Raw genomic sequence first — 51055 nt, 5'->3', positions numbered from 1 at the left:
AATTTTCGTGTAATGTATTTAATGCTTTTTTGACATCTCTTTCATTGATTACGGCAGAAATATTTCTTTCTGAAGCGCCTTGAGCAATAGCACGAATGTTTACGTTATTCTTACCTAAAGTGCTGAACATTCTACCGCTTAAACCTTGATGATTTTTCATGTTTTCACCTACCAATGCAATGATGCATAAGTTGTTCTCCACAATACAGGTATCAATTTTATTTTGAGCGATTTCAATTTCGAAGGCCTTATTGATGGCTATTTCGGCTATTTCAGCATCTGAATTTAAAATCCCGATACAAATTGAATGTTCCGAAGAAGCTTGAGTAATAAAAATTACATTGATATTTTCTTGCGATAAAACTTCAAATAGTCGTTTCGACGAACCTGAAACGCCTACCATTCCTGGGCCTTCTAATGTCAATAGCGCAATGTTGTCAATGTGACTAATCCCTTTTACAGGATTCGTTTGAGAAATAACATCATTTGAAATATACGTTCCTACCGCTTCTGGTTCAAACGTATTTTTGATTAGAATTGGAATATTCTTTCTCAATACTGGTTGAATGGTTGGCGGGTACAATACTTTGGCACCAAAATGCGACAATTCCATTGCCTCTTGGTACGAAATAGTTGCAATAGGTTGGGCTTGTTTCACAATTTTTGGATTCGCAGTAAACATTCCGTTTACGTCAGTCCAAATTTCTAATTCAGTGGCATTTAAAGCTGCAGCTACTATGGCTGCTGTATAATCAGAACCACCACGTCCTAAAGTTGTTGGTATTTTGTCAGCAGTAGAAGCAATGAAACCAGGAAGTACAACCACTTGATTTTCGTTAGCGGCAAAAAAATCAGCAACTAATTGATTGGTAGCTTCAAAATCAACTGCTGCTTTTCCAAAATTAGCATTGGTTTTGATTAGTTCACGACTATCGGCATACCCACTATTTTTCTCTTTTTGTTTTAGAGCTTCAGCAATAATATAAGAAGATAGTAATTCGCCAAAACCTAAAATAGTATCTTCGGTTCTAGGAGAAAGTTCACCTAAAAGGAAACATCCGTCTAATAATGTTTCAAGATGGTTTACTATTCGTTTTAAATGGCTTAATAAACTACTTTGTTCACTTACAGGAATTAATTCCTTTAGGGTGTCTAAATGTTTTTTTTCAATTTCAGTTACAATTTCTTTATAGCTCTCATCATTTGAAGCTGCTTTTTGCGAAGCTAATTGTAATAGGTCAGTTACTTTACTTAAGGCAGAAACTACGACAATTAATTTTTCGTTTTTTGCTTTTTCTGTAACTATTGTAAGAACGCGTTTTATATTTTCTGCATTGGCTACTGAAGTGCCGCCAAATTTTAATACTTTCATTGTGTGTGTTTTATTTAAAAATGCAACTATTTTCTATACATCCAAGAACTTTCTCCTTTTTTAGGAAAAGTAAAATATAGCAAGATTATATGTAAAATGTATACCCCTAAGGGGTAGTAGTTGTTGTAGCAGTAAATGTAACAGAAAATGCAACTTCAATTGAAGTTGTTATCGAAGATGAATATGTATTTCTGTTGCTTGTCATTTGATTCTTCAAAAGTACATTTTTTTATAAAAAAGAAAACCTAAAATATGCTTTTTACGAATATTTTAAAAATGAGAGGCTAATTTTATCGATATTCGTTATTTTGCAAAATATAGTTTGTTTTTATTGATTGGTTTTGTGTTTTTGTAGTCTATTTTTGATTCAAAGCGTATTGTTTTATTTTTCTTTTTTTTATAAAAATCAAACTATTTCGCGCTGAAATTCACTTTACGATTGCTTGTATTGTGTGAATTTTGTTGTTTTTATAATTTATTCTTCGTTTTTAAATAAGGGCAATAATCACACGAAGACGATAGAAGGTATTAAATTAATTTAACTTTATATAAATGTTATTTTAATGTGTAAATTTGGGTTTAAATCCAATTGTTAACAATAGCTTAACATTAACGTAAAATAATCAACTAATTTTGCAGTTCTAAAATCTAAATAAAATGTCATTAAACAGTATTTTTCAATTTCTAGTACCAAAAGACAAAAAGTTTTTTCCACTTTTTGAAGAAGCTTCGTCAAATTTAGTTCAATTAGCATCTCATTTACATGAAGCAGTTAATTTACCATTGAAAGAAAGAGAAGTTCTTTTTCAAAAAATAGATGAGTTGGAACAAAAAGGCGAAGATATCGCACGTCAAACTAATTTAGAATTGAGTAGAAATTTTATTACTCCATTTGATAGAGAAGACATTCACTCATTAATTACTTCTATTGATAATGTAGCTGGTAATCTTCAAGGAGCGGCGAGTAGAATGCGTTTGTATCATGTTGATAAAATTACAAAGTCAATCCGAAAATTAACAGAGATTAATTTAGAAGCTTGTCAGAATATTGAATCGGCAGTGAAAGAATTAAAAGACTTAAAAAAGGTTAAAAATATAGCTACTGCTTGTTCTAAAATTAATAAGTTAGAAAATAAATCAGATAGTGTATATAACAAAGCAGTTTTTGAAATTTTTGAAAACGAGACAGATGCAATTAATGTAATTAAATACAAAGAAGTATTGTCTGTTTTGGAATCGGCTACTGATAAATGTAAAAGCGTAGCAAGTGTTTTAGAAGCTATTGCAGTAAAACACTCTTAATTAATCAGTTTACTGAACCTGTATTTATGGACTTTACTATACTTTTAATTATCATATTTTTAGCGTTAGTTTTTGATTATATCAATGGCTTTCACGATGCTGCAAACTCTATAGCTACTATTGTAGCTACTAAGGTTTTGACTCCTTTTCAAGCAGTGCTTTGGGCAGCATTTTTCAACTTTTTAGCCTATTGGGTTTTCGGTTTTGGAGTGGCAGATACTGTAGCCAAAACAGCTCACACAAGTAGTATTAACTTAATTGTAATATTATCTGGAGTTATAGCAGCTATTATTTGGAACCTTTTTACTTGGTGGAAAGGAATTCCGTCTTCATCCTCTCATACTTTAATTGGAGGATTTGCAGGGGCTGCAATTGCTCATGGGTTCTCAGGTATTGTTCAAGATCCGGAACATTACGGTTTGAAAATTGTAAGTTGGTTTAAAGCTGCTAAAGAAGGTGAATTATTACCTTCAGGAGTTTTAATTGTCATTATGTTTATAGTTTTCGCACCTTTATTGGGGATGATTATTTCGTATTTTATCTCATTATGGTTAATGTATTCTTCTAAGAAAAACATTTATCCTAAACTACTTACTGTAACATTAATGCTTTTAGTAGTTTGGTTTTTATCTTCGGTATTGATTCCTTATGATAAAATTGAAAAACCGAGATTCGATAGCCCTTTTTGGAGTGTGATTACAGAGCCTCACAATATTAAGTGGTTTTTGGTAGGTGTCATTTTCTTTAGTTTGGCCATATTTAATCTGTTTTTTAGTTCATTTTCTACAGCTAAATCGGAGGCGGTACTTAAAAAAATGCAATTATTATCTTCTGCGGCTTTTAGTTTAGGACATGGTGGTAACGATTCGCAAAAAGTTATGGGTATCATTGCTGCGGCAGTAGCCGTGTACGTTCGAATGAATCCACATGTTGATTTATCTGCGGGATGGTTGGATTTGAATGTTGTTTTGCCTGATGAGGAGAAAGGAATTTCGTCTCATATGCCAGGTTGGATTCCGTTAACTTGTTACACCGTTATTGCTTTAGGAACTTTAAGCGGTGGATGGAAAATTGTAAAAACAATGGGATCTAAAATCACAAAAGTAAATGCATTTGAAGGAGTAGTGGCTGAATCTGCGGGTGCTATAACTTTATTTTTGACAGAACACTTTAAAATACCAGTATCAACAACGCATACTATCACAGGTTCTATTATCGGAGTAGGAGTAACCAAAAGGGTTTCTGCAGTACGTTGGGGAGTGACAGTGAATTTGTTATGGGCTTGGGTTTTAACTATTCCTGTTTCGGCTCTTCTAGCAGCAATTACTTATTATGTTTTAAATTTATTTTTATAACAGATTATTTTAGATAAAAAAAAGGCTGACCAAATGGTCAGCCTTTTTTATCTAATCGTTTTCTTTGATTTTTTCATTCTTTTGTAATGAGTTTGGCGAAGCGTTTCTTTTCCTGATATAGATATAATACTGATGTTACCATCTATTTCAAGCATGGCTAATTTTACGTCTTTATAATATTCCACTCCATGTTCCCTCATTGCTTCTTTTAATTCTTCAGAAGTAATGTTTAATTTACTTAGTTTTTTAAAGTCTAAATTACCATCATGAATTAATATTTGCGGTTTTTCTAACATGAAATCGCTAAAGGGTTTGTAAGTGTATATCAATTTTTTTAAGATGAAATTGAAGGCAAACAGGACTGCAGCGGCAGTGAGTCCGCCCCATAAACTGGTATCGTTACCGACCATTGCGTTTTGAACTGAATTACTTATCAATAATATTAAAATAATATCAGCGGTATTTAACTGAGATAATTCTTTCTTGCCAAAAATTCGCAAGGCAATAATCATGAAAAAATAAACAGAAATACTTCGTAATACTATATCTAAATAGGGGTTCATACCAAATTGATTTAAAAATGAAAAACAGAATTATTGTCAAATGTAAACAATAAACCCGTTAAGTAAAATACATAACGGGTTAGTCAATTTTATATAAAAAAAATTGTTTTTATTGATTTGTTGGCTCTCCGGCTTTGTGAACCTGTACAGTCAACTCTTGAGCTCCTTCTTCAATGTCCATAAAAATTTCGTCTCCAGATCCAATTTTAGAAGTGATAATCTCTTCGGCTAATGAATCTTCTACATACTTTTGAATCGCTCTTTTTAAAGGTCTGGCTCCAAATTGTTTGTCAAATCCTTTTTCAGCTATAAAAGCTTTTGCTTTGTCAGATAAACTTAACTTGTAACCTAAGTCAGCGATACGAGCGTATAATTTTTTCAACTCGATTTCGATAATCAAATCAATATCGTGTTTCTCTAAAGCATTGAAAACGATAACATCATCAATACGATTCAAGAATTCAGGAGCGAATGTTTTTTTCAACGCATTTTCGATAATACTTTTTGAATTATCATCTACTTGTGCTGTTCTTGCTGCTGTACCAAAACCGACACCTTGTCCGAAATCTTTTAATTGTCTAGCGCCAACATTAGATGTCATAATAATGATGGTGTTTTTAAAGTCAATTTTACGACCTAAACTATCCGTTAAGAATCCGTCATCCAACACTTGAAGTAACATATTGAATACATCAGGGTGTGCTTTTTCGATTTCGTCTAATAGCACAACACAATAGGGTTTTCTACGCACTTTTTCGGTTAATTGTCCGCCTTCTTCGTAGCCTACGTATCCTGGGGGCGCTCCAACTAATCTTGAAATTGCAAATTTTTCCATGTATTCACTCATATCGATACGAACTAAAGCATCTTCCGAATCGAACAATTCTTTTGCAATTACTTTGGCTAATTGGGTTTTACCCACACCTGTTTGTCCTAAGAAAATAAAAGAACCAATAGGTCGGTTAGGATCTTTTAATCCAGCACGGTTTCTTTGAATAGAACGTGCAATTTTTAGAACGGCTTCTTTTTGCCCAATTACCTTTCCTTCAATAAGTTCAGGTAGTTTAGCTAATTTATTACTTTCAGTTTGCGCAATTCGATTAACAGGAATTCCTGTCATCATGGAAACTACATCGGCTACATTATCTTCGGTTACTTCAATACGATTGTTTTTAGCCTCTTCTTCCCATTGTTCTTGGGCTATAGCCAAATCTTTTTCGATACGTTTTTCGTCATCACGAAGTTTAGCTGCCTCTTCGTATTTTTGTTTCTTAACGACTTCATTTTTCAAAACACGAACATCTTCTAATTGGCGTTCTAAATCCAAAATTTGTTTTGGAACTTCAATATTAGTAATGTGAACTCTTGATCCTGCTTCGTCCAAAGCATCAATCGCTTTGTCTGGTAAAAAGCGTTCCGACATATAACGGTCGGTTAATTTTACACAAGCCTCAATTGCTTCGGGAGTATAAGTTACATTGTGATGATCTTCATATTTGTTTTTGATATTATTCAAAATGGTAATTGTTTCTGGAACCGAAGTAGGTTCCACAATTATTTTTTGAAAACGTCTTTCTAGCGCCCCGTCTTTTTCAATATATTGGCGGTATTCGTCTAAAGTAGTAGCTCCAATACATTGTATTTCACCACGTGCCAAAGCCGGTTTGAACATATTGGAAGCGTCTAAAGAACCCGTTGCTCCTCCAGCTCCTACAATAGTGTGAATTTCGTCAATAAAAAGAATGATGTCGTCATTTTTTTCTAGTTCATTCATTACCGCTTTCATGCGTTCTTCAAACTGACCTCGGTATTTAGTTCCGGCAACTAAACTGGCTAAATCTAAGGTTACCACACGTTTGTTGAATAAAATACGAGACACCTTTTTTTGGATAATTCGCAAAGCTAAACCTTCGGCAATGGCTGATTTACCCACACCAGGTTCTCCAATCAATAACGGATTGTTCTTTTTTCTACGGCTTAGAATTTGGGAAACACGTTCAATTTCTTTTTCGCGTCCCACTACAGGGTCTAATTTACCTTCTTCGGCCATTTCTGTTAAATCCCTTCCGAAGTTATCTAAAACAGGAGTTTTCGACTTCTTATTGGATTTATTGGTTGGATTATTAAAATTCCCTTCTTTAAGGCTGTCATCTTGTCCTGAATCGTCATTATACGACTCGTTTTTTGGCAAGTTTTCCATGAAATCATCTTCTACTGGAGTCATATTTACATATTGTTCTTTAACTACGTCATAATCGATTTTCATCTTATTGAGTAGTTTGGTTGTTGGATCGTTTTCATTTCGCAAAATGCATAAAAGCAAATGTGCTGTACTAATTGAAGGACTTTGGAATACTTTTGCTTCTAGAAAAGTAGTCTTTAAAGCTCTTTCTGCTTGACGTGTAAGATGCAGGTTTTTCTTTTCTACACTCACGTCAATACTTGGATTGGCGGGGCTTAAAATTTCTACCTTTCGGCGTAAATGATCTAAATCTACAGATAAATTATTCAAAATTTGAATCGCTTTTCCGTTTCCATCTCTAAGAATACCTAGCATTAGATGTTCAGTCCCAATGAAGTCATGACCTAATCGCAAAGCTTCTTCCTTGCTATAAGTGATAACATCTTTTACTCTTGGTGAAAAATTATCATCCATAAATTTATTTTTGATAGTGTAAATTTAGTTAATTGAGGATTGAAAAACAAATATCATACCCATAACAACTGCTGTCAGCTAATTGACAAAAAAAATAATAAAACGAAAGAAAAAATCTGCTTATTTTATTAACTAAAACACATTGAAAAGTTGTTAATAAATCATTGAAATAAGTAGCTAAAAATGCCTTTAAAAATTTCAAATATCCGTATATTGGCACGTTTTGAAACTAATATAATTTTTTAATATAATAACTTATGTCTGAAGGAGAAAAGTTAATTCCTATTAACATAGAAGATGAAATGAAATCAGCTTACATCGATTATTCGATGTCGGTAATTGTATCAAGAGCGCTTCCAGATGTTAGAGATGGTTTGAAACCAGTGCATCGAAGAGTACTTTATGGAATGTATGATTTAGGAGTTTTTTCAAATAAAGCCCACAAGAAATCCGCTAGAATTGTAGGGGAGGTTTTAGGTAAGTACCACCCGCACGGTGATACTTCTGTTTATGATGCAATGGTGCGTATGGCTCAAGAATGGAGTATGCGTTATTTGTTAGTAGATGGACAAGGTAACTTTGGTTCTGTCGATGGAGATAGTCCTGCAGCGATGCGTTATACAGAGGCTAGAATGCGTAAGATTTCGGAAGAAATTATGGCAGATATCGAAAAAGAAACAGTTGATTTTCAATTGAACTTTGACGATACGTTGTATGAGCCTAAAGTAATGCCAACACGTGTGCCTACCTTATTAATTAATGGAGCTACAGGTATTGCAGTAGGTATGGCAACCAATATGCCGCCTCACAACTTAACAGAAGTTATTAATGGAACAATCGCTTACATTGATAATAACGATATTGAAATTGACGAGTTAATTACACATGTTAAAGCGCCTGATTTTCCAACAGGAGGAATTATTTACGGATACGAAGGTGTTCGTGAGGCTTTCAAAACAGGTCGTGGTAGAGTGGTTATTCGTGCTAAAGTAGGATTTGAAGAAGTAGATGGTAGAGAATCTATCATTGTGACTGAAATTCCGTACCAAGTGAACAAAGCAGATATGATCAAACGTACTGCTGACTTGGTCAACGAAAAGAAAATCGAAGGTATTGCCAATATTCGTGATGAGTCGGATAGAAACGGTATGCGTATCGTTTACATCTTGAAACGTGATGCTACGCCTAATGTAGTTTTGAATACCTTATATAAGTATACACAATTACAATCTTCATTCAGTGTGAATAATATTGCCTTAGTGAATGGTCGTCCAGAGACGTTGAATCTAAAAGATATGATTCATCATTTCGTAGAACACCGTCACGATGTAGTGATTCGTAGAACACAATTTGAATTACGAAAAGCAGAGGAAAGAGCGCACATTTTAGAAGGATTAATTATTGCTTCTGATAATATTGACGAAGTAATCGCTTTAATCAAAGCCTCTAAAAATACGGATGAAGCCAAAGAAAAATTAATCGAAAGATTCAAATTATCAGACATTCAAGCTCGTGCTATTGTTGAAATGCGTTTACGTCAATTAACAGGATTAGAGCAAGATAAATTACGTGCTGAGTACGAAGAAATCATGAAGTTAATTGAGCATTTAAGAGCTTTATTAGCAGATGTGAATTTAAGAATCGCATTAATTAAAGAAGAATTAACTGAAATCAGAGACAAATACGGTGATGAGCGTCGTTCTCAAATCGAATATTCTGGTGGAGATGTAAGTATTGAAGATTTGATTGCCGATGAAAATGTAGTTATTACAATTTCGCATGCAGGTTATATCAAACGTACGAACTTGTCTGAGTACAAAACTCAAAATAGAGGTGGAGTAGGACAAAAAAGTGCTGGAACACGTGATCAAGATTTCTTAGAGCACATGTTTGTAGCTACGAATCACCAGTACATGATGTTCTTTACGCAAAAAGGAAAATGTTTCTGGATGCGTGTGTACGAAATTCCAGAAGGAAGTAAAACGGCTAAAGGAAGAGCATTGCAAAACTTAATCAACATTGAGTCTGACGATAAAGTGAAAGCATTCATTTGCACGCAAGACTTGAAAGATAAGGAGTATGTAAGTAGCCATAATTTAGTAATGGTAACGAAACAAGGACAGGTGAAGAAAACTTCTTTAGAGAAATATTCTAAACCGCGTGTGAATGGGGTTGCTGCAATTACTATTAAAGAAGGCGACGAATTATTGGCAGCTCAATTAACCAATGGTGAAAGTCAAATTATTTTGGCTGTAAAATCAGGTAAATTAGTTCGTTTTGAAGAAACTAAAACCCGTCCAATGGGAAGAACAGCTTCAGGAGTTCGTGGAATTACTTTGAAAGACGATAAAGACGAAGTAATCGGAATGGTAACAGTAAACGATATGAGCAGCGAAATTTTAGTTGTTGCTGAAAATGGTTACGGTAAACGTTCTAGCTTAGACGAGTACAGAATCACGAATCGTGGTGGAAAAGGAGTGAAAACATTGAACATTACTGAAAAAACAGGTCAATTGATCTCTATTAATGCAGTGACTGACAATGACGACTTGATGATTATCAACAAATCAGGATTGACTATCAGAATGGCAGTGGAAGATCTTCGTGTCATGGGACGTGCTACTCAAGGCGTTAAATTAATCAACATTAAAGGTAATGACTCTATTGCTGCGGTAACCAAAGTGATGAAAGACGATCCTGCTGAAGTAGAATTAGACGAAGACGGTAATCCAATTGAAGTCGAAGCTATTGAAAGAGTGAAACCAGTTCTAGAAGTGCTAGAAGATGATGGTGCTACTGACGATGAGGACGAGGAAGAAGATGAAATCGAAGACGAAGAAGATGTTGATGATGCTGACGAAGACGATTCAGACGAATAATTAAAACCAATACATTAAATAAAAATAAAATTTAGAATACTATGAAAAGTAAATATGTACTACTTGCATCAGCATTATTGCTATCAGTTGCCACTTTTGCTCAAAAAGACCAAATCAAAGCGGCTGAGAAAGCCTTAAAAGCAGGTAATGCTCAAGAAGCAATTACTATTTTACAAGGAGCGGAGGCTGCTTCTGCAACTGCGCCAGATGCTGAAAAAGCACAATTCTGTTTTGTAAAAGGAAATGCACATTTGGCTTTAGCCAATAAAAATGAAGATACCGATAAAAATCTTTCGGCTGCAGCCAAAGCATACCAAGATTTATTAGCTATTGAAAAAGCTTCAGGAAAAGCAAAATATTCAGCTCAAGCAAGTACTTCAATTATTGATATTAAATACAAACTAATCAATAGTGCAATTGCAGATTCAAAAGCTGAAAAGCATGCTACTGGAGCAAAAAAATTATACGATGCGTATTTGTTAGACAAAAAAGACACGATCAATTTGTACTATGCAGCATCTACTTATGTAAATGCTAAAGAGTATGAAACAGCATATAATGCGTATGATGAGTTGAAAAAATTAAATTATTCTGGGAAAGGGACTAATTTCTATGCAGTAAACAAAATCAATGGTGAAGAGCAATTTTTCTCTACGGCCAAAGAAAGAGACCAAATGGTGAAATTAGGAACTCACGAAAAGCCAAGAACCGAAGAAATTCCTTCTAAAAGAGGTGAGATTTACAAAAACATGGCTTTGATTTTAGTTCAAAATGGTAAAGTTGCTGAAGCTAAAAAAGCAGTTGCTGAAGCAAGAGCGGCTAACCCTGGTGATAAATCGTTGATTCTTACAGAGGCTAATTTGTATTTGGATACTAAAGATTACGAAACGTACAAAAAATTAATCACTGAAGTATTGGCACAAAGTCCAAACGATGCTGATTTGGTTTTTAACTTAGGTGTAATCAGTTATAATGCTAAAAATTTAGCGGAAGCTGAGAAGTATTACAAAAGAGCTATCGAAATCAAACCAGATTACGTAAATGCGTATTTGAACTTGGCGATCTTAAAATTGGATGCCGATAAAAAATTATTTGAAGAAATTCAAAAATTAGGAAATTCAGAAAAAGACAACAAACGTTACGAAGTACTTAAAAAACAAAGAGAGGCAGTGTTTACATCTGCTTTGCCTTACTTGGAAAAAGCGTCTGAATTAGACGGTACTAACGAGGAAGTAAAAGGAACTTTGTTAAGCGTGTACAGAGCTTTAGAAATGACTGAAAAAGCAAAAGCGTTAAAAGCTAAAATGAAAAAATAATTTCATTTTATCAGAAATAAAAAAGCCGAATTGAAAAATTCGGCTTTTTTATTTATATGACTTTTTTGATGACTCTTAATTTGTGAGTATGTTTTTGAGTTTCGGGGTTAAAAATCCCCAAGTGATCCAGACGATCGATACGTACTTTTCCGCTAGCGTGAATGATGTAATTGTTTTCCATAATGATGCCTACGTGAATAATGTTACCTTCTTCGTTGTCAAAAAAAGCTAAATCTCCAGGTTCGCTTTCTTCAATAAAACTCAATGCCTCTCCTTGCGTGGCTTGTTGCGAAGCATCTCTAAATAAGTGGTAGCCGTTCAATTTGTACACCATTTGAGTAAACCCAGAACAGTCAATTCCAAAAGGCGTTTTTCCTCCCCATAAATAGGGCGCGTTTAAATACATAAAAGCGGTATTGATCAATTTACTTTTGTCTTGTATTCCACTTGTTTTACTACCTTCAAATTCAAAATGAGCCGAATTGATGTCGCTGTGATTTAAAAAAGAAAGGGACGCTCCTAAAGGAATGGGAAGCAAGGTATTATTGGGTGCCGAAATGTAATCAATCAAATCAGCATTCAATACAATCGGTTCTTTTGAAAGAGTATTGTAAGCCGCTTCAGTAATAATTTGAAATTGTTTTGAGTCTACCCAACCTTCATAATCGTCATAGTGTAGTCGGATTCGGCGCCATTGCTTTAACTCTTCTAACACTTCGAAATGTTCGCCAAATAAGACTTGAGAAACAATTTCGCTTCTGTCGCTAGGCTCCAATCGAAGTGGGATAATGGCTAGGTTACAAATTCCAAACATCTAAGACTTTTTATAGTTATGATTGTAAATCAAGGGAATGATTTAGGCTCGTTCAATTAGTATTGCAGAAGCTCCACCGCCACCATTACAGATAGCTGCTGCTCCAATTTTTCCGTTATTTTGTTCTAAAACATTCAATAAGGTAACAATGATTCTAGCTCCTGAACAGCCTAGCGGATGTCCTAGCGCCACAGCACCACCATTGACGTTGATTTTATTGAGGTCAATATTTAATATTTTGGCATTCGCCAAACCTACTACAGAGAATGCTTCGTTAAACTCAAAATAGTCTACGTCTTCAATAGTTAGATTCGCTTTTTTCAAGGCTTTCGGAAGTGCTAACGCCGGACTAGTGGTAAACCATTTTGGTTCTTGAGCAGCATCGGCATACGAAAGGATATAAGCCAAAGGTTGTAAACCCAATGCGAGTGCTTTTTCTTCGCTCATAATTACCAAAGCAGCAGCTCCATCGTTAATGGTAGAAGCATTGGCGGCAGTTACCGTTCCTTCTTTGGTAAAAGCCGGATTTAAGCCACTAATTCTGTCTAGCTTTACATTGGTGTACTCTTCGTCTTTTGAAACGATTACAGGTTCTCCTTTTCGTTGAGGCACTGCAACCGGAACAATTTCGTTGTCAAATTTTCCTGTTTCCCAAGCTTTGGCACTTCGCTCATACGATTGAATAGCAAACTGGTCTTGTTCTTCTCTAGAGATTTTATATTCGTTGGCGCAAAGGTCGGCGCTAACACCCATAGCGGTATTGTCATACGCATCGGTAAGTCCGTCTTTCTGCATTCCGTCTTGTAGGGTAGTTGGGCCAAATTTAGTCCCAGCTCTAAGGTGGGTGTAATGTGGAATCAAACTCATGTTTTCCATTCCGCCTGCCACCACAATTTCGGCATCGCCAGATTGAATGGCTTGAGCGGCAAACATCACTGATTTCATTCCAGAAGCACATACTTTATTTACGGTTGTACAAGCTACAGAATTGGGTAACCCTGCAAAAAGAGCTGCTTGTCGTGCAGGGGCTTGGCCTACGCCGGCTTGTACCACATTGCCCATGAACACTTCGTCAACTAGAGTAGGGTCGAGATTGATTTTTTCTAGTGCGCCTTTAATAGCAACGGCTCCTAATTGTGGGGCAGGAGTAGTAGATAATCCTCCCATAAAACTTCCAATAGGAGTTCGGGCAGCGGCAACAATAACGACTCTTTTGTTCATAGCACTTCTAATTAGTTGATGTAGCAAATTTAATCTTTTTTATGCAAATTCAAATTTTGATTTCAGTATTCTGTTTTGGGAATTATTTATGGGATTTTATTTGTGGCTACTCCCTTGATAGTGAACAGATTTAACTGAAATCTGAAAATAAAAGTAAAAAAAGCCATAAAATAGTTGTGATTAATACAATGAAGTGCTACATTTGCCACCGCAAAATAGGACACGTTCTTTGAGCTTGGAGAGGTGCCAGAGTGGTAATGGAGCAGATTGCTAATCTGTCGACGAGCAATCGTCGCCAGGGTTCGAGTCCCTGTCTCTCCGCTTTTTAATTTTGCTTTTTCGGGGTGTAGCGTAGCCCGGTTATCGCGCCTGCTTTGGGAGCAGGAGGCCGCAGGTTCGAATCCTGCCACCCCGACATAACAATTATTGGTCGCATAGCTCAGCTGGATAGAGCACCTGCCTTCTAAGCAGGCGGTCGAAGGTTCGAATCCTTCTGCGATCACATCACAAACCCACTGGAAACAGTGGGTTTTTTTGTTTGAATTTTTTTGAAAGTTTTTTTACTATATTTGATTAAGCTCAAAGTCAGGAGACTTTGTGCAGCGTGGATTTGTTTGCCACAGCTGTGCTACCGTCTACGGTAGGCACGGATTGTAAATCCGCGCCATCGGGTTTGTAAATCCGCGCCATCGGAGACTTTGAGCAGCGGTTTTTTTTGTGGGTATCAATTAGAAAGAATTTTCAGTATATTTGTTTAGTAATGTCAATCAACTGGATTGATTTGTTTATTTACATGGCACGAGCAAGATGCTCGCGCCAGCAGGGGCAATCAACATTAGTATACCAATCCCTTTCGTTAAATAATAAAAATGAATAATGATGATTATAAAAGTTCTTTATACTGTATTTGTTTTATTACTAAATTATTTAATCTACAAAAAAATAGATGGAGGAAAAATTAGTAAAAATTATTTAATCTTATTAGTGATATATGGTGTTATTATAATTGGCCTGAATTATATGCTTAATTCACTATCTAATAAATTAATAATATTCTTATTGTTTTTTTCTCTTTCAATAATTGTCTTGAATTTTTTTAAATCATTTATTAATGTTTATCAAAAAAGTAATTTGTTAGACAATGAAAAGGTTGAAAAAGTAAAATTCATTATGCTTAATGTAATGATGCCTATAATGATAACAGTTTATCAGATTCTTATAATATGGGTTGACAAATTATTTGATAAAATGATGGTCGTGTATCAAAGTTAGTGATGACACAAATTTCACAATTTAACATATTGATAATCAATATTTAAATTAATTTATTTCAAACAAGGGGAGACTATATGTCTCTCTTTTTTTTTGAGTACTGAAAAATATACGGGTATTCTAGCCCCGATAGAAGCAAGCTACCGTGTAGCGCGGATAGCGGGACAGCACTGGTTGAGAAGATGCGATGGGTGCTACTAATACAATTAATTCTTCTTCTCTAATTGCTCTATAATTTTAGTATAATTTTCAGCTCCTACTTTTTTAGCAATGATTTTCTTGTCTTGGTCTAAAAGATAGATAACCGGAGTTTGTCTCACGTTGTAGAGGGTTTGAAAATCGACATCTTCCTTGGTGTAATTGCCCGTAACCACAGGAGCAGGGTATACATTTGTCCAATCGGATAGTTTTTCTTTATCAATAAACTCTTTCCATTTTACCATCTCATAGTTGTTGTTGTTTACCGCAAAAACGACTACACCTTTTTGTTTCCATTCCTTTTCGTATAACTCATGCATTTTTGGAATTTCGGTGGCGCAATGCCCGCAAGTAGGGTCCCAAAAAGCAATTATGGTGTATTTAGCTTTGATGTCATACAAGTCAATTCGTTTTTGGTCTTGGGTCAACATGAATAAATTTCGCCCTTTGTCGCCCACTAAATTGTCTTTGATACTCGATACTTTGAACTTAAAGAATTCTTTTTGTTTGAGCTGCAGCCAAGCATATTCTTTGTTTTTGAAATAGGTATTGTAAATATTGATAAATACGCGGTCCATCCCCATGATTTTAGGCTCGGAATACAAATCGACAAAATGCAAGCTGAGGTATTTGAACACGTCTCCGCTAGGCAGGTCGGTTTGATTCAAAATCTGGACTATTTCAGAGGTAACCGCTTCGGGAGTTACAGGAACAAAAGAGTTGAAATAGGTAGCGATGCGGTTCTCTAAAAACGGATTGCGCAACAAACGATTGTCTTTAAAATCAATTCCGTCAAAAAAGTGTTTTTTCAAATAGGCAATCGAATCGGTTTTGGTAGCTAATTTTTCTTCGGCAGGTTTGTTCAAGAAATTATCGATAGGTTGGCTCATTCGGAACAATAATGCCAACGTATTGCTAGGATTCGACTGGATGTAATTGTTTTTATAGGTATTGATTTCGCTTTGAATTTTCTTTAAATCTTTAATAACTAAAGCACTGTCTTGTTTGGTCTTTTTATCGGCTAAAGTTTTTTCTAAGGCTTTGATTCCTTCCATTTTGGTTTTGAAAAAGGAATTGAAGTTGTTGAAATCTTGGTTTAAAACCGAATTGCTTATCGCCAAAGTTTTTTCCGTTGGATTGGTTACTTGGATATTGAATTTTTGGTTGGCATCCATCAAGAATTCCAATTCTATTTTCTTGTCGGGAGTCACCAACATATAGATTCCCTCAACGTATTTTTGGTCTTTTTTGAAGACCAACTTTCCGTCATTAGTTCCTTTTACGGAGTCCAAAAGAGTTTGGTACTTCCCATAGTGACTAGCTAGATAAAACATTTTGTTTTTGTATTCCGATGATTGAAATTCAATTTGGCTAGCAGGAATGTTTTTTTTGGCTTGAGCCAATACCGAAAAAGTAGTGATGAAAATAAAGAAGGTACAAACTATAGATTGGGTTTTCATAAAAGTATAATTTTAGTCAAAAATATGATTTTCTATTGGGTTACCATGTAACGAATTCAAATTTAATAGAACTGGCACTAAAGAGTCAAAAAAAAGAAATACTTTTAACAGATAATTATAGAAAATAAAGCGATGCGATTGCGATTATCTTTTTTACTACTGGTTTTCTTTACAACGACTACTTTGCTAAAAGCGCAGCGGGTAGCAGTGGTTTCGGACACTACTTTTGTCAATTTAAAAGACTATAACGCTGATTTTGTGTATGACATGAAATATGCTACTACGGACAATTTTTTGAAAGCCAAAGTTTATGATTGTGCCGAATGTTTTTTGCGTTTAAAAACCGTAAAAGCTTTGGTAAAAGCCAATAAGGAATTTATTCGAAAAGGCTACCGAATCCAACTATTTGATTGTTACCGTCCTTTGGATATTCAAAAAAGAATGTGGCAAATTGTTTCTAATCCGGAATATGTAGCCGACCCAGCTAAAGGTTCCATACATAATAGAGGAGGAGCGGTTGATATTACTTTAGTAGATAGCAAAGGTGTGGCATTGGATATGGGAACTTCATTTGATTTCTTTGGCCCCGAAGCGGGTCATAATTACCAAAATCTCTCTAATGAGGTGAAGCAAAATAGGGTATTCCTGAAACAAATCATGCAAGAAAACGGCTTTGTCTCTTTTGATTCGGAATGGTGGCATTATAATTTGCTCAATGCTTCAAAAGATAAAGTTTCTAATACCAAATGGGAATGCGAGTGATTTTCGGTATTGAATCATTGAACTTTGTTTTAACCACATAGAAACATAGACTTGATGGTTTTACAAAGATGGGGATAGACGTTTTACTATTCACATAGCTATGTAAAAAAATAGTACTGCTTAATACGATTAACCCGTTGAGTGTAATTATCAAAAACGTCAGTTCGAGTGTTTTTTGAGTAATGAAATGAAGCAAAAAATGTATCGAGAACCGTTTTTGATGATAAATTTTCTTGTTCTCGATACGATTTTCTGGCGAAAATCACTCGAACTGACGAAAATTTACAATCTAAAAAACAATTTCACCCAATGGGTTACTATTAGTTCTATGTCCCGTCCAGACGTTTCGGGATGTGGTAAAAAATCAGCGAATCTGTGGTAGATTTAATTAGAAATAATTATATTAATTTTATTTCGCACAGTCAATGTTTTGTATGAAGTAAGTTTCAGGCTCGTACACTTCATTATTCAACTCGGATGTGAATTGTTTTTTGAGTACATAATCTTCCGTATCAGTTAGGTATTTAATACGCATCATCGATACCGGTGATTTTTTTAATTCCTCAAAACTATCTTTCATAAACATAAAAGTTCCAGGCGTGAGACGATTATCAAATCCTTTGTCATCACGTAGCATGGTTCCGCAGTTTTCTTGATCAGTGTGAATTAGAGTTACTACTTTTCCATTGTTTAATTGTAAAAATAATTTCGAATTTTTATCGAAACAATTGGCTTTTATAAATCCTTTGCTTTTTTGAATCAATTGAACGTTCAACAAAGGCATTCCATCGGCTACAGCCAAAGAAAAGAAGATATAACTTGACGTACCTGCAAAGTTTTTCTCGGCAATCATATATTCTTTGGTAGATTTATAGGTGCCAATAGAATCAGTTACATCAGTAGTGTATTCGCACGGTTTTTGTGCGAATGATTGCAAACTGAATAAGAATATAGCGATAGCAAGTACGTGTTTCATGATTATTTTATTTTGGCGCAAATTAAAACTATTTTATCATTATTCATATCGGTTGTGAAAAAACAATACGAATTACCTCCCTCTTTAATCTTCCATTTTTTCCGAATACTATCTACTGTTTCAGGAAAGTTCCGAGTAGTAATGTTGCATTTGGAATTTTCTAAATGAGTTTTGAGTTCTTTTTTGGCATAAGGAATGCTTTCTTGAATTTCAAAAACGCGTCCAGGAAAATCATTTAATTCATTGGAGGTGTACAAATGAGAATGTCTGTGCAGTTTGTTCAATTGGTAAGCAGTGCTAACTTCATTAAAACCGCCTGATTTCATAATGGCGCTATTGGGTTCGTATAAATAGCGTTGCGGTAGTGAATAATTGGCTTCGGTGTCTTCTTCGTTGAGTTGGAATTCAAAAGTAGCAATAGTTTCTTTAGTAAGATTAGCCGTTTTGATGGTAATTGCACCCGAATAGTTTTTGTGCAATTCCCAAAGCAATTCTTTTACTTCGTTTTCCAAAGCTACAATATGGATTGTTTTCACATTTTGTAGTTCGGATAGTCCAGCGGCAATATCCAACAACGGCGCTGTTTTAATTAAAATAGCATCTGATTTTTCAAAATAGAAATCTAAATTCTCAGGTACATTAGGCAAGCAATCTTTTAGCATAAAAACTTTGCCTTTGGCATCATTACGTCGAGAAGGATCAATGTACATCCAATCCCATTTTATGAAAGTTGATTCTAAAGTAGCTAAGCTATCTCCAACAATGCAGTCAATATTGGCAACCCCTAATTGGTTGAAATTATGTTTGACAATTTCTGATAAATCCGAATTGATTTCGCAATGCGTGACATTTTTAAATTTTTTAGCAAAGTAAAAATCATCCACGCCAAAACCACCTGTCAAATCAATAAGGCTATCTCCCTCGATAAGATTCGATTTGTATTCGGCCGTTTTTTCTGACGAAGTTTGCTCCACAGAAATCTTAGAAGGGTAAATAATAGTAGCGGTCTTGAACCAAGTAGGTAATTTATCTTTTGCTTTTGCCTTGGCTTCAATTTGGTTTAAAATAGTTATCCATGCCACTTCTGGAAAAGGATTTTTTTGAAGCGCTAATTTTGAAATGGAAACGCCAATTTGTTCTTGAATAAATTCCTGTATTCTAGGATTTAAAATAGGTAAATCCAAGATTAGATGTTTTTAGTTAATAATTGAATCACCACATTTTTTGGAAAAAATTCTTTCCCAATTACTTTTAAAATAGTGTACAAAGGCACGGCTATTACCATTCCTAATATTCCAGAGAGGAAACCTGCGATTAAAATTACTAAGAATATTTCTAATGGATGAGAACTTACACTTTTAGAAAAAATAAAAGGTTGTGATAAATTATTGTCAATGAGTTGTACAATCCAAAATCCAATTAGAATATAAATTGTAGTAGGCAAAGTGTCTGTTTGAAAATCATTACCTAAATGACTTATCATAGTTAGGACAGCAGCTAAAATGGATGCGATTAAAGGACCTATGTACGGGATGATATTTAAAACCGCACATAAAAAAGCGATGATAACAGCATCAGAAATTCCGAAAATGGATAAGACAATCAGGTACAAAACAAAAACAATACTGAGTTGCAATAATAACCCAATAAAGTAACGAGATAATAAATGATTGATTTTATCAAGGGAATTAATTATAGGTTCTTCGTGGCTGTCTGGAATTAATTTTTTTAGTGTTTCGATAAAGTGAACTTTGTCTTTTAAAAAGAAAAAAGTAATAAAAAATACCGAAGCCAGTCCCACACCAAAGCTACTAATAGTATCAATCACAGTATTCAATAATTCTGGAATAAAATGGAAATTAATTTTAGAAATGATATTGGCTTCTTTTAAAATTTTGGTAGAATCTAAATTGTGATTATCGAGGAAAACCGCAATTTGATTGATTAACTCGTTGATATTTTGTTCTATTTGAGCGGTATTGAGTAGAGACAAGTTTTCACTTTGAGATAATATCAAAGGGATAAAAAGTGAAATGAATCCGATGATAAGGAGAAAGAATAAAACTAATGTGCTTATGGTAGCTACAATATTGGGGAATCGCAAACGAGTTTTTAAAAAACTCATGATGGGTTTCCCAATTAAGGTAAGAATTAAAGATACTATAAGATAAATGAGTACGGATTGTATTTGATATAAGAAATAAAGAGAAATGGCTATAACAACCAAAGTTCCAATGGATCTTAAAATTCCGTTAGCAATAGTTTTAGATGAAATCATTTCAAAAGGGATTTATGTTATAAAGATAGAAAAAGATTCAAAAGAAGCAATTGATACGGTTCTAAAACGCTACTAAATTATTCCTTATTCAATTTATTTGTAATTTCATACAAGGCAATACTTGTAGCTTGAACTACATTCATACTGCTGTTATTTCCATACATAGTGATATGAGTAATTTGGTTTGCAATGGATAATAGTGATTCGTTAATACCGGCTATTTCACTTCCAATTAGCAAGGCAATTTTTTGGTTTTTGTTCACAATTACTTCGTTAATAGGCGAACTCGTTTCGGCTATTTCTAAAGCAATAATTTCGTACTTGTTTTTCAATAAATAATCAATCGCGCTTTCCGTTTCTTCAATAATGGTATGAGGTACTTGTAAATGAGTACTTCGAGAAGTTTTGTTTATTTTTCTGGGAGTCAAAGGAATGTCTTTCCCAATGAAAATAATTTTCTCGATACCAAAAGCTTCTCCAATTCGAAATAGCGATCCTATATTTTGTTGAAAATAAATATGGTCACAAACTAAGGTAATAGGGAAGTTTTTCTTTTCGAAAGAAGTATTTTCGTGAGTAAGTTGCATTAATTATTGAAAATATAATTGATAATATTAGCACCCATTTTTAGTGCTTTTTGGCGTACTTCAATAGGATCGTTGTGTACTTCGGCATCTTCCCAACCATCTCCTAAATCACATTCAAAAGTATACAATAACACCAATCGGTTTTTTATAAAAATTCCAAAGGCTTGTGGTCGCTTATTATCGTGTTCGTGAATTTTAGGCAAACCATTTGGGAAAGAAAACGGTTTTTGAAAAATGGGGTGATTGGCTGGAATTTCAACTAATTCATTTGATGGAAATAGTTTTTTTATGGCTTTCCGAATGTATTCGTTCATTCCGTAATTGTCATCAATGTGTAGAAATCCTCCTGAGTTCAAGTAATTTCTCAGGTTGGTTTCTTCTTCGGGATTGAAAACTACATTTCCGTGACCCGTCATGTGGATATAAGGGTAACTAAAAATATCTGGGCTACTTGGTTCAACTGTAGCCGGTTTTGATTTAATTTTCGTCTGAATAGTGCTATTACAAAAACGAATTAAATTGGGTAACGAAGTAGGGTTCGCATACCAATCGCCTCCTCCGTGGTATTTTACCAAGGCAATTTCCTGAGCGAAGCATTGAAAAGACAGGAATAACAATAAGAAATTGATTTTGCTCATAGTCTATTTTATTTCTCATTAAAAAACACCACACTATGACAGGCTACTACAGCGGCCGTTTCAGTGCGGAGTCTTGTGTTACCTAAAGACACAGGAATGTAATTCTGCTCCAATGCCAATGCAATTTCTTTTTCGGAAAAATCACCTTCAGGACCAATTAATACAGTAACATCTGTGTTCGATTGTAAAACAGATTTTAGTGTTTTTTTATCTGTTTCTTCACAATGTGCAATCAGTTGCAGTCCTTTGTTTTTGTGTTTCATGAATTCTTTAAACGAAATAGTAGGATTTAGTTTAGGTAAATACAATTCGTTAGACTGTTTCATTGCTGAAAGAATAATTTTCTCAAAACGCTCGATGTTGATTACTTTTCTTTCGGAACGATCACAAATGATAGGAGTGATTTCTTGAATACCAATTTCGGTTGCTTTTTCCAAAAACCATTCGTATCGGTCATTCATTTTGGTTGGTGCTACGACTAAATGCAATTGAAATGGAGCAGCAGCTGCTTTTTCAAAGGACACCATTTGAACCGTACATTTCGAATCGGAAGCTAATACAATTTCGGTTTTAAATAAAAATCCTAAACCATTAGTTACAAATAAAATATCGCCGTCTTTCTTACGTAATACTTTAATGATGTGTTTGCTTTCTTCTCTGTCGAAAGAAAAGGTTTCAGTGGCTTCGTTTATAGTAGCATTATAAAATAATTGCATAATTTTAGAATTGAATTCGTGCTTTCGAAACTACCGATGAAGTTTCGAAATGTTCCGATAAAAACTTTTGATAACCTACAATTCCAATCATTGCAGCATTATCGGTGGTGTATTCAAATTTAGGAATAAAGGTCTTCCATCCGTATTTTTTTTCAGTTTCTTTTAGGGTGTTGCGTATTCCGGAATTGGCCGAAACACCGCCACCAATGGCAATTTGTTTAATTCCAGTTTCGTTGACCGCTAATTTCAATTTGTCCATTAAAATTTCAATAATGGTGTGTTGAATGGAAGCGCAAATGTCATTGATGTTTTCATCAATGAAGTTCGGATTTTCTAGTTTTTTCTTTTGAATGAAATACAAAATAGCGGTTTTTAATCCCGAAAAACTAAAATCCAAACCGGGTACTTTAGGTTTGGTAAAAGGGAATGCTTTAGGGTTTCCTAATTGTGCATATTTGTCTACCAAAGGTCCGCCAGGATAGGGTAGCCCGAGTATTTTGGCACTTTTATCAAAAGCTTCGCCAACAGCATCGTCAGTGGTTTCGCCAATAATGGTCATGTCAAAAAAACCATCAACACGAACGATTTGCGTATGCCCCCCGCTAATGGTTAACGCTAAAAAAGGAAATTCAGGTTTGTCAAATCCTTCTTCGTCAATAAAATGCGCTAAAATGTGGGCGTGCATGTGATTGACTGCGATTAACGGAATTTGCAATGCCAATGCCATTGATTTAGCAAAAGAACTGCCTACTAACAAAGATCCCATTAAACCTGGGCCTTGTGTAAAAGCAATTGCAGACAACTGTTCTTTTTGTATATTTGCTTTTCGCAGCGCAGCATCAATCACCGGAACTATATTTTGTTGGTGAGCTCTTGAAGCTAGTTCAGGAACTACACCGCCATATTGATTGTGAATCAATTGATTGGCAACAACATTAGACAGTACTTTATCGTTATGTAAAACGGCTGCTGCAGTATCGTCGCAAGAACTTTCGATGGCAAGAATAAAAACCTCGGAATTTTGCATAAAAAAGCGCGAATTTTAAATTATATTTGGCGTTCTGTATCTGTTGAACAGCGGAGCCAAAATTAAAGAATTTTTATTTAAAGCGTCTTCTTTGGGAAGGCAAATTAGAATTTCAAAAAATTAAATTGTAAGCCGTATCAAAAACGCCAAAAAAATAGTATCGTATTCGCTAATTGGATTCATCCTCTTTTTGCTGATTATGGGCATTGCGCTGAGCTTGCCTGTGGTGCAAACGAGTATTGCTAAGTACGTTATGACTACGGTTAATAAAGACTTTGGAACCGATATTACGATAGATGAGGTTGCTATTTCTCCTTTTGGCGGAGTGAAATTCAAAAATGTATTGATTAGAGATCATCATCAAGATACTTTAATTTACACGGGCCGAATCAAAACTTCTATTTTAGATGGGAAAAAATTGCTTGATGGTGATTTAATTTTTAGTGATTTACATCTGGACGAGGTGTTATTTAATCTAAAAACCTACAAAAAAGAAAAATTAACCAATATCGATGTTTTTATTAATGCCTTTGGACAAGGGAAACCGTCTAAAAAACATTTTTTATTGACTGCCAAAGACGCTCAAATCACCAAAGGGCATTTCATTCTCACGGATGAAAATAGAGTAGTACCTAAGGATGTCGATTTCACCAAACTAAATATTCAACTGTCCGATTTCAAATTGTACGGCCCCGATGTGAATACCAATATTCTAAAAATGTCATTTTTAGATCATCGTGGGGTATATGTAAAAAAATTAAGTGGAATTTTTAGTTATACCAAAAAGCAAATCAAATTAACCAAGTTAGAAGCATTAACTAAAGAAAACTCGGAGATAAAAGCAAATGTCGCTCTGAATTATAAGATTGAAGATTTTGCGGATTTCAATAATAAAGTACAATTTGATGTTCAATTGGCCTCGTCTACTTTGGCCTCGAATGATATTCGTTGTTTTTACAAAGAATTAGGCAAAAACCAATTTTTTTATACCAAAGCCAATTTATTAGGAACACTGAATAATTTAAAAGTTAGTCAATTGAATTTGGTGGATTCTAAAAAGAGTAAAATGATTGGAGCGATCCGATTTAAAAACTTGTTTCATAGAAATGGTCAGGAATTCTACATGAAAGGAAAGTTTAGCACACTTTCGTCAAGTTATGAAGATCTAGTGACTTTGTTGCCCAATGTATTAGGAAAGACATTGCCTACTAATTTGAAAAAACTAGGCAAATTCAATTTAGTTGGTAAAACAGAATTGACCACAAAAGATATTGATGCGAACTTTACAATGACTACTGCTTTAGGAAATGTAAAATCAAATTTTGTGATGCATTCTATTGATTTTATTGATAAAGCATCTTATGTTGGGAATGTCGTCTTGGATAATTTTGACTTAGGAACCTTTGTGTCTGAAAAAGATTTGGGAAAAATTAGTTTGAATTTAGCTATTGATGGGATAGGTTTTACCGAGAAATATTTGAACACACAAATTAAGGGTGCTATTTCTCAAATGGATTATAATAACTATTCCTATCATAATTTAGAGGTAAATGGAAATTTTAAAATGCCTATTTACCAGGGGAAAGTATCAATAAACGACCCTAATTTGAATTTGAGTTTTGATGGTTTGGTTGATTGGACAAAAAAAGACAGTCGATTTGATTTTCATATTGGTATTGCCAATGCTAATCTGTATCAATTAAAGTTTGCTAATGATGCAACCTCTTTATTGAAAGGAGATATTGTAGTGCAAGTGGCAGGAAATACGATAGATAATTTACAAGGAGATGTGTTTGTAAACCAAACTACATATACTAATTCTAAATCAACTTATTTCTTTACTAATTTTAAAGTTAATTCTAGTTTTGACGAAAATAAAATCAGAACGATAACGGTAAATTCTCCAGATATTGTTGAAGGAAAAATTGAGGGTAAATACAAATTCAATCAATTACGAAAATTAGTTGAAAATTCATTAGGTAGTCTTTATACCAATTACAAGCCGAATAAGGTAGAAAAGGGGCAATTTTTAAATTTTGATTTTTCGATCAATAATAAAATTGTAGAAGTGCTTTTTCCTGAAATTTCTATTGAAACCAATACTGTTGTAAAAGGGAAAATTAATTCGGATAAAAATGAATTTAAACTCAACTTTAATTCACCTCAGATTATTGCCGCTAAGAACACTTTTGATAATGTTAGGATTAATGTAGACAATAAAAATCCATTGTATAATGCATACATCGAGTTGGATTCTATTAAATCGAAGTATTATAAAATACGTGATTTTAGCTTGATTAATGTGACAATGAAAGACTCTTTGTTTTTTCGTACGGAGTTTAAAGGGGGAGCTAAAGGAGAAGATTATTTTAATTTGAATCTATACCACACGATTAATAAAGACAAGAAAAATGTTGTGGGGATTAGTAAATCAGAAGTGAAATTCAAGGATTATTTATGGTTTTTGAATGAGAATGACACCCCAGACAATCGCATTGTTTTCGATAAAGGGTTGAGGGAATTCGCAATTGAAGATATTGTTTTGTCTCACGAACATCAAAGAATTGAATTGCTTGGGATGATAAGAGGTAATTCGTATAAGGATTTGAAATTGAACTTTAAGGATGTGAATTTGAATAAAATTACTCCTGAAGATGAATTGTTTGTTTTTGATGGAAATATTAACGGATCGGTCAATTTTAAACAAGATAAAGCAGTCTATCGCCCGACAGCTTCTTTAGTAATAGATCACTTGAATCTCAATAAAACAAATTTAGGTACTCTTGAACTGGATATTGAAGGAGACGAGAGCTTGTCAAAATTTGCTATCAATTCTGCTATTATAGATAATGATTTTGAATCATTTAATGCTAGTGGAAATCTTATCGTTCAAAACAATGAAACGTTATTGGATTTAAGGTTAAAACTAGATCAATTTAAGTTAGCCACTTTAGATCCAATTGGAGGTGAAGTATTGTCAAACATTAGAGGGATGGTTTCCGGCAACGCAACAGTTCAAGGGAATATAAATAAACCAGAGATAAATGGTCGACTTTACCTGGACAAAGCCGGTATGAGTGTTCCTTATTTGGGAGTTGATTATTTTTTGATGGATAAAACAATTGTAGATTTAACTGATGAGAAGTTTTTGTTTAGGAATAATCTTTTAACTGATTCAAAATTTGCTACCAAGGGTGTTTTAAACGGAACAATAGAACATAATAATTTTTCAGATTGGAAATTAGACTTAGGAATATCTTCTAAAAGATTATTGGCATTAGATACTAAAGACACTGAAGATGCTGCTTATTTTGGAACGGCATTTATTAATGGAGTAGCCACTATAAAAGGGCCTACTAATAGTCTTTTTATTAATGTTGATGCGAAATCTGAAAAAGGAACTTCAATTAAGATTCCAATTAATAATGCAGAGAGTGTAAGTGATAACGTATTTTTGCATTTTATTACTCCAAGGGAAAAATTTAATTTACAAAAGGGTATAGTAGAAAAAGTACGTGATTATAATGGCTTAGAGTTAGAGTTTGATTTTAATATTACACCAGATGCGGAGGTAGAAGTAATATTAGATCGAAATTCAGGACATGGTATGAAAGGGAAAGGGAATGGTTCGCTACTATTTAAAATTAATACCCTTGGAAAATTTAATATGTGGGGAGATTTTCAGGCGTATGAAGGAACTTATAATTTTAGAACAACAGGAATTAATAAGCGATTTTCTGTAAAAAAAGGCGGTTCAATCTCCTGGGACGGAAATCCGTTAAAAGCACAATTGAATTTGGAAGCTGTTTATAAAACCACCGCAAACCCTTCATTGTTAATTGATAATTCATCTTTTAATAAAAAGGTTCCTGTTGAGGTGGTCATAGGTATTAAAGGCGATTTAATGAGTCCGGAACCCGATTTTAATATAGATTTTCCAACGGTAACTAGTGTGTTAAAATCTGAGATTCAAACTAAATTGTATGATAAAGAAGTACGCCAGACACAGGCGTTGTATTTATTGTCAACTGGGAGTTTTTTAAGTGCTGAAGGAATGAGTCAAAGTGACTTATCGGGAAGTTTATTTGAAACCGCCACAGGTTTGTTAGGTAACGTTATTAAATCAGAAGACGAGAAGTTTAATTTAGGAATTAATGTGGTAGGAGCAGACAGGCGATTAGGTAAAGAAACTGATGGTCGTTTTGAAGCTTCTATTTCGTCAAAAATTAATGAGAGAATTACTTTTAATGGCAAATTAGGAGTGCCTTTTGGAGGCTTAAACCAAACTGCATTTATAGGTAATGTAGAGTTGCTTTGGCGTGTAAACGATGATGGGACATTAAATTTACGATTTTTTAATAAAGAAAATGATATTAATTATATTGGTCAAGGCATAGGGTATACCCAAGGTGCAGGTATTACTTATGAAGTTGATTTTGATACCTTTAAAGAATTGGTACAAAAAATATTCAAGAAACAACGTATAATTCAAACTATTCCAGCAGAATACTTAGATCAAGATTCAGAAATGGCACCTGATTTTATTCGATTTTCAAATTCGAAAAAGTCAAATAAAGAAGTGCCTAAAAAAAATCAGGAGGCAGTAATTCCAGAAGAAGATTAAATATAATTTTGTAAAGAATTTGCTAATTATCAAATTGTAACTATTTTATTGATTTTTTTTAAAAAATAATTATTTTTATTGCTTTTTTGAAAACTTATTAACGAAAACGTTTGAATTTACAATGGTTTTCTAATTAATTAAAAACATCGCTTTGAAACTAATTCGCGTTTATTAATTTTACGCCAAATACTATAATAATGCCAAATAAAATAAGAAAAATAGGTGTTCTTACTTCGGGTGGTGATTCACCAGGAATGAATGCTGCAATACGCTCAGTTGTTAGAACTTGTGCTTTCCATAATATTGGATGCGTAGGGATTTACAGAGGATACCAAGGAATGATTGAAGGTGATTTCAAAGAGATGGGACCTCGTAGCGTAAATAATATTATTAATAAAGGAGGGACGATTTTAAAATCGGCTCGTTCTATGGAATTTAAAACTCCAGAAGGAAGAAAAAAGGCATACGATAATTTGGTTAAAGCCGAAATCGATGCTTTTGTTGTTATTGGTGGTGATGGAAGTTTTACAGGTGCTTTATTATTCAACTCTGAATACAACTTTCCTGTAATTGGAATTCCGGGTACTATTGATAACGATATTTTTGGAACAAGTCATACTTTAGGATATGATACCGCTTTGAATACTGTAGTAGAAGTAATTGATAAAATCCGTGATACAGCGAGTTCTCATAACCGATTGTTCTTAGTTGAAGTTATGGGACGTGATGCGGGTCATATTGCATTAAATGCTGGTATTGGAGCTGGAGCTGAAGAAATTTTGATTCCTGAAGAAGATATGGGATTGGATCGATTGTTAGACTCTCTTAAAAAGAGTAAAGCAGCAGGTAAATCATCTAGTATTGTTGTCATTGCCGAAGGAGATAAAATTGGTAAAAGCGTTTTCGAATTAAAAGATTATGTAGAATCCAATTTACCAGAGTATGATGTTAGAGTTTCGGTATTAGGACACATGCAAAGAGGAGGTTCTCCATCTTGTTTTGATAGAGTTTTAGCAAGTAGACTAGGAGTAAAAGCGGTTGAGTCTTTACTAGAAGGTAAATCTAACTTTATGGCAGGAATCAATCAAGATAAAATTACGTTGACTCCTTTGGAACAAGCTATAAAAGGACATTCAGAAATTGACACAGAATTGTTACGAGTTTCTGATATTGTATCTATATAAATATATTCTGATTGAGAATCAAATCAGAAATAAAAATTACACTAAATAAACTAAATCTAAAATTAAATTAAAATGTCAAAAGTAAAATTAGGAATAAACGGTTTCGGAAGAATTGGAAGAATCGTTTTTAGAGAGTCTTTCAACAGAGATAATGTTGAGGTAGTAGCTATCAATGACTTATTAGATGTTGATCACTTAGCTTACTTATTAAAATACGATTCAGTTCACGGTCGTTTCAATGGAACTGTTGAAGTGAAAGAAGGTAAATTATATGTAAACGGAAGACACATTCGTATCACAGCTGAAAGAAATCCAGCTGATTTGAAATGGAATGAAGTTGATGTTGATGTAGTTGCTGAATGTACTGGTTTCTTCACTACTGTTGAGACTGCAAGTGAGCACATCAAAGGTGGTGCTAAGAAAGTAATTATTTCTGCTCCTTCTGCTGATGCTCCAATGTTTGTAATGGGTGTGAACCACGAAACTGCAAAAGCTTCTGATTTAGTTGTTTCAAATGCATCTTGTACTACAAACTGTTTAGCTCCAATGGCAAAAGTTATTCACGATAACTTCGAAATTGTTGAAGGTTTAATGACAACTGTTCACGCTACAACTTCAACTCAAATGACAAATGACGGTCCATCTAGAAAAGATTTTAGAGGTGGTCGTTCAGCATTAGTAAATATGATTCCTTCTTCTACAGGTGCTGCTAAAGCGGTAGGAGTTGTAATTCCTTCATTAAACGGAAAATTAACTGGTATGTCAATGCGTGTTCCTACTGTTGACGTTTCTGCAGTGGATTTAACTGTAAAATTAGCTAAAGAAACTTCGTATGCTGAAATTATGGCTGTATTGAAAAAAGCATCTGAAACTACAATGAAAGGAATCTTAGGATTTACTGAAGATGATGTAGTATCTAATGACTTCGTATCTGACTCAAGAACTTCTATTATTGATGCTAAAGCTGGAATTGGTTTGAATTCTACTTTCTTCAAAATTATTTCTTGGTATGATAATGAATACGGTTATTCAAGTAAATTAATTGATTTATCTGTACATATCGCAGGTTTAAAATAATCAATACTTTTTCAATAAAATCCCGTTATTGTTATTGTAACGGGATTTTATTTTTTTACTGTTTTCATTTATTCAGAATGCTATAAAACGTTTAACTTTATAGTCTTTGGAAACAGATTTCCAATACCCAAAAAACCAAAAAAACCAAAAGATGAAATTAATAGTTGATAGTGGTTCTACCAAAGCCGATTGGATTGCGATAGACGATAGCGGAAAAGTATTATTCACAACACAAACCTTAGGTTTGAATCCAGAGATTCTTGATGAAACTGAAGTTGTTGAGCGTTTGAATGATCGTTTTGATATTTTACAAAATAAAAATGAGGCAACTCATTTATTCTTTTATGGAGCAGGTTGTGGAACAGAAAGAATGAAAGTATTCCTTTCTCAGGTTTTTCAGGCTTATTTTCCCAATGCTATTGTTGTCGTTGAAGAAGATACGTATGCAGCAGTATATGCTACTACACCAAAAGGCGAAAAAGCTATTGTTAGTATTTTGGGTACAGGCTCCAACTGTAGCTATTTTGACGGAAAAGAATTGCATCAAAAAGTACAATCGTTAGGTTACATTGTAATGGATGATTGTAGTGGAAACGTTTTTGGTAAAGAATTAATCAGAAAGTATTACTTCAATAAAATGCCTCAGCATTTGGCTGTTGAATTTGAAAAAGAATACGATATGACTCCAGATTACATCAAGAGCAAATTGTATAAAGAAGCTAATCCTAATGCGTATTTAGCAACTTTTGCTAAGTTCTTGATTCAGCATAAAGAAGATCCATTTTGTAAAAAAATCATTTACAAAGGGATGAAATCTTTTGTTAAAAATTATATCAGACAATACGATAATTATCAAGAAGTACCTGTTCATTTTGTAGGATCGATTGCTTTTTATTTAAAAGACGAATTACAAGTTACTTTTGATAAATACCAAATTAAATTGGGTAATGTGTTAAGAAGACCAATCGATGGTTTGATTGCATATCACGTTGCTAATAAATAAAATAGAATGGAAATAGCTGTAATTGCACACGACGGCAAAAAGAATGATTTAGTTCAGTTTTTAATCAAAAACAAAGTTGTTTTGCAACAAGAAAAAATCAAGTTGATTGCCACTGGAACTACTGGAGGTAAGGCTGAAGAAGCTGGATTTAAAGTAACTAGAATGCTTTCAGGACCTTTAGGTGGTGATGCGCAAATTGCAGGTCGAGTAGCGGAAGGAATCACTCAAATGGTTTTCTTTTTTAAAGATCCATTATCAAGCCATCCGCATGAAGCAGATATTAATATGTTAATTCGTGTTTGCGATGTACATAATGTGCCATTGGCAACTAACGAAGCAACGGCACAGTTATTATTAAATGCTATTGCACTGCAATCATAGAGATTTCTACATTTACATTTTTTGGCAAACAAGCCACTTGAACCGTTTCACGAGCTGGAGCGGTTTTTTTATTAAAGTAAGATCCGTAAACTGAATTAATGCTTCCAAAATCATTCATATTTGAAATGAAAATGGTTGACTTGACTACATTCTCAAAGGTCATTCCGGCAGCTTCTAAAACAGCTTTCATGTTCTGCATCACTTGTTTGGTTTCTAACTCAATAGTATCAAGAACTAGTTCTCCGGTTGCTGGATTAATTGCAATTTGTCCTGAGGTGTACAAAGTGTTTCCAGTTAGTACGGCTTGATTATAAGGCCCTATTGGAGCGGGAGCTTTATCAGTAAAAATTATTTTTTTCATAATTATTATTTATCGAATTAAAGTACTTCGTTTATCCCATTTAATATCACTTAATACACCTGATTTGATTCCGATGAAGAATCCCCAGTTGGCATAGGTTCCAAAAGGCGACCAATTAAAATCCATTCTCCAACTTAATAAATCTCTTTCAAAACGTAGTTGTGTGTAAGTTACTCCTTTTTGAACAAAATCATATCCGGTTGAAATTCCTGTTTTCCATTTAGGAGTTAGATCGGCATTGATTGATATCATTAATGAATTTCCAATTATTTTCTTTTCTCGGTTATTATTTCCGTAGGTCAGTGAATATGCAAACGTCATATCCCAAGGTAGTTTTGAGTGGAAAAATTCAGAAATAGTGTCTTCTCCTTTATCTTCAGTATCGTCAAATTGACTTTTCTGGTGATTTCCTAAATTAGGTTTTCCAAACAAATCGTCTTCGCGTCCTCCATTTCTTTTTGTTTGGTCAGAGTCATTATTTTTAGCTTTATCCGAACTCGAAAGGGAATAGTTTAAGGTCATATTTGCACTAGTCATTCGAAATAAACTTCCTCCATTGTCAATATTATAAACATTGATTCTTTTACCAGAATTGTCAATAGCATAGGGGTCTAAGGTGGCTCCAAAATTGACATTCATCTTATTGTCAAAAAATTGAGTACCGCCACTAACACGAACTGGAGACCAAGCAAGTGTTCGTACTCCATCTGCATTTAAATCGTAACTTGTGGACAGATTTAAATTGTTTAACAGCATTACTTTTTTAGGTTCTGTTTTGGTACTGTCTTTATCAGTTACTTTTGCCTCAATTGTATTGCTTAAATCAATTCCTAGGGTATTTGAATTAGAATTTCCTGGAGCGCCATATATTCCATTCTCAAATCGAGAATATTCTTTTATCATAGTACCACTTCCATCTGCAGCATAAGTGTCGTAATATTTTTCAAAGCTAGGGGTATAACCATAAGAAATAGAAGGCCTCATTACGTGTCGGATAGCTTGAATTTTTTTATTAGCACCCAAATTAAATGTCCCATAAATAGTGGTTCCTAAACTTGAAGAAAATGAATAGGTTCTAAAAGCATCAAATCCTTTGATTTCGGTATCAATTACTTTACCTTGTGTAGCATCATAATTTCTACTAATAGTTTTGGTATACCAAACTTCTTTATAATTGAATGAAGAGGATGCACTAAAATATTTGAATAATTTAAAATTGGTGCTTAAAGGTATCGAATGTTGTAAACCTACTTTGGCATTTTCAAACATTTGAGGTTTAAAAAATAAGGAGTCAGTAGTAGAAATACTATTTTTAGCACTTAAATCGTATTGAAGGTTGATATTCTTGAAAAATCCTTTTTTCACTCCATCTTTTTTTACGAATGGGTAGATGCGGTCAACACTAAATTGGAGTGTTGGTAAGGTCATGTCAATTTGTTCCGTTTGTGTGTTCTGAGAATGAGTTGCCGTTAATGATAATCGCGATTGTGGTCCCGACCCATTAAACGTTCTGCTATAAGAGACAGAAGAACTCATAGTATTATTTAGATTTGAACCTATATTAACTTGATTAATAGACTGTTTGAAATATTTACTACTTCCAAGATTAACAGAGGCAGAAAAGTTTGAATTTGGACTGGCTTTAGTGTCTCTAGAATGGGACCATTGAATATTGTAGATTCTTTGTTTACTATAATCGGGATAGCCACGTTCACTTGTAATTAAATTTTCAAAACGAACGTTTACATTACCTCTATAATTGTAGCGTTTTGCATAGTTCGATTCAAATCGCATTCCATAGCTTCCATTGGTGTAATAGTCGCCAAGAATAGTCAAATCATAATGATCACTTAAAGCAAAATAATACCCTCCATTTTGAAGTGAAAATCCACGTGTATTAGAATCATTATAACTAGGCAAAAGAATGCCTGAAATACTAGTTTCTTTTGACATTGGAAAAAATGCAAAAGGTAAGGCAATAGGAGTAGGTACATTAGCAATGACCATATTAGTAACTCCGGTAACTACTTTTTTTCCGGGTACAAACTTCACCTTGTTCGTTTGGAAATAATATTCTGGATTATCTACGTCTTTTGAGGTAGTAAAACGCGCTCCTTTTAGAAAGTATACCGAATCATTTTCTTTTTTAGTAAAAGCAGCTTTTACTTTGAATTCTCCTTGGTCTGTTCTGGAGTTCCAAATAATAGCTTTTTTGGTCTTGAAATTAAATCGGATAGAATCGGGTTCAATTATATTGGCACCTTGTTTGAAATTGGGGAATTGAGTAAATTTTCCAGTAGAGTCTTTTATTCTACCTGCATAGACTTCGTTTTTTTCATAATCAAGTAAAATAACTCCCGATTTTAGTTCAACATCTTGGTAGTAAAGTTCTGCTTTATCGTATAATGTAATATGCTTTTTCTTTTGATCAATTTTGGTGTAGTTGTCCGCTTTGTATTTTACTTTGCCTTCTAAAAACGGTTTTTTAGATTTTAGACTGTCTTTTTTTAGGGTGTCTGATATTTTTTTAGAGTTCAGTTCTAAAGGATTGATAGTGCTGTTTTTGTTTTTTTCAGTTTCTTTAATTAAAGATATTGAGGGTGTTTTTTTCTTAATATCTTGGGAATACAAATTACCAGATCCAATTGTTAGGAAAATTGATAATAAAACGATATTAAATAAGTTTGTACGCAAAGGTTTAAATGCTATTTTTGTAAAAATATGGTTTGTTTTTTGATGTGCCAAACTTACATATTATTTTTCGGCAAAAATAGTCAAATAAATAATTTATAACCATTGAGTTTTAATTAAAATTAACATACAGATTTATGTCTTTTACTTATAAGATTAAGGTTTTATTTTCTTTTGTTCTAATAGTGCTATCATCTCAAATGTATAGCCAAAATTCAAAATTTAAAGTAACCTTGGATGCAGGGCATGGAGCTCATGATTATGGTGCAGTTTATAGTGGGCGAATAGAAAAAAATATTGCATTAGCTGTCGTTTTAAAAGTAGGTCAAATCCTAGAAAAAACTAAGAAAATAGACGTGGTTTACACCCGAAATACGGATGTTTTTATTGATTTAATTGAACGTGCTAATATTGCCAACAGAGCGAAATCAGATATTTTTGTTTCAATTCATTGTAATGCTAATAAAAATACAGCTGCTGATGGTACTGAGACCTATGTTATGGGTTTGAGTAAACTGGCTTCTAATTTAGAAGTAGCAAAAAAGGAAAATTCGGTAATTACAAAAGAGAAAGATTATAAGCAAAAGTACGATGGTTTTGATCCGAATTCCCCAGAATCATTATTAGGTTTTACATTAATGCAGGAAGAGTTTTTAGACAATAGTATTATTCTTGCAAGTAAAATTGAAGAACAATTTGGAAAATTAGGTAAGAAGTTACGTCATGGTGGAGTAAAACAAGAACGATTTATGGTATTACACAAAGCTTACATGCCAAGAGTTTTGGTTGAAATGGGTTTTGTATCCAATCCAGTTGAGGGAGATTTGTTAAATTCAGAAGAAGGTCAAGACGAATTAGCCGAGGCCATTGCTAATGCCATTATGAGTTATAGAAATGAATTTTTTGGGGATGGAGATCTTGAAATTAAAGAATTAAAACCTTCTAAAAGAATTGTTAATAAACTAGTTAAAGATACAGCGAGTCAAGAAAAGTCCAAAGAGATTCTTACGATACCTGAGATTAAAAAAATAGAACCTAAAAAAGAAATTTCGGCTTTGTCTTTAATTTACAAAGTTCAAATAGGAGTAAGTGTTAAAAAAGTAGCTTTAGAACCTAAGAATTTTAAAGGTTTAGATCCAATCACGATGGATTCGTATAAGAGTTCTTTTATTTATATGTATGGAGAAACTTCGGATTATGAAATGGCAAAGCAAATGTTGAAGGAAGCCAAAAGCAAAGGATACAATTCGGCATTTCTAATCGCCTTTAAGAATGGAGAAAAAATAAGTATTCAAGAAGCACTTAAATTATAGCTTTAGTCCATTATTTTATATTAATTTTGCTCAAAAATTTAGATTTTGAAAATATCAAGAGAAATTAAAACAGCTGTACTGGTAATAGCTTCAATTTTGTTATTCATTTGGGGATATAGTTTCCTAAAAGGTAAAGCAGTTTTTGCAAATTATAAAACCTACTATGTTACCTATGATAATGTGGAAGGATTAGCTAAATCCGCACCTGTAACTTTAAATGGTTTGGCTATTGGAAAAGTAAATGATATTACAATAGAGGAGTCTACAGGAAAATTAATTGTAGAGTTACAAATCACAACCGATTTCCCAATTTCAAGTACAAGTTTAGCTACTATTTATGAACCAGGCTTGATTGGAGGCAAACAAATTGCAATTGAACCCGATTTTAAAAATAAAGACTTGGCTGTTAATGGACAGGAATTAAAGGGTAACTTAAAATTAAGTTTAAGTGCATCTGTACAAGAGAAGCTAGTTCCTTTGCAAGCAAAATTAGAGTCTATATTGAATAATACAGATCAATTATTAACTGGTATTAACAATATATTGGATAAAAAATCTCAAGAAAATTTAAAAACAAGTTTGTCTGAGTTGAGTCAAACAATGGTAGAACTTCACGCTACTTCAGTAAGTGCGAGTTCGATTTTAAATGATAACAAATCAGATTTAAAAGGAGTAATCACTAACTTTAAGAAGGTTGCTACAGATTTTGCTAAAATTTCTGATTCATTGAATAGAGCCGACTTAGGAAAAACAGTTAAGAATTTAAATAAAACCTTAGCCAAAGTTGATGGGTTAATGTTGGATTTACAATCAGGAAAAGGAACGGCTGGGAAGTTGTTGAAAGACGAAGCTTTATACAATAATTTAAAAGCAACAACAAAGGAAATGGAATTGTTGTTACAAGATGTTCGATTGTATCCTACTCGTTATATTAATGTGTCTGTTTTTGGAAAGAAAAACAAACCGTATGTAAGTCCCGTTCAAGATTCAGTTTATGTAGGGCCCGCAAAAGGTGCTGTTTCAAAAGTTAAAAATTAGCAATTATGAGCTATTTAGACAATATAGTATTTGCTATTGTACTCGGTATTGGTTTTGGTTATTTTTATGCTAACGTAAAAAAAATAATCAGAAACATCCATTTAGGTACTGATGTAAATCGTAAAGACAATCCTAAAGCCCGTTGGTCTAATATGGCTATGATTGCTTTAGGTCAATCTAAAATGGTAAAACGACCTATTGCTGGTGTTTTGCATATTATTGTCTATGTTGGATTTATTATTATTAACATCGAATTACTCGAAATCATCATTGATGGTTTATTGGGTACGCATCGCGTATTCGCGTCTTTAGGTGTAGTTTATGATGTATTAATAGCTTCTTTTGAAATTCTTGCCGTTCTTGTTATCGTGGCTGTTTTGGTGTTTTGGACAAGAAGGAATTTAATCAAACTAAAGCGTTTTGTTAGTTCAGATTTGAATGGTTCTCCTAAAAAAGATGCCAATTATATTTTATATTTTGAAGTGGTATTAATGACTTTATTTTTATTGATGAATGCTTCTGATTTGCATTTGCAAAATATTCCAGGAGGGTATTCTCATTTTATAAAAGCAGGTTCGTTTCCTATTAGTCAATTTATTGCGCCATTATTTAATGGAATGTCAAATGAGTTGGTACAATTACTATCTGAATTATTTTGGTGGATGCATATTATTGGGATTTTGGTTTTTATGAATTACTTGTATTTTTCAAAACACTTGCATATCCTTTTGGCATTTCCAAATACGTATTATGCTAATTTGAATCCTGAAGGACAATTTGATAATCTAGCTTCAGTAACCAATGAAGTAAAATTAATGATGGACCCAAATGCTGATCCATTTGCGGCAGCTCCAGAAACTACTGCTCCTGTTAAATTTGGAGCAAGCGATGTACACGATTTGAATTGGGTGCAATTGATGAATGCTTATACGTGTACAGAATGTGGACGTTGTACTTCCTCTTGTCCAGCTAACCAAACGGGTAAAAAATTGTCTCCTCGTAAAATTATGATGGATACTAGGGATCGTTTGGAAGAAGTAGGTAAAAATATAGACGCTAATAAAGGTATTTTTGTTCCAGATAATAAGTCTTTATTAAACGATTATATTACTCCAGAAGAGCTTTGGGCTTGTACTTCTTGTAATGCTTGTGTTGAAGAATGTCCAGTAAATATTAGCCCGCTGTCTATAATTATGGATATGCGACGTTATTTGGTAATGGAACAAAGTGCTGCTCCAATGTCTTTGAATACGATGATGACTAATATTGAAAACAATGGTGCGCCATGGCAATACAGTCAACAAGACCGATTGAACTGGAAAAACGAATAAATAGAGAATGCTACTTTAAAGTAGGAGGACTATCAATATAAAATCTAAACCATGTCAGAAAATTTAGTTGTGCCAACAATGGCCGAAATGTTAGCTCAAGGGAAACAACCTGAAGTCTTATTTTGGGTAGGTTGCGCAGGAAGTTTTGACGATAGAGCAAAAAAAATAACTAAAGCATTTGTGCGAATATTGAATCGTGCCAATGTATCTTTTGCTGTTTTGGGAACAGAAGAAAGCTGTACAGGAGATCCTGCGAAAAGAGCAGGGAATGAATTCTTGTTTCAAATGCAAGCTATGATGAATATTGAGGTGTTAAATGCTTATGAAGCAAAGAAAATTGTTACTGCTTGTCCGCACTGTTTTAATACCTTAAAGAATGAATACCCTGAATTAGGTGGTCAATATGAAGTGGTTCATCATACCGAATTTTTAAAATCATTGTTAGATGAAGGTCGTTTGACTATTGAAGGCGGACAATTTAAAGGAAAGAAAATTACGTTTCACGATCCTTGTTATTTAGGTCGTGCCAATAAAGTGTATGAAGCTCCTAGAGAGTTAATCCAAAAATTAGATGTTGAATTAGTTGAAATGAAACGTTCTAAAGCGAATGGATTGTGTTGTGGAGCAGGAGGAGCGCAAATGTTTAAAGATGCTGAAGCAGGTACTAAAGAGATTAACATTGAAAGAACGGAAGATGCTCTAGAAACACAACCGGATATTATTGCAGCGGGTTGTCCGTTTTGCAATACGATGTTAACCGATGGAATTAAGAATAAAGAAAAAGAAAGCGATGTAAAAGTGTTAGATATCGCTGAACTTATTGCTAATGCTCAAGATTTGTAAAATTAATTACAATTAACCTTATACAATTATAAACATGTACGTTCCTTTTGAAAGTTTACCAGAAGAGTCAAGAATTTGGATTTACCAATCCAATAGAAAATTCTCAGATGAAGAAATGACTGAAATCGAAACCGCTTTACAAGCGTTTCTTCAAAACTGGGCGGCACATGGAACTAGTTTAGAATCATCTTATCAATTGAAATACAACCGTTTTATTATTTTGGCTGTCAACCAAGAAGTTCAGAATGCAACAGGTTGTTCTATTGATGCATCTGTTGAATTTATTCAAAGTTTAGAAAAAAAATATAACGTTGATTTGTTAGACAAAATGAACGTAACGTTTAAATTAGGAGAACATATTGCTCACAAACCTTTGATTGATTTTAAGAAAATGGTGAAAGACAAAGCGGTTACTGAAAATACTATTGTTTTCAATAACTTAATTAATACCATCGAAGAATTCAATGATTCATGGGAAGTTCCAGCAGCAGATAGTTGGCACAGCCGTTTTTTCTAAAAAATAGATTTGATGAAAACTTTCTTGTTAAGAACTGGACTCTACTTGTCGTTGTTATTTTTGGTGGCCAATTGTGGGATTATCAAAAATAAGTTCTTAACCCATTCCAAAGTGACGCTTCAAAAACCAGAAATATCGGATTTTGAAGAAGTCTATATCCCGCAGCTTAAATCGGAAAGAAAAAACTTTTTTAAAGACTCAGATGCCGAAACCCATTGGGTTGACAGTATTTATGGTCAAATGACGCTCGAAGAAAAAGTAGGGCAGTTGTTTATGGTGGCGGCGTATTCTAATAAAGACACAACGCATACTAATGCAATTGAGAAATTAATTCGAAATCAAAAAATCGGAGGGGTAATCTTCTTTCAAGGAGGGCCTTTGCGTCAAGCCAATTTAACTAACCGTTATCAATCCAAATCTAAAGTACCTTTATTTGTTGGAATCGATGCTGAATGGGGGTTGAGCATGCGATTGGACTCTACGTATCGTTATCCTTGGAACATGACTTTGGGTGCCATCAAAGATTTGAAACTGATTGAAAAAGTAGGTGAATTGATGGGTAAAGAAAGTAATAGAATGGGAGTTCACTTTAATTTTGCTCCAGTTTTAGACATCAATACCAATCCGAAAAATCCGATTATTGGCAATCGTTCTTTTGGTGAAAACAAAGTCAATGTCACGGAAAAAGCCATTGCTTTGATGAATGGAGTACAAAACCAAGGAGTCTTTTCAACAGGAAAACATTTTCCAGGTCACGGAGACACTGCGATAGATTCCCATTTAGGATTGCCAACCGTTACTTCCTCTCGCGAACATTTGGACGTGGTCGAGTTGTATCCGTACAAACGTATGTTCGACGAAGGTTTAGTCTCAGTAATGGTAGGACATTTGGATGTTCCAAGTTTAGAGTTTCGTCAAAATTTCCCTTCTTCTATTTCGTATAACGTAGTGACCAATTTACTGCAGAAAGAATTGGAATTTGACGGTTTGATTTTTACTGATGCCTTAAATATGAAAGGAATTAGTAAATACAGAAAGCCAGGTGAATTAGAATTGGATGCACTATTAGCAGGAAATGATATTTTATTATTTCCAGAAAACGTGCCTTTGGCTGTAGAAACAATTTCAAAAGCGTATCAAGAAAATGCATTGTCTGAAGAACGTTTGGCTTTATCCATTAAGAAAATTTTAAAATACAAGTTCAAAGCAGGCTTAAATCATTATAAATCGATTGCCATTCCTAATTTGATTAGTGATATTAATCCAGTCGAAAATGAAGCTTTGCAATACCAATTGTATGAAAATGCAACAACAGTTCTTAAAAATGGAGGAGATATACTGCCAATTAAAGATTTGGTAAATAATAAAATTGCTTATGTGAAATTAGGTGACGATACGAACGCTTCTTTTATTTCTACATTAAAAAAATATGCAGATGTTACCGAGGTTACAGCTCCTACAATTGATAGCTTGAATGTGAAATTGAAAGAGTTTAGTACGGTAATTGTAGGCTATCATAAGGCCGACAAGCCATGGAAGAACAACGACTTTACTTCCAATGAGTTGATTTGGCTTCAAGAAATTGCACGGAATAATAGAGTGATTTTAGATGTTTTTGCAAAGCCTTATTCGCTCTTGCCTTTAGCCAATTATACTGAAATTGAAGGATTGATTGTGTCGTATCAAAACAATGATATTGCCCAACAAGTAGGTGCAGAATTAATTTTTGGAGCTATCGAAGCCAAAGGAAAATTACCAGTTTCTATAAACGATAATTTCAAAGTAAACGACGGCCTTTCAACAGATAAATTAAACAGATTGGGTTTTACTGCTCCAGAAAATGTGGGTATGAGCTCTGTGAAATTAACTAAGATTGATGCCTTGGTACAAAAAGCAATTACTGGGAAAATGACTCCAGGAGCTCAAGTTGTAGTGGCTCGAAAAGGAAAAGTGATTTATCAAAAAGCTTTTGGGAATTACACCTATGATTCGGATGTGAAAGTAACTAATGAAACCATTTTTGATGTAGCTTCTGTGAGCAAGATTATAGGAACATTGCCCAATGTGATGCAGCAGTATGACCAACAAAAAGTGAATTTAGAATCTACTTTGGGTTCGATGGTACCCATTTTTGCTAATTCGGATAAAAAAGACATTCGGTTTAAAGAATTATTATCTCATTACGCAGGGTTAGTTTCTTGGGTTCCATTTTACAAAGCTACTTTAGATGCAAAAGATAAGCCTTTAGCAAAATACTATAGAAAAATAGCCGATTCACAATTCTCAAAGCAAGTCGCTGATAGTCTATTTATACGAAATGATTATCATGATACGATTATGAAAATTATAGTTGACAGTAAGTTATCTGTTAAAAAGGAATACAAGTACAGTGATTTTACCTTTATTATTTTAGGAAATTATTTAGAAAGACTAACAGGAAAAACTTTAGATGTTCTGGCTACGGAACAATTTTTCAAACCCTTAGGTGCAACGAATACGTTTTATAATCCTTTGCAAAAAATTGACAAAAACCAAATAGCCCCAACTGAAATAGATTCGTATTTCCGCCACCAAAAAATTCAAGGTTATGTTCATGATATGGCAGCTGCTATAGAGGGTGGAGTTGCAGGACACGCAGGAGTTTTTTCAAATGCTATGGATATAGCCAAAATAATGCAAATGTATTTGCAAAAAGGAAATTATGGCAACCAACACTACTTTTCGACTAAGACTTTTGACGATTTTAATACCTGTTATTTTTGCGCAGAAGGAAATCGTAGAGGTTTAGGATTTGACAAACCCCAACTCAGCGGAGATAGTCCAACTTGTGGTTGTGTTTCAAAGTCCAGTTTTGGACATACTGGATTTACAGGAATTATAGCTTGGGCCGATCCAGTGACTGAAATTGTTTATGTTTTTATATCGAATAGAACGTATCCAACAAATCCTGTAAACATTCTTTCGAAAGAGCATATTCGAGAAGACATTCAAAAAGTCATTTCAGAGGCAATAATAAATTAAAAATATGAAGAAATTTAATTGTATCATTTTTTTGTTTTTAAGCATTGTTTTAGGAAATGCACAAAATCTAGATATTGATTTATTGAAAAAAATTAATATCAATAGAAATACGACATTAGATCCTGCATTTAAAATAATTACAAATTCTGCAGTTCCAATAAGTATAGCAACACCTGTAGTGATTTATTCAATTGGTTTGATTCAAAAGGATTCATTAATGAAACAAAAAGCCTTGTTTATTGGAGAAACGTTTTTGGCTTCTGCTTTTGTGACAATAGCTTTAAAAGAAATAATTCAAAGAGAAAGACCGTATGTGAATCATCCTGAAATAATTCCTCATTCTTTAGAAGGGAGTTATTCAATGCCATCGGGGCATACTTCAACTGCATTTGCAACAGCAACGTCTTTGAGTATGGCCTATCCTAAATGGTATGTAGTTGTGCCTTCTTTTGTTTGGGCAAGTTCTGTAGGCTATTCACGGATGCATTTGGGGGTTCATTATCCTTCAGATGTTTTAATTGGCGCTTTGGTTGGAAGTGGAGCAGCTGTTCTTACGCACAAAGCAAATCAATGGCTAAATAGGAAACATAAAAAGAATTAATAGTAATTCGTATTGTAATTTCTTTCCTAATATTCTGAAAAAGCAGATTTAATTTCAGTAAATTCGTATTCTTAAATTATATCAATGAGAATAGCAATAGTTTGTTATCCCACATTTGGAGGAAGTGGAGTTGTGGCGACTGAATTAGGTCTTGAATTGGCTCGCCGTGGTCATGAAATCCATTTTATAACCTACAGTCAACCAGTTCGTTTAGCGCTTTTAAATCCCAATGTACATTACCACGAAGTAAACGTGCCTGAATATCCCTTATTTCACTACCAACCGTATGAATTGGCTCTGTCAAGCAAATTAGTTGATATGGTAAAGTTGTATAAAATTGAAGTGCTCCACGTACACTATGCAATTCCTCATGCCTATGCAGGTTATATGGCAAAACAAATGCTAAAAGATGAGGGAATTGACATTCCTATGGTTACTACACTTCACGGCACTGATATTACCTTGGTAGGGAATCATCCGTTTTATAAACCAGCAGTAACTTTTAGTATCAATAAATCAGATTTTGTAACATCAGTTTCACAAAGTTTGAAAGACGATACACTTAAATTATTCAATATTAAAAATGAAATTCAAGTAATTCCTAATTTCATTGAATTGGATCAAATTGAAAAAGAAGATAAAACACCTTGTCAACGTTCAGTTATGGCCAATGAAGAGGAGCGAATTATTACTCATATTAGTAATTTTAGAAAAGTAAAACGCATTCCAGATATTATTAAAATATTCCATGCTATTCAAAAAGAGATTCCAGCTAAATTAATGATGGTAGGTGATGGGCCTGAAAAAGAAAAAGCAGAGTATTTATGCCAAGAATTAGGAATTTTGGATAAAGTTATCTTCTTCGGAAATAGTAACGAAATTGACAAAATTTTATGCCAAACGGACTTGTTTTTACTGCCTTCAAAAACAGAAAGCTTTGGATTAGTTGCTCTAGAAGCGATGGCATGTGGAGTACCTGTAATATCAAGTAATGCAGGTGGTTTGCCAGAAGTAAATAGAGATGGTTTTTCAGGGTATTTAAGTGAAGTAGGTGATATTAAAGGAATGACTAAAAATGCGTTGAAAATACTAAAAGACGACGCAGTACTGGCGGAGTTTAAGAAAAATGCTTTAGTTACAGCACGGCAATTTGATATTAAAAAAATTCTACCGCTATACGAAGAGTTATACCGTAGAGCAATTGCTAAATATTCATAAATTAAAAATGCCACTTTTTAAAGTGGCATTTTTATTTATTACATTAGAATTTATATCTAATTCCTAAAGCAATATCTCCACCATAATTATTGTTAAAATAGCCGTTTCCACCAAATTCAGGTCGGTAGTCTAAAGAAAGTAAAACAGGAGCGTCTTTGAAATTATATTCAATTCCGACATCTCCAGCTACAAAAGCAAAACTACCACTACTACCGGAAGTACTCCAACTTCCTAAACCAGCTCCAGCACCGGCATACCAATTGAAATTGTTGTCAATTTCCCATAGCCATTGGTAAATTCCAGTTAATTTGAAAGCGCTCACATCGTGATTATTTCTCCAACCTAAATCAGCTTCTAATCGATTGTTCTTAGATAAACCTTTTTGGTAAGAGATTTCAGCACCAAAACCATTGTTGTCTCCCAAACGCAATCCTAAAGCATTTTTTGAAATTTCTTGAGCCTGTGCAGTAAACCCTAATCCCATTAGTAGTACCGCTGATACAATTAATTTTTTCATAGTCATTTATTTTTATCTAATTTAATCAAAAAACGCACCAAAAAGGAATAAATTGTGTTGTTTCTTTATTTAAAGTTGCTATTTTTTAGTTATTAAAAAGAAAATTAATTAGTTACCTCAAGAAAAACTTTAAACCTTAAATTTTTAAACTTTAAACTAAAATGGTACTTTTGTTCAAAACTAATTATAATGGCAGGAAATAGCTACGGCACACTATTTAGAGTTACTACTTTTGGAGAATCACACGGAGAAGCTTTAGGCGGAATTATAGACGGATGCCCTCCAGGTGTTACAATAGATTTAGAAGCAATCCAATTTGAAATGTCAAGAAGAAAACCGGGGCAATCGGCTATTGTTACTCAACGTAAAGAACCAGATGATGTTCAGTTTCTTTCTGGTATTTTTGAAGGGAAAACAACTGGTACTCCAATTGGTTTTATTATTCCCAATACCAATCAAAAATCAGACGATTACTCTCATATAAAAGATAATTACAGACCCAGTCATGCCGACTATGTTTACGACCAAAAATACGGTTTTAGAGATTATCGTGGAGGAGGAAGAAGTTCGGCTCGTGAAACAGCGAGTAGAGTAGTAGCGGGTGCAATTGCAAAGCAAATGCTACCTGAAATTAAAATTAATGCTTACGTTTCTTCAGTAGGTCACATCCATTTGGATAAAAAGTACCAAGAGTTAGATTTCTCAAAAATTGAAAGCAATCCCGTTCGTTGTCCTGATGAAAAATCAGCGGCAGAAATGGAAGAATATATTCGTGAAATTCGCAAGCAAGGAGATACTGTTGGAGGAGTGGTGACTTGTGTTATCCAAAATGTTCCAGTAGGATTGGGTGAGCCTGTTTTTGATAAATTGCATGCCGAATTAGGTAAAGCCATGCTTTCTATCAATGCTGTAAAAGGATTTGAATTCGGAAGTGGTTTTTGTGGTGCCGAAATGAAAGGTAGTGACCACAATGATTTGTATTTTGCAGACGGAACAACTAAAACCAATCTATCAGGCGGAATCCAAGGAGGAATCAGTAATGGAATGGATATTTATTTCCGAGTAGCGTTCAAGCCCGTTGCTACTATTATGCAAAAACAAGACGCTTTGGATAACAAAGGAAATATTGTTGAAATGACAGGTAAAGGCCGTCATGATCCATGCGTAGTACCTCGTGCAGTACCTATTGTTGAGGCAATGGCAGCTATTGTTTTAGCTGATTTTCATTTGATAAACAAAACCTATACTAAATAGTAGGAGCTATTTCCTGCTGTGCGCTATATCTTAGCCAGCGAACCCCGCTGTCAAAGGATGCCGCTTCCATCAGGGCTAACCAAAAACCAATAGTAAAATGAAAGAAAATACCAATAAAAATTCGTTCTTTTCAGGGCTGACAGGACAAATTCTGACAGCAATGATTTTAGGTGCTGTATTAGGAATTGTTATTCATACTAATTGCACTGACGAAATAGCGCAATCATTTAGTGCTAAAATCAAAATGTTAGCAACAGTTTTTATCCGTTTGGTACAGATGATTATTTCCCCTCTAGTATTTACAACTTTGGTTGTAGGTATCGCTAAATTAGGGGATATTAAAGCCGTTGGACGAATTGGAGGAAAAGCATTGGGTTGGTTTTTTACCGCTTCTTTTATTTCGTTATTGCTAGGAATGTTTTTTGTGAATGTTTTAGAACCAGGAGTAGGTTTGAATTTGTCTAATATTGATTTAACAACTGCTTCAGAGGTTACTGCTAAAACCCAAACGTTGTCTTTCGAAAATTTTATCGAACATATTGTTCCTAAAAGTATTTTTGAAGCTATGGCTACCAATGAAATTCTGCAAATTGTTATTTTTTCAATTTTCTTTGGTTTGGCTGCGGCAGCTATTGGAGATAATGTTAAACCAGTAATAAATGCATTGGATAAGACATCGCATATTGTTTTAAAGATGGTTAATTACGTGATGAAATTTGCGCCTATTGGTGTATTTGGTGCCATTGCAGGAGTTTTTGCTGTAAGAGATTTTCAAGAATTAGCAATTACTTATTTCAAATATTTTGGCTCATTCTTAATTGGTATTACCTCTTTATGGACGGTATTGATTTTGATTGGATATATCTTTTTGAAGTCTAGAATGACCATTTTGTTAAAGAGAATTATGAATCCCTTGATTGTTGCTTTTGGAACAACAAGTAGCGAGGCTGTTTTTCCTAAGTTAACCGAGGAGTTAGAACGTTTTGGTGTAAAAGATAAAATAGTTTCATTTATGCTTCCTCTTGGGTATTCTTTTAATTTAGATGGAAGTATGATGTACATGACTTTTGCTAGTATATTCATTGCTCAGGCATACGGAGTTCATTTGGATTTAGGAACACAGATGACAATGCTTTTAGTCTTGATGCTTACGAGTAAGGGAATTGCGGGTGTGCCAAGAGCTAGTTTAGTGGTGGTTGCGGCTACTTGTGGTATGTTTGACATTCCAGTTGAAGGTATTGCATTGATTTTGCCAATTGACCATTTTTGTGACATGTTCAGAACAGCAACCAATGTTTTAGGAAATGCCTTAGCAACTTCCGTTGTTGGTCAATGGGAAGCAGATAAAGAAGAAATCGCAGACTAACTTTTTAGCGATTATAAAAATATAAACAGAAATCTCTTTTTGGGGCTTCTGTTTTTTTATTGCATACTATCAAATAAACAAAGGATCATTTTCCTGAGAATACATCTGAGACAATAAAAAATAAGTATCATCCAAGTGGTCTTTAGTAGTATGCCTTTTAGATTTTTTTGAAGGTTTCAGTAATTCATTTTTTTTAATCTCTAGCGATCTAAAATTACCCATTATTTTTGCTTTTTTCAGGATGTATTTTGCAGTATTCATAATAGTGTTTTTAATATTATTTGAAATAAATCGAATCGCCACGCCTTAGGCAAAGACGCAACGATTCTACTGTAAATAAGGACTCAGTAGTATTCTTATTTACAATTTTTATTGGATAGCAATGGTTTTAGCGGTTTTCTTCGCACTACCCTCTTTTTTGGCAATTTCTACATGAAGGATACCGTCTTTATAGTTCGCTTGAATTTTATTTTCGTCAATATATTCAGGCAAAGCAAAAGATCTAAAAAAAGACTGGTAATTAAATTCTTTTCGAATGTAATTGTCTTTTTTTCTAGATTCTTCTTTTTCTTCTTGTTTTTCAGAAGAAATAAGGAGTGTGTTATTATCGATTTCGACTTTGAAATCTTCTTTTTTCATTCCAGGAGCCGCTAGCTCTACTTGTAATTTATTATCTGTTTCTTTTAAGTTTACAGACGGTAAATTACTACCAATGGATGAGAAATTTCTGTCTGTCCAATCGAAGATATCTCTTGAAAATAAATCATCGATTAGATTGGTTGTTGGGATTAACGGCAACAAGCTTTTTCTTTTTACTAAAGTTTCCATACTAATAAAGTTTAATTGTTTGTTATTAAGAGCAACAAACTTAATTAAGATATTAATTTATGGAATCGTATTTAACATATAAAACGTTGTAAATTAGCTTATTGTCGTTTAAGTGTAAAATAAAAAAACGTTGGTATTAATACCAACGTTTTTTGTTTTGTTTTGAAGCACTTGATTTTCTTGATTTATGAGCTCCACCACTTCGATTGGAGTTTTTGGGTTTCTCTGTAATCGCATTAGGACTTCCTGAATGCCAAGGATACGGATGATCAGCAATGATTTTGACATCCACTTTAATTAGTTTTTGAATGTCTTTCCAATACGGTTCTTCATCTTTACTACAAAATGAAATCGCAATTCCACCATTTCCAGCACGACCTGTTCTACCAATTCGGTGAACGTACGTTTCAGGAATATTAGGTAAATCAAAATTAATTACAAAGGGTAATTGGTCAATGTCAATCCCACGCGCAGCAATATCTGTAGCTACAAGTACACCGACTTCTTTATTTTTGAACGCTTCTAATACTCGTTGTCTTGCGTTTTGCGATTTGTCACCGTGAATCGCTTCAGCAGCAATATTGTTTTTACGCAATGCTTTAACCACATTATCAGCTCCGTGTTTGGTTCTCGAAAAAACTAGTACATCGGATAAATTTTCATTTTTAATTAAATGATAAAGTAAATTTCTTTTTTCTGTCTTTTCGACAAAATAAATACGTTGTTCTACTTTTTCGGCAGTCGACGAAACAGGAGAGACTTCCACTTTAGCGGGGTCTTTTAAAAACATTTCGGCAAGTTCTCTAATAGCAATTGGCATAGTAGCCGAGAATAGTAACGTTTGTCTGTTTTTTGGCGTAAGCTTTACAATCTTTTTTACATCATTGATGAAACCCATGTCGAGCATTTGGTCTGCTTCGTCAAGAACTAAAGTGTGTAAATGATCTAAATTGATAAATCCTTGTTTGTGTAAGTCCAATAATCTTCCAGGTGTAGCAATGACAACATCAACTCCTTTTTTTAAGGTATCTACTTGCGGAATCTGAGAAACACCACCAAAAAGGGTGATTTGAGTCAGATTAGTATATTTGGCATAAGTATCAAAATTTTGACCAATTTGAACTGCTAATTCACGGGTTGGCGTTACAATTAAAGCTCTAATTTCTTTAGCTTTTTTTGACGAACCTACAATTCGGTGTAATTGATGAATAATTGGAATGGCAAATGCAGCCGTTTTTCCAGTCCCTGTTTGCGCACATCCAATTAAATCTCTACCTGCTAATACTAACGGAATCGATTGTTCTTGAATAGGAGTGGGGTGTGTATAACCTTCTTCATAGACGGCTTTTTGGATACTTTTTGAAAGTGATAAATCTTCGAATAACATATTTTTGATATTAAATATGCTGTAATATGTACAGCAATACTTGGCAAAGATAGTGTTATTATTTTTGATGCATTAGTTTTGTAATTCTTCAGGTTGAGGATTTACTTTTTCATTATTGGATTTTATGAAATCAGTAATTAAATGCCCGATAATTTTACCAATTAGATGATCGTTTTTTTCTTCGCCTAAATCTGGAGCGCCTTCGCAAAGGTGCAAGTAAGTGGCGTTTTGAAATTTTCCAAAGAAAGAAACAAATCGTCGTAGTTCTTCTATTGAAAAACCAGTAAGTGTCATTGTACTGCTAGCAATATTAGGTATAGCTCCTAAGTCTATTTCTAGACCAAAAGCCTCTTGATTGATAAAATCTAAAGCTTGAACCATTTCATAATCAAATTCTTTTTCTTTTCTAATATTGATGCTGTCATAAGTAACATATCGAACACGATCTTCGATTTTCTTCAACGTATCTAAAACACTTTTGGAAGTGTAGTTTTCATGTAAACCAAAAATAAAATATTTTTTCAAGAAACCTTCTTCGTAAGCATAGGAGAAAGCATTACCGCTGTGACGTCCTTCTAATATTCTAAAATCAGAATTAGCATCAAAATTAATAGCATTGATAGGTTTTCCTTTAGCTAACGCAGTTCCTTTTATGTTACCGTAGGCATTATTGTGCCCACCTCCAATAATAATAGGTGTTTTTCCTAGTTTTACAATATTGAAAATAATATGCGAAACTTCTTTATCAATTTTCTTGACTAATTGACTTAGTTTAGATCGGTCATCAATATCGTTGAAATCTAAATGTTCCACTTCTACCATTTCATTAGCAACATTGAGTTGACCTAGGATGACAATTTGGTTTCCTTTACAAAATCGGTTGTGCTGAATGTTAGCGATACTTTTTATAGCACTATTCCATGCAGAGGCTGCTCCAGGTCTACCGTAATTAGCTCTAATTCCAATATCTTCGGGGATTCCCAATACTACATATTTAGCTTCGCAAGTAGCAAGAAATTCTAATGGTTCTATTCCTTTAGGTACAGTAATCATTTTCTCTCCAAATTTAATTTCCCCATTTCGATGGTTGGTAATTTTGCCGAGATCC

Annotated in this window: 41 protein-coding genes and 3 tRNA genes (1 of these 44 running past the window's edge); 24 read left to right on the top strand and 20 right to left on the bottom strand. The window is 33.9% G+C overall.

The window, feature by feature from the left end; translation table 11 throughout:
* On the bottom strand, nucleotides 1-1372 hold a 1372-nt coding region (locus Q0L65_RS01870), incomplete at its 3' end, for an aspartate kinase (RefSeq protein ID WP_296682782.1).
* 657 nt (nucleotides 1373-2029) lie between these two features.
* Here Q0L65_RS01870 and Q0L65_RS01865 point away from each other — a divergent pair.
* The gene (locus Q0L65_RS01865) at nucleotides 2030-2674 is read left to right on the top strand and encodes a DUF47 family protein (protein WP_296682781.1); all 645 of its coding nucleotides are present in this window, start codon (nucleotides 2030-2032) and stop codon (nucleotides 2672-2674) included.
* Between the two features lie 26 nt (nucleotides 2675-2700).
* Nucleotides 2701-4029: an inorganic phosphate transporter gene (locus tag Q0L65_RS01860; protein WP_296682779.1), complete on the top strand. Its 1329-nt coding sequence runs from the start codon at nucleotides 2701-2703 to the stop codon at nucleotides 4027-4029.
* A gap of 47 nt (nucleotides 4030-4076) precedes the next feature.
* Here Q0L65_RS01860 and Q0L65_RS01855 read toward each other — a convergent pair whose 3' ends face one another.
* Together Q0L65_RS01855 and Q0L65_RS01850 are read right to left on the bottom strand one after the other, a co-directional pair.
* Complete coding sequence (locus tag Q0L65_RS01855) at nucleotides 4077-4592, bottom strand: YetF domain-containing protein (RefSeq protein WP_296682778.1); 516 nt, start codon at nucleotides 4590-4592, stop codon at nucleotides 4077-4079.
* Between the two features lie 109 nt (nucleotides 4593-4701).
* Nucleotides 4702-7248 (bottom strand): ATP-dependent Clp protease ATP-binding subunit, encoded by a 2547-nt coding sequence (locus tag Q0L65_RS01850; RefSeq protein WP_296682776.1) that lies wholly within the window; start codon nucleotides 7246-7248, stop codon nucleotides 4702-4704.
* Between the two features lie 257 nt (nucleotides 7249-7505).
* On the opposite strand from Q0L65_RS01850, the gene gyrA reads away from it, so the two are divergent.
* Both gyrA and Q0L65_RS01840 read left to right on the top strand, forming a co-directional pair.
* Nucleotides 7506-10127: a DNA gyrase subunit A gene (gyrA, locus tag Q0L65_RS01845; RefSeq protein ID WP_296682774.1), complete on the top strand. Its 2622-nt coding sequence runs from the start codon at nucleotides 7506-7508 to the stop codon at nucleotides 10125-10127.
* Nucleotides 10128-10168: 41 nt separating this feature from the next.
* Nucleotides 10169-11443 carry a tetratricopeptide repeat protein gene (locus tag Q0L65_RS01840; RefSeq protein ID WP_296682773.1) on the top strand — a complete coding sequence of 425 codons (1275 nt, stop codon included), beginning with the start codon at nucleotides 10169-10171 and terminating at the stop codon, nucleotides 11441-11443.
* Between the two features lie 52 nt (nucleotides 11444-11495).
* Here the strand turns inward: Q0L65_RS01840 and Q0L65_RS01835 are convergent, their stop codons facing one another.
* Both Q0L65_RS01835 and Q0L65_RS01830 read right to left on the bottom strand, forming a co-directional pair.
* Entirely contained in the window at nucleotides 11496-12257 is a 762-nt protein-coding gene (locus Q0L65_RS01835; RefSeq protein ID WP_296682772.1) for a C40 family peptidase, read from the bottom strand.
* A gap of 42 nt (nucleotides 12258-12299) precedes the next feature.
* Entirely contained in the window at nucleotides 12300-13478 is a 1179-nt protein-coding gene (locus Q0L65_RS01830; RefSeq protein ID WP_296682770.1) for an acetyl-CoA C-acyltransferase, read from the bottom strand.
* A gap of 237 nt (nucleotides 13479-13715) precedes the next feature.
* Between Q0L65_RS01830 and Q0L65_RS01825 the strand changes: the two genes are divergently transcribed.
* The 3 genes from Q0L65_RS01825 (at nucleotide 13716) to Q0L65_RS01815 (ending at nucleotide 13980) form a co-directional block, all read left to right on the top strand.
* Nucleotides 13716-13799 (top strand) — tRNA-Ser (locus Q0L65_RS01825).
* 19 nt (nucleotides 13800-13818) lie between these two features.
* A tRNA-Pro gene (locus Q0L65_RS01820) sits at nucleotides 13819-13893 on the top strand.
* Nucleotides 13894-13906: 13 nt separating this feature from the next.
* Nucleotides 13907-13980: transfer RNA gene (locus Q0L65_RS01815), tRNA-Arg, on the top strand.
* A 976-nt stretch (nucleotides 13981-14956) separates the two neighbouring features.
* Here the strand turns inward: Q0L65_RS01815 and Q0L65_RS01810 are convergent.
* The gene (locus tag Q0L65_RS01810; protein WP_296682768.1) at nucleotides 14957-16408 is read right to left on the bottom strand and encodes a TlpA family protein disulfide reductase; all 1452 of its coding nucleotides are present in this window, start codon (nucleotides 16406-16408) and stop codon (nucleotides 14957-14959) included.
* 132 nt (nucleotides 16409-16540) lie between these two features.
* On the opposite strand from Q0L65_RS01810, the gene Q0L65_RS01805 reads away from it, so the two are divergent.
* Nucleotides 16541-17170, top strand: a complete 630-nt coding sequence (locus Q0L65_RS01805) for a M15 family metallopeptidase (RefSeq protein WP_296682767.1) — start codon at nucleotides 16541-16543, stop codon at nucleotides 17168-17170.
* A 409-nt stretch (nucleotides 17171-17579) separates the two neighbouring features.
* On the opposite strand, the gene Q0L65_RS01800 is transcribed toward Q0L65_RS01805, so the two are convergent.
* From Q0L65_RS01800 to Q0L65_RS01790, 3 genes are read right to left on the bottom strand one after another with little or no spacing between them, the layout of a single operon-like run.
* Nucleotides 17580-18146, bottom strand: coding sequence for a hypothetical protein (locus tag Q0L65_RS01800; RefSeq protein WP_296682765.1), 567 nt, complete (start codon nucleotides 18144-18146; stop codon nucleotides 17580-17582).
* Between the two features lie 2 nt (nucleotides 18147-18148).
* Nucleotides 18149-19330, bottom strand: coding sequence for a class I SAM-dependent methyltransferase (locus tag Q0L65_RS01795; RefSeq protein WP_296682763.1), 1182 nt, complete (start codon nucleotides 19328-19330; stop codon nucleotides 18149-18151).
* 2 nt (nucleotides 19331-19332) lie between these two features.
* A complete protein-coding gene (locus Q0L65_RS01790; protein WP_296682762.1) occupies nucleotides 19333-20424 on the bottom strand; it encodes an AI-2E family transporter in 1092 nt (363 codons plus the stop codon).
* Here Q0L65_RS01790 and Q0L65_RS01785 point away from each other — a divergent pair.
* Complete coding sequence (locus tag Q0L65_RS01785; RefSeq protein ID WP_296682784.1) at nucleotides 20357-20500, top strand: hypothetical protein; 144 nt, start codon at nucleotides 20357-20359, stop codon at nucleotides 20498-20500. The two genes, Q0L65_RS01790 and Q0L65_RS01785, sit on opposite strands and share 68 nt — an antisense overlap.
* A gap of 1 nt (nucleotide 20501) precedes the next feature.
* Here Q0L65_RS01785 and Q0L65_RS01780 read toward each other — a convergent pair whose 3' ends face one another.
* From Q0L65_RS01780 to tsaD, 4 genes are read right to left on the bottom strand one after another with little or no spacing between them, the layout of a single operon-like run.
* Entirely contained in the window at nucleotides 20502-21011 is a 510-nt protein-coding gene (locus Q0L65_RS01780) for a TrmH family RNA methyltransferase (RefSeq protein WP_296682760.1), read from the bottom strand.
* The gene (locus tag Q0L65_RS01775) at nucleotides 21011-21649 is read right to left on the bottom strand and encodes a DUF4159 domain-containing protein (protein WP_296682758.1); all 639 of its coding nucleotides are present in this window, start codon (nucleotides 21647-21649) and stop codon (nucleotides 21011-21013) included. The genes Q0L65_RS01780 and Q0L65_RS01775 overlap by 1 nt, the downstream gene beginning before the upstream one ends.
* Nucleotides 21650-21657: 8 nt before the next feature.
* Complete coding sequence (locus tag Q0L65_RS01770; protein WP_296682754.1) at nucleotides 21658-22365, bottom strand: 16S rRNA (uracil(1498)-N(3))-methyltransferase; 708 nt, start codon at nucleotides 22363-22365, stop codon at nucleotides 21658-21660.
* Nucleotides 22366-22369: 4 nt separating this feature from the next.
* The gene (gene tsaD / locus Q0L65_RS01765) at nucleotides 22370-23392 is read right to left on the bottom strand and encodes a tRNA (adenosine(37)-N6)-threonylcarbamoyltransferase complex transferase subunit TsaD (protein WP_296682752.1); all 1023 of its coding nucleotides are present in this window, start codon (nucleotides 23390-23392) and stop codon (nucleotides 22370-22372) included.
* A gap of 199 nt (nucleotides 23393-23591) precedes the next feature.
* Between tsaD and Q0L65_RS01760 the strand changes: the two genes are divergently transcribed.
* The 5 genes from Q0L65_RS01760 to Q0L65_RS01740 all read left to right on the top strand — a co-directional run bounded on the left by Q0L65_RS01760 (nucleotide 23592) and on the right by Q0L65_RS01740 (nucleotide 31661).
* A complete protein-coding gene (locus Q0L65_RS01760; RefSeq protein WP_296682750.1) occupies nucleotides 23592-28016 on the top strand; it encodes a translocation/assembly module TamB domain-containing protein in 4425 nt (1474 codons plus the stop codon).
* A 197-nt stretch (nucleotides 28017-28213) separates the two neighbouring features.
* Nucleotides 28214-29200 carry a 6-phosphofructokinase gene (gene pfkA / locus Q0L65_RS01755; RefSeq protein WP_296682748.1) on the top strand — a complete coding sequence of 329 codons (987 nt, stop codon included), beginning with the start codon at nucleotides 28214-28216 and terminating at the stop codon, nucleotides 29198-29200.
* 72 nt (nucleotides 29201-29272) lie between these two features.
* Nucleotides 29273-30277: a type I glyceraldehyde-3-phosphate dehydrogenase gene (gap, locus tag Q0L65_RS01750; protein ID WP_296682746.1), complete on the top strand. Its 1005-nt coding sequence runs from the start codon at nucleotides 29273-29275 to the stop codon at nucleotides 30275-30277.
* A gap of 151 nt (nucleotides 30278-30428) precedes the next feature.
* On the top strand, nucleotides 30429-31280 hold the full coding sequence (locus Q0L65_RS01745) for an N-acetylglucosamine kinase (protein WP_296682744.1): 852 nt from the start codon (nucleotides 30429-30431) through the stop codon (nucleotides 31278-31280).
* Nucleotides 31281-31286: 6 nt separating this feature from the next.
* A complete protein-coding gene (locus Q0L65_RS01740; RefSeq protein WP_296682742.1) occupies nucleotides 31287-31661 on the top strand; it encodes a methylglyoxal synthase in 375 nt (124 codons plus the stop codon).
* Here the strand turns inward: Q0L65_RS01740 and Q0L65_RS01735 are convergent.
* Both Q0L65_RS01735 and Q0L65_RS01730 read right to left on the bottom strand, forming a co-directional pair.
* Entirely contained in the window at nucleotides 31642-32022 is a 381-nt protein-coding gene (locus tag Q0L65_RS01735) for a RidA family protein (RefSeq protein WP_296682741.1), read from the bottom strand. The genes Q0L65_RS01740 and Q0L65_RS01735 overlap by 20 nt on opposite strands.
* A 9-nt stretch (nucleotides 32023-32031) precedes the next feature.
* Nucleotides 32032-34767, bottom strand: coding sequence for a putative LPS assembly protein LptD (locus tag Q0L65_RS01730; protein ID WP_296682739.1), 2736 nt, complete (start codon nucleotides 34765-34767; stop codon nucleotides 32032-32034).
* Nucleotides 34768-34850: 83 nt separating this feature from the next.
* Here Q0L65_RS01730 and Q0L65_RS01725 point away from each other — a divergent pair, with 83 nt between their 5' ends.
* The 8 genes from Q0L65_RS01725 to bshA all read left to right on the top strand — a co-directional run bounded on the left by Q0L65_RS01725 (nucleotide 34851) and on the right by bshA (nucleotide 44595).
* A complete protein-coding gene (locus tag Q0L65_RS01725) occupies nucleotides 34851-36026 on the top strand; it encodes an N-acetylmuramoyl-L-alanine amidase (protein ID WP_296682737.1) in 1176 nt (391 codons plus the stop codon).
* Between the two features lie 45 nt (nucleotides 36027-36071).
* A complete protein-coding gene (locus Q0L65_RS01720; RefSeq protein WP_296682735.1) occupies nucleotides 36072-37064 on the top strand; it encodes an MlaD family protein in 993 nt (330 codons plus the stop codon).
* Nucleotides 37065-37069: 5 nt separating this feature from the next.
* Nucleotides 37070-38395, top strand: coding sequence for a (Fe-S)-binding protein (locus Q0L65_RS01715; RefSeq protein ID WP_296682734.1), 1326 nt, complete (start codon nucleotides 37070-37072; stop codon nucleotides 38393-38395).
* Nucleotides 38396-38446: 51 nt separating this feature from the next.
* Nucleotides 38447-39238, top strand: a complete 792-nt coding sequence (locus tag Q0L65_RS01710) for a (Fe-S)-binding protein (RefSeq protein WP_296682732.1) — start codon at nucleotides 38447-38449, stop codon at nucleotides 39236-39238.
* 34 nt (nucleotides 39239-39272) lie between these two features.
* The gene (locus tag Q0L65_RS01705) at nucleotides 39273-39755 is read left to right on the top strand and encodes an ABC transporter ATPase (protein WP_296682730.1); all 483 of its coding nucleotides are present in this window, start codon (nucleotides 39273-39275) and stop codon (nucleotides 39753-39755) included.
* Nucleotides 39756-39767: 12 nt separating this feature from the next.
* Nucleotides 39768-42776, top strand: coding sequence for a glycoside hydrolase family 3 N-terminal domain-containing protein (locus tag Q0L65_RS01700; RefSeq protein ID WP_296682728.1), 3009 nt, complete (start codon nucleotides 39768-39770; stop codon nucleotides 42774-42776).
* Between the two features lie 4 nt (nucleotides 42777-42780).
* Nucleotides 42781-43377: a phosphatase PAP2 family protein gene (locus tag Q0L65_RS01695; RefSeq protein ID WP_296682726.1), complete on the top strand. Its 597-nt coding sequence runs from the start codon at nucleotides 42781-42783 to the stop codon at nucleotides 43375-43377.
* An 84-nt stretch (nucleotides 43378-43461) separates the two neighbouring features.
* On the top strand, nucleotides 43462-44595 hold the full coding sequence (gene bshA / locus Q0L65_RS01690; protein ID WP_296682725.1) for an N-acetyl-alpha-D-glucosaminyl L-malate synthase BshA: 1134 nt from the start codon (nucleotides 43462-43464) through the stop codon (nucleotides 44593-44595).
* A gap of 43 nt (nucleotides 44596-44638) precedes the next feature.
* Here bshA and Q0L65_RS01685 read toward each other — a convergent pair whose 3' ends face one another.
* Nucleotides 44639-45112, bottom strand: coding sequence for a hypothetical protein (locus Q0L65_RS01685; RefSeq protein ID WP_296682723.1), 474 nt, complete (start codon nucleotides 45110-45112; stop codon nucleotides 44639-44641).
* 189 nt (nucleotides 45113-45301) lie between these two features.
* On the opposite strand from Q0L65_RS01685, the gene aroC reads away from it, so the two are divergent.
* Together aroC and Q0L65_RS01675 are read left to right on the top strand one after the other, a co-directional pair.
* Nucleotides 45302-46366: a chorismate synthase gene (gene aroC / locus Q0L65_RS01680; protein ID WP_296682722.1), complete on the top strand. Its 1065-nt coding sequence runs from the start codon at nucleotides 45302-45304 to the stop codon at nucleotides 46364-46366.
* 97 nt (nucleotides 46367-46463) lie between these two features.
* A complete protein-coding gene (locus Q0L65_RS01675) occupies nucleotides 46464-47732 on the top strand; it encodes a cation:dicarboxylase symporter family transporter (protein ID WP_296682720.1) in 1269 nt (422 codons plus the stop codon).
* A gap of 69 nt (nucleotides 47733-47801) precedes the next feature.
* On the opposite strand, the gene Q0L65_RS01670 is transcribed toward Q0L65_RS01675, so the two are convergent.
* The 4 genes from Q0L65_RS01670 to Q0L65_RS01655 form a co-directional block, all read right to left on the bottom strand.
* Nucleotides 47802-47993 carry a hypothetical protein gene (locus tag Q0L65_RS01670; protein ID WP_296682719.1) on the bottom strand — a complete coding sequence of 64 codons (192 nt, stop codon included), beginning with the start codon at nucleotides 47991-47993 and terminating at the stop codon, nucleotides 47802-47804.
* 108 nt (nucleotides 47994-48101) lie between these two features.
* Complete coding sequence (locus tag Q0L65_RS01665) at nucleotides 48102-48560, bottom strand: Hsp20/alpha crystallin family protein (protein WP_296682717.1); 459 nt, start codon at nucleotides 48558-48560, stop codon at nucleotides 48102-48104.
* Nucleotides 48561-48696: 136 nt separating this feature from the next.
* Nucleotides 48697-49947 (bottom strand): DEAD/DEAH box helicase, encoded by a 1251-nt coding sequence (locus tag Q0L65_RS01660; RefSeq protein ID WP_296682716.1) that lies wholly within the window; start codon nucleotides 49945-49947, stop codon nucleotides 48697-48699.
* A gap of 72 nt (nucleotides 49948-50019) precedes the next feature.
* Nucleotides 50020-51055, bottom strand: partial view of a formimidoylglutamase gene (locus tag Q0L65_RS01655; protein ID WP_296682714.1) — the 3' portion only. 29 nt of this gene lie beyond the right edge of the window; 1036 of the gene's 1065 nt are visible here — the last part of the coding sequence; the start codon falls outside the window, past its right edge; it ends in the stop codon at nucleotides 50020-50022.

Source organism: Flavobacterium sp., assembly GCF_024642105.1.
In the GTDB taxonomy this organism is placed as follows: Bacteria; Bacteroidota; Bacteroidia; order Flavobacteriales; family Flavobacteriaceae; genus Flavobacterium.
Note: the sequence above shows the minus strand (reverse complement) of the source record. Positions and strands in the feature narration are given on the sequence as shown.

What these genes read in the sequence shown, in the direction of transcription:
- Q0L65_RS01865 (WP_296682781.1), top strand. Translation starts at nt 2,030, where the DNA reads ATGTCATTAAACAGTATTTTTCAATTTCTAGTACCAAAAGACAAAAAG.
- Q0L65_RS01860 (WP_296682779.1), top strand. Translation starts at nt 2,701, where the DNA reads ATGGACTTTACTATACTTTTAATTATCATATTTTTAGCGTTAGTTTTT.
- Q0L65_RS01855 (WP_296682778.1), bottom strand. Translation starts at nt 4,592, where the DNA reads ATGAACCCCTATTTAGATATAGTATTACGAAGTATTTCTGTTTATTTT.
- Q0L65_RS01850 (WP_296682776.1), bottom strand. Translation starts at nt 7,248, where the DNA reads ATGGATGATAATTTTTCACCAAGAGTAAAAGATGTTATCACTTATAGC.
- gyrA (WP_296682774.1), top strand. Translation starts at nt 7,506, where the DNA reads ATGTCTGAAGGAGAAAAGTTAATTCCTATTAACATAGAAGATGAAATG.
- Q0L65_RS01840 (WP_296682773.1), top strand. Translation starts at nt 10,169, where the DNA reads ATGAAAAGTAAATATGTACTACTTGCATCAGCATTATTGCTATCAGTT.
- Q0L65_RS01835 (WP_296682772.1), bottom strand. Translation starts at nt 12,257, where the DNA reads ATGTTTGGAATTTGTAACCTAGCCATTATCCCACTTCGATTGGAGCCT.
- Q0L65_RS01830 (WP_296682770.1), bottom strand. Translation starts at nt 13,478, where the DNA reads ATGAACAAAAGAGTCGTTATTGTTGCCGCTGCCCGAACTCCTATTGGA.
- Q0L65_RS01810 (WP_296682768.1), bottom strand. Translation starts at nt 16,408, where the DNA reads ATGAAAACCCAATCTATAGTTTGTACCTTCTTTATTTTCATCACTACT.
- Q0L65_RS01805 (WP_296682767.1), top strand. Translation starts at nt 16,541, where the DNA reads ATGCGATTGCGATTATCTTTTTTACTACTGGTTTTCTTTACAACGACT.
- Q0L65_RS01800 (WP_296682765.1), bottom strand. Translation starts at nt 18,146, where the DNA reads ATGAAACACGTACTTGCTATCGCTATATTCTTATTCAGTTTGCAATCA.
- Q0L65_RS01785 (WP_296682784.1), top strand. Translation starts at nt 20,357, where the DNA reads ATGGCTATAACAACCAAAGTTCCAATGGATCTTAAAATTCCGTTAGCA.
- Q0L65_RS01790 (WP_296682762.1), bottom strand. Translation starts at nt 20,424, where the DNA reads ATGATTTCATCTAAAACTATTGCTAACGGAATTTTAAGATCCATTGGA.
- Q0L65_RS01780 (WP_296682760.1), bottom strand. Translation starts at nt 21,011, where the DNA reads ATGCAACTTACTCACGAAAATACTTCTTTCGAAAAGAAAAACTTCCCT.
- Q0L65_RS01775 (WP_296682758.1), bottom strand. Translation starts at nt 21,649, where the DNA reads ATGAGCAAAATCAATTTCTTATTGTTATTCCTGTCTTTTCAATGCTTC.
- Q0L65_RS01770 (WP_296682754.1), bottom strand. Translation starts at nt 22,365, where the DNA reads ATGCAATTATTTTATAATGCTACTATAAACGAAGCCACTGAAACCTTT.
- tsaD (WP_296682752.1), bottom strand. Translation starts at nt 23,392, where the DNA reads ATGCAAAATTCCGAGGTTTTTATTCTTGCCATCGAAAGTTCTTGCGAC.
- Q0L65_RS01760 (WP_296682750.1), top strand. Translation starts at nt 23,592, where the DNA reads ATGGGCATTGCGCTGAGCTTGCCTGTGGTGCAAACGAGTATTGCTAAG.
- pfkA (WP_296682748.1), top strand. Translation starts at nt 28,214, where the DNA reads ATGCCAAATAAAATAAGAAAAATAGGTGTTCTTACTTCGGGTGGTGAT.
- gap (WP_296682746.1), top strand. Translation starts at nt 29,273, where the DNA reads ATGTCAAAAGTAAAATTAGGAATAAACGGTTTCGGAAGAATTGGAAGA.
- Q0L65_RS01745 (WP_296682744.1), top strand. Translation starts at nt 30,429, where the DNA reads ATGAAATTAATAGTTGATAGTGGTTCTACCAAAGCCGATTGGATTGCG.
- Q0L65_RS01740 (WP_296682742.1), top strand. Translation starts at nt 31,287, where the DNA reads ATGGAAATAGCTGTAATTGCACACGACGGCAAAAAGAATGATTTAGTT.
- Q0L65_RS01735 (WP_296682741.1), bottom strand. Translation starts at nt 32,022, where the DNA reads ATGAAAAAAATAATTTTTACTGATAAAGCTCCCGCTCCAATAGGGCCT.
- Q0L65_RS01725 (WP_296682737.1), top strand. Translation starts at nt 34,851, where the DNA reads ATGTCTTTTACTTATAAGATTAAGGTTTTATTTTCTTTTGTTCTAATA.
- Q0L65_RS01715 (WP_296682734.1), top strand. Translation starts at nt 37,070, where the DNA reads ATGAGCTATTTAGACAATATAGTATTTGCTATTGTACTCGGTATTGGT.
- Q0L65_RS01710 (WP_296682732.1), top strand. Translation starts at nt 38,447, where the DNA reads ATGTCAGAAAATTTAGTTGTGCCAACAATGGCCGAAATGTTAGCTCAA.
- Q0L65_RS01705 (WP_296682730.1), top strand. Translation starts at nt 39,273, where the DNA reads ATGTACGTTCCTTTTGAAAGTTTACCAGAAGAGTCAAGAATTTGGATT.
- Q0L65_RS01700 (WP_296682728.1), top strand. Translation starts at nt 39,768, where the DNA reads ATGAAAACTTTCTTGTTAAGAACTGGACTCTACTTGTCGTTGTTATTT.
- Q0L65_RS01695 (WP_296682726.1), top strand. Translation starts at nt 42,781, where the DNA reads ATGAAGAAATTTAATTGTATCATTTTTTTGTTTTTAAGCATTGTTTTA.
- bshA (WP_296682725.1), top strand. Translation starts at nt 43,462, where the DNA reads ATGAGAATAGCAATAGTTTGTTATCCCACATTTGGAGGAAGTGGAGTT.
- Q0L65_RS01685 (WP_296682723.1), bottom strand. Translation starts at nt 45,112, where the DNA reads ATGAAAAAATTAATTGTATCAGCGGTACTACTAATGGGATTAGGGTTT.
- aroC (WP_296682722.1), top strand. Translation starts at nt 45,302, where the DNA reads ATGGCAGGAAATAGCTACGGCACACTATTTAGAGTTACTACTTTTGGA.
- Q0L65_RS01675 (WP_296682720.1), top strand. Translation starts at nt 46,464, where the DNA reads ATGAAAGAAAATACCAATAAAAATTCGTTCTTTTCAGGGCTGACAGGA.
- Q0L65_RS01670 (WP_296682719.1), bottom strand. Translation starts at nt 47,993, where the DNA reads ATGAATACTGCAAAATACATCCTGAAAAAAGCAAAAATAATGGGTAAT.
- Q0L65_RS01665 (WP_296682717.1), bottom strand. Translation starts at nt 48,560, where the DNA reads ATGGAAACTTTAGTAAAAAGAAAAAGCTTGTTGCCGTTAATCCCAACA.
- Q0L65_RS01660 (WP_296682716.1), bottom strand. Translation starts at nt 49,947, where the DNA reads ATGTTATTCGAAGATTTATCACTTTCAAAAAGTATCCAAAAAGCCGTC.